Here is a 57,051-nt window from a genome sequence, read left to right as displayed (position 1 = left end):
CCGTATTGGCCTGGAATTGGCGCGGGGTGAATGCACGAACGAAGAACAGTTTTACAACATCGCCAAATCGGTTGATTGGTACAACTGGTTCAAACTGTCGAATACTTTCCGCGTTGACTTGAACAATTTGGGTGCCGATATTCAAAGCGTGCGTTTCACGCAGCTTCGCCTTAAAGACGCAGTGTGCGATGCATTCCTGGAACGATTCGACGAGCGTCCGAACGTGAGCGTGGAAGCACCCGATGTGCGCATTTTCGCAGCGATTAACCCCACGGAAGCGATGGTGTACATCGACCTGGCTGGTGAAAACCTGTTCAAACGTGGCTGGCGAGAAGAAGCGGGTGTAGCGCCGTTGAAGGAAAACCTGGCTGCAGGCCTTTGGCACATTGCGCGCCAAAGTGAAGCCGGCAAGAACGCCAATGCATTCCTTGACCCGTTTTGTGGAAGCGGCACCTTGGTGATCGAATCACTTTCACAATTGTGCGACCGAGCACCGGGCCTTGAGCGCGCCTTTGCATTTGAAAACCTGAAGCCTTTCACGCCAGAATGGGGCAAAGAACTTCAGGAAGACGCCAACCGACGCTTCAATGCGGGCTTGGACAAAGCACTGACCACGCCTCACTTTCAGTGGTATGCCAGCGACATTACCGAATTGCTGATCGAGATTGCAAAAGAAAATTTAGCGCGAGCCGGTTTCGAAGAACTGCTCGATGCTGGCATTGTGCAATTTGCACAGCGCGATGCGCTCACCGTAGAGCCACCAGCTGCCAACGGCATTGTGTTCAGCAACCCACCTTACGGCGAACGGGTTCGCGCAAAAGGTGCCGATGTGCCCGAGGACGAAGCCTACGAACGGCTGTTCAAGGCGTATGGCGATCATTTGAAAATGAATTTCTCGGGCTGGACCGCCTTTTTGTTCTCTGGCGATCTGGAAATCAAGAAAACGCTGGGCTTAAGCCCCAAGCGCAAACGCCCATTGTTCAATGGGCCGATTGAATGCCGCCTGTTTGAAATTCCGTTGACCCGTGGTGTTTATCGTCCACGGGCCAGTGGGGACAGCCCCGAACCTCAGGAAAACTGAGGTTTATTCAGCCAGCAGCTTGCCAATGTCGGCTTTCAGATCAGCCGGCTTGGTGGTGGGGGCGTAACGGTCATACACCTCACCATTTTTGCGTACCAAAAACTTCGTGAAGTTCCACTTGATGGCCTCGGTGCCCAAAATGCCCTTGGCCTGAGAAGTCAGGTACTTGAACAAAGGGTGTGCGTCGCTGCCCTTCACGTCTACTTTCTCGGCCATCAAAAAGTCCACACCGTAATTCTTCTGGCAAAAACTGGCGATCACCTCTTCAGTGCCAGGCTCTTGCCCGCCAAACTGGTTACACGGAAATCCGATAATCACCAAACCCTTTTGGCCCAATTCTTTGTGCAGTTCCTGCAAACCCTCGTACTGGGGCGTAAATCCACATTTGCTGGCCGTATTCACAATCAGCAACACCTTGCCCTGAAAATCGGCCAGGCTCAGGGGTTTGCCATCCAGCGTTTTGCCAGAGAATTCATACACATTGTTCGCCATGGGAATTGCCTTTCAAGTGTTTGTTGAAAGGCAAGTTTACCTGCAAACCTGAATGGCTCAAGGTTGGTTGGACCCTGAAATAACGCTCATGGCCACTTCTCGAGTAATCCTTCCAGTCATCAAAAGCCGCTGTACCGCCTGCTCCATGGTTTGCATGCCATGCTGCGAACCGGTTTGAATCGAGGACAACATTTGCGCCACCTTGCCTTCACGAATCAAATTTCGAATCGGCGGTGTGGCCATCATAATTTCGTGAGCCGCAACTCGACCACCGCCCTGCTTTTTCAGCAAGGTTTGGCAAATCACAGCGCGCAGTGATTCCGACAACATGGCGCGCACCATGCTTTTGTCAGCCGAAGGAAATGCATCAATAATTCGATCGATGGTTTTGGGTGCCGAGGATGTGTGCAGGGTTGCAAACACCAGGTGACCAGTTTCTGCGGCAGTCAGCGCAAGCTGAATGGTTTCAAGATCCCGCATTTCTCCCACCAGAATAACGTCTGGATCTTCCCGCAACGCAGACCTTAAAGCCGCGCCAAAAGAATGGGTGTGCTCGCCAAGTTCTCGCTGGTTGATAACGCAATTCATCGGCGTGTGGGTGAACTCAATGGGATCCTCAATGGTCAGAATGTGCGCTTTCTGGTTGCGGTTCACATCATCCACCATCGCAGCCAAAGTGGTGCTTTTGCCTGAACCGGTTGGCCCGGTTACCAGCACCAGTCCATTCGGTTCGCGTGCAATTTGTCGAAACACCGCTGGCGCTTCAAGTTCCTCCAGTGTTTTTACGCGGCTGGGTACCACACGAAATGCAGCGGCAGCCCCCCTGCTCTGCATGAACGCATTCACACGAAATCGCGACAGACCTTCCACCGAAAAGCTGTAATCACATTCATGAGACTGCTCCCAGCCTTGCCACTGAGCCTCGGTCATTGACCCTTGAATCAATCGATAAATTTCACGATGGCCCAATACTGACTCGCTCAATTTCCGCATTTCACCGTTCACACGAATCATCGGCGGCATGTCCGCCGACAAATGCAAATCCGATGCATGTTCTTCCACAGCCCAGGTCAACAGTTCGGTCAGTGTCATGTGGCTATAATCTCCTTTTAAGCATTGAATTGATGCACCATGAACCGAGCCACACAATTGGCTGACATTCAAAGCAGAATTGCAGCCGCATGCAGCAAAGCTGGTCGACCTGACTCGGCTGTCAAACTGCTGGCAGTCAGTAAAACTTTTCCCTTAAGCGACATTCTTGAGTTTCACAGCTGCGGCCAAACCTCTTTTGGTGAAAATTACCTGCAGGAAGCCTTGGATAAAATCACCCAGCTGGCTGATCCCCCCAATGCGCAAACAACGGGTACCCATATTGACTGGCATTTCATTGGCCCAATTCAAAGCAACAAAACGAAGCCGATCGCAGATAACTTTTCATGGGTGCACAGCGTTGATCGCTTGAAGATCGCGCAGCGGCTGTCTGACCAACGACCAGCAAACCTTCCTCCATTGAATGTACTGGTGCAAATCAACACCTCGGGCGAAGACAGCAAATCAGGGGTCAACCCGGATCAGGCCATTGATCTTTGCATGGCAATTCAAGGCATGAAAAACCTGGCGCTGCGCGGCCTGATGACCATACCCAGCAACACCGACAACACAGACCAACTAAAAATTGAATTCTTGAAATGCAAATCCGTATTCGATGCGCTCAATGTGCAAGGATTGAAACTGGACACGCTTTCAATGGGCATGTCCGCAGACCTTGAATTGGCCATTGAATGTGGATCAAGCTGCGTGCGTGTGGGTTCTGCCCTGTTTGGCGCACGCGACTACTCAAAATAAACACACGGAATCACTATGCAGAACACTCTATTCATCGGTGGCGGCAACATGGCTTTCGCCATTCTTGGCGGTTTGATTGGCAATGGCGCACCTGCCAGCGCATTTCATGTGGTTGATCCCAGCGCGGAAGCTGCCTCAAAAATGTCCACACTGAAAATCGGCTGCTCCACAGACTGGCCCGATCACTTCAGCCCTGAAGTGGTCGTACTTGCCGTGAAACCTCAAATGATGCAACAGGTGCTCAACAGCCAGGCAAACAATTTGAAAAACAGCTTGATTGTCAGCATTGCTGCTGGGGTCAGCGTGGCTCAAATTCAAGACTGGAGCCAGCAGCACCAGGCGCGGGTGGTACGTTGCATGCCCAACACGCCAGCATTGGTATCACAGGGCATATCGGGCTTGTATTTCACTGCCAATTGCTCTGAAAGCGATCGAAGCCTGGCCAGGCAAATTTTCAGCAGCTGCGGCGAGGTACTGGTGCTCAACAACGAAGATGAAATCAATGCAGTCACCGCCATTTCAGGCAGTGGGCCAGGCTATGTATTCTTTCTCATGGAAGCATTGGCGCAAGCCGCAAAAAATCTGGGATTTGACGACGCGCAAGCCAACTTGCTGGTCAGTCAAACTTTTTTGGGAGCCGCCACACTGGCCAAGCAGTCAGACGATTCATTCGCCACCCTGCGGGAGAAAGTCACCAGCAAGGGAGGTACCACCTTCGCCGGCCTGGAACAGTTGCGCACACTGGGTGTGCAAGAAGCAATTAACAGCGCAGCCAAGGCAGCCTGTGCACGTGCTGTGGAGCTGCAAAAAGGTAGCAACTAAATTTAACTCAGAGGTACTGAAGCACCAGGCCCGCAAACAAGGCAGCGCCCAGCCAGTTGTTGTGTAAGAACGCTTTAAAACACAGCGCACGGTCTCGATTGCGAATCAGGGTGAAATGGTAAACAGCGATACCCACGGCACAAACCCAACCCAGCCAGAAAGCCGGGCCATAAGCCTGCGAGCTGGCCACCCAAGCCCAAATCAACAGGCTGGCTGCGTAGCACACCACAATGCCCGCTATGTCGTATCGGCCCAGCGTAATGGCAGCAGTTTTTATATCCAGTTTCAAATCGTCTGGCTTGTCGACCAATGCGTATTCCGTGTCGTAAGCCACTGTCCAGAATACATTGGCAACAAAAATCAGCCACGCGTACACGGGCACAGTGCCCTGAACTGCGACAAAAGCCATGGGAATCGAGAAACCAAACGCAATGCCCAAATAAGCCTGCGGCATCGGGAAAAAACGCTTGGTAAACGGGTAGCTGCCAGCCAAAAAGGCTGCGGGAATACTCATCAAAATAACCGGCCAGCCCAAGGGCAAGGTAATCAGCAAAGCCACAATTGCCAAAGCCGCCGCCAACAGCAAAGCCTCTTTTTCAGCAATTCGCCCACTGGTCAAAGGTCGGTTGCGGGTACGTTCCACATGCAAGTCAATGTCACGGTCCGCATAATCGTTAATCGCGCACCCCGCCGAACGCATCAACACCACACCGGCAACAAATATCAACAGCACATGCCAAGGCGGCATGCCTTCAGCGGCCATCCACAAGCCCCAAAGGGTGGGCCACATCAAGAGCAATATCCCGATGGGTTTGTCCAGGCGCAACAGCAAATAATAGTCTCGCAAGCGGGCCTTGTTCAAAACAGCCATTGCTTAACGCACCATTTGAGGTGCATCAAGAAACTCAACACCGTTTAAATCACATTCCATAATCGCAACGCGCAAGGCCTCAAGCGCTTCACGCCGACCAAAACTTTTACGCCATACCAATGCCACAGTTCGCCGCGTGTCATCATCGGCAAGCGGTATATACGTGAGCAAGCTTTCCTTAGGTACTGGGTTTGGCACAGAGCTGGAAGGCAGAACTGTAATTCCCACACCAGACGCAACCATGTGGCGAATCGTTTCAAGTGAACTGCCTTCAAAGGTGCGCTGAATGCCTTCGGACGACTGCGAGAATCGTGACAGCTCCGGACACACACCCAAAACCTGATCCCTGAAGCAATGTCCCGTGCCCAGCAAAAGCATGTTCTCGCTGCGCAGGTCATCTGACCTGATTGTTTCTTCGTTGGACCAACGGTGAGACTTGGGTAAAGCAACCATGAAAGGCTCATCGTACAAAGGCTGAATCACAAATCCCGATTCATTGATCGGTAATGCCAAAACAGCCACATCGATTTCACCCTGTTTCAGCAACTCGAGCAGGCGCACCGTGAAATTTTCTTGCAATACCAAGGGCATGGAGGGCACGCGTTCAATCATGCTGGACACCAGACCGGGCAACAAATAGGGCCCAATGGTATAAATTACGCCCACGCGCAACGGGCCCGCCAACGGGTCCATACCCTGCTGCGCAATACTTTTGATTGCCGAGGCTTCTTCGAGCACGCGCTGTGCCTGAACCACGATGCGTTCACCCACCGGTGTCAGCGACACCTCATTGGAGCCTCGCTCAAACAAGGAAACACTGAGCTCTTCTTCAAGCTTTTTGATGGCCACGGACAAAGTTGGCTGGCTGACAAAACAGGCATCAGCCGCACGGCCAAAATGCTTTTCGCGAGCCAAAGCGACGATGTACTTGAGTTCGGTGAGGGTCATTTAATTTTTCTATCAAAACATCGAGTACGATTATTATTGCAAACGCAGCCCCATGAAGCAACACATCTTTTGATTAAAACCCTTAAAGTCGCATGGGCAGAATAACCATTTGCTGACCTGCATTGTGCAAGCGGCGTTGAAGTTCCAGCGCCGCCTGGTTGTGCAATAGTCGAGTCAAAATGTTCTCGTTCTCAAATACCAGTTTGCTGGTAAAGAAAATTGCATTCGGGTGATTCTCGGCAACCACCTTCGCCAGGTTCGTTAACTCTTCCACGGCATCGGTGCCGAACGACAAATAGCTCTTGGCACGTAATCCATGGCTGCGGCAAAAATTCACAAAGTAATTCAGTGACACCGACGCATCAACTCGCATGGCTTCAAGTGCCTCACGACCACCGTATGCCTTGGAATCCACGGTGCGCGCATTCATGAATACAAAATTCTGAAAGTGGTTTGGAAACATGCGCTGCACCCAAAGCAATGCGTGTAAACCACCGCCACGGCTGTTGCCCACAATGAATACTGCGGTGTTGCCATCAGGAATCAACTCAGGCGGCGAATGCGCCGAGCCATATTGCGCCATGGCAAACACTTCGTCGATCTTCGTAATTTTATCTTTGGTTTCCCGGTAGTGATTGCGTACCCACAGGCACACCAACACCACTACCGTGGTGATCAGCATCGTGATCCACCCCCCTTGAAAAAACTGGGTAATGATGGTTCCCAGCAAAATGGAGGCAGACACAGCAAAGCCCAGCGACGCTGACAAAAATCCTTTGACGAAACGTTTCTCGTGGCGATTTTTAAGCCAGTAAACACACAGCCCCAACATGGAGAGGCTGAACACGATAAACACATTGATCGAGAACAGCACCACCAATAAATCCACATTGGCATCGCTCAGGTAGATGGCCAGCAAGGCCAACCCGCCCATTAGCATGATTCCGTTCTTGGTCACAAAACGATTGGACAGGTAACGGAACTGGTGGGGCAACCAGGAATCAATCGCCATGGTCGACAACACCCGCGGACCCACTACAAATGCAACGTGCGCGGCCAGCAGCAACACGGCTGTCTCAAGCCCCAGCATCACCAACAAGCCCAAAATGACGTAGGGCCAGTCCCAGCCAATGTCAGTGAACACCCTTTCAAACAAAACACCATTTAAAGCCATGGTGGGCTCAATGTTCACGTCCCACAGGGAATACAGGGCCGCAAGGCTTGCTGCAGCAAAGGCCAGCGCGCAGGCCACATAAGCCAACATCTTCCGACGGTTCTCGCTGCTTTGCCGGTAGCGGCTTAGCTGCACCGTATCCGAAGCCGCCTCAATGCCAGTGTAAGTGCCACCACCCAGAAAAAAACCACGCGCGAAAATTGCCAGAACTGGCAACCAGCCAAACGTGCTCAGATCCGATTGCGTGGTTTCAATGCTGCGGGTGACTACGCCACCGATGTCCTGAAAATGATCAGAAAAACCCACCAGGATAAACACAAGATGTGTGAGCAGAAATGCGACAAACAAATACTTGAAAGGCTTCAAGTTCAAATGTCGACCTTGTATGTGGAAATTCATCAAACCCAGCATCAAAGCCATGGAAACCCATACCCGGTACTCGTAAAAGTACGGAGGCAAAAAACTGAACATTAAATGAGTGGAAGCACTAATGCCCAAAGCCACCATCAACACATAGTCCACCAACAGCGCCGCGCCTGCGATCAGACCCACTCTGGGGCCGAGCAAATTGGTGGCCATGGCGTAACCACCGCCACCCTTTGGAAAGAGTTCGGTGACACGGAAATAAGTCAAGGAAACAAGAAGAATGGACAGGGCTGTTAACAAGCCCAAGAACAACAACAGATGGCGGGAATCACCAAGCGCCTTGAACGACTCCTCGGGTCCAAACGCGACAGAGGCCAAACCACAGGCGCCTACCGCAACCCAGGCATACTTTTCCGAGAAAATATCATCACGCTCATTCGCCTCGAGAGACGACGATGCGGAGCGTGGCGAAGCCGGTTTTTGGGTTTGACTCATGCGTACATTGCAGCGCAACAAACAAGTCGAGTATGGTATACCGTCCCCAAGGGCAACACAATGCACCGCTCGGCGTTATCATTGCAAATGAACGCATTTAGATTCCTTTACCCAAACACTCTCCAATTCTGAACATGACACAAGCCACCGTTGTATCTACCTCCAAAGCCCCAGCAGCAATTGGGCCCTACAGCCAAGCCATCAAACTGGGCAACCTGGTTTTTACATCAGGCCAGATCGGCCTGAACCCAGCCACCAGCGATCTGGTGGGCCCTGCCACTGAAGAACAGGCTCGCCAAGCCTTCACCAATTTGAAAGCGGTGGCCGAAGAAGCTGGTGGAAGTCTTGCCAATGTTGTGAAATTCACCTTGTTTCTAACGGACTTAAGCGAATTCGCGCAGGTGAACGCCATCATGCAGGAATATGTCTCGGCTCCCTTCCCAGCCCGTTCCACAGTGGGTGTAGCCAGCCTGCCCAAAGGTGCACGTTTTGAAGTCGAAGCCATTCTGGCACTGTAACCGCGCACCCAAGCCACGCCCTTGAGCGCAGCAACCCCCACTCAAAAGCCAGACTTCGAGGAGCTGTTGCCGCTGCCCCTCGCCATCGCGGATGCAGTCAGCGGACTGCTCACCGCACCGCACTGGATGGGGCTGGCGCTTCACCTGCCACTTCGTTTCGAAGACAAGGCCTCGATCACCGCCATGGATTCTCTTCAGGTGGGCCAGAAGGTCAACCTGCTCGCCACCGTCGTGGGAACTGAAGTTCAATACCACCCACGCAAACAGCTTCGGGTTTGGGTTGAAGACGGCGACACCACGCTTCTTTTGCGCTGGCTCCACTTTTACCCCGGCCTTCAGCAAAAGCTTAGCGAGGGCAGTCGAATTCAGATCAGCGGACAAATTCGCCAAGGCTATGGCACCTTCGAGATGGTGCACCCAACGGTGAAAATTGCGCCGCCGGGCGCCTTCGACGAACCCAACATTTCGACAAATCAAACTGCAGCCAGTGCCGATGCCGTACTGGAGCCGGTCTACCCCAGCACGGGGCAACTCAAGCAAGGCGATTGGCACCGATGGATGAAAAAACTGCCGGCAGCTTGCTTCATCGACACCCTGCCTTTGGCCCAGTGCAAAAAGTACAAGCTCTTGCCCTGGCCCGTCGCTTTGCAAACCTTGCATGGCCAGGCCAAGCCTGAAGAACTTTATGACTTGAACTTGCGCACCCACCCAGCCTGGAGCCGGGTGAAGGTGGATGAAATGCTGGCCCAGCAACTTTTGTTGCGAGAATATCGCCAACAGCGCACCCAAGAAAAAGCCAGTCCGTTGAAACCAACTAAAGCAGGACTGGTTCAGAAATTCATCAATCAACTACCGTTTCAATTAACAGGTGCCCAAGAACGCGCCAGCAAGGAAATTTTTGACGATCTCCGCCAACCCTACCCAATGCAACGTTTGCTTCAAGGCGATGTCGGGAGCGGAAAAACACTGGTGGCGGCACTAGCGTGCCTGCGCGCCATAGAAAACGGCAAGCAAGCTGCAATACTGGCCCCCACCGAGGTTTTGGCTGCGCAGCACCACCACAAGCTCACCCCCTTGTTTAATGCCGTGGGCGTGCGTTGCGCAAAGTTACAAGGGGCCATGAAGAAAAGCGAGAAAGATCGCACGCTGAAAGCGCTGGCAGCCGGTGAAATCGATGTTGTTATTGGTACGCATGCCCTGGTTCAGGACAACGTTGAATTCAAAGCCCTGGCCTTGGTTGTGGTGGATGAACAGCACCGTTTCGGAGTCGCCCAACGTCTCTCACTCATCGCCAAAGCCAGCGATGGCCATTTGGCACATCAACTCATGATGAGTGCCACGCCAATTCCACGCACCCTGGCACAAACCTATTTGTCAGACCTCGCCGTCTCGAATCTGGACGAAAAACCACCAGGCCGAAAACCCATCATCACCAAACTGCTGTCCCAAAAAAAACGGGATCAGCTTATTTCAGCCATTGAAGGCGAGATTAACAAAGGGCAACAGGTGTACTGGGTATGCCCTCTGATTGAAGAAAGTGAGACACTCGACCTGCAGGCCGCGCAGGCCACCTACAACGACCTGTGTGAACAACTGCCCACCCGTAAAATTGGCCTGCTTCACGGCAAACAGGACAACAAACTCAAACAGACCACCATGGCGGCCTTTGCAGCCGGTGAAATCGATCTGCTGGTATCCACTACCGTGATCGAAGTGGGCGTTGATGTGGGCAATGCAAGCTTGATGGTCATTGATCAAGCCGAACGTTTTGGGCTGGCACAACTTCACCAGCTGCGGGGCCGTGTTGGCCGGGGTAGCGTGCAAAGTGTGTGCGTGCTGCTGTACGGCGGGCCATTGTCGAATACGTCAAAATTACGCTTGAAAGCCATGCACGAAAGCGATGATGGTTTTTATCTGGCTGAAAAAGACCTTGAAATCCGGGGGCCTGGTGAATTGCTGGGCAAGCGGCAATCTGGTTTACCCATGATGCGTTACGCCGACCCACTGGTGGACAAAGACTTACTGGAATTGGCGAGAACCCTGGCTCAACAAATGCCCAGGAATGCGGACAACACTCGCCGGCATATTCAACGGTGGATTGAAGAAACACCCTGGTGGCTAAGCTGAAAATGAGTTGAAAACAAAAAAGCCAGTTCACGGGGAACTGGCTTTTTGGTGCTACCCGGGCATAACGCCCTGGTGAACTGCAAATCGCTTACTTAGCAGCTTGCTTGTTCACACGGTTAGGCAACTTTTCCTTGATACGTGCAGACTTGCCTGAACGATCGCGCAGGTAGTACAGCTTGGCGCGGCGAACATCACCACGACGCTTCACTTCGATCTTTTCAATCGAGGGTGAGTACAGCTGGAATGTACGCTCAACACCTTCGCCAGAGGAAATCTTGCGAACGATGAAAGAGGAATTCAAACCACGATTGCGACGAGCAATTACTACGCCTTCGTACGCTTGCAAACGTGAACGTGTGCCTTCGATTACACGAACGCTCACGATCACTGTGTCGCCGGGGGCGAACGCAGGGATCTCTTTACCCAAACGAGCAATTTCTTCTTGCTCAAGTTGTTGAATCAAATTCATTGATAGCTCCAAGTCATCATTCACGGGCTTTATTGACTCAATTAATTGAGAGTGCACCGCCAGAGGATGAAAAAATTAAAAGGTGTATGCCTGCCAATTCGACATTGTGCAAAACAGCCACCAACCTAGACCTTTTTGCCAGCTTTCCCTGCTTGACTACATGAATCAGGAGCAAGAGCCTCTAGCAACTCCGGTCGAAAGCGTTCTGTATAAGCTTTCGCTTGCTCAAAACGCCAACTCTCTATTTTCGCATGATTCCCAGACAAAAGCACGTCTGGAACTGCTTTATTTTCAAAAACTTCCGGTCGGGTGTAGTGCGGACAATCCAGCAAACCCGACTCAAATGAATCTTGCGTGGCAGACAAGGCATGATTCAACACGTCGGGAAGCAGGCGTACCCAGGCATCCACAAAGCAGGCCACCGCCAGCTCGCCACCTGAAAGTACGAAATCACCCAAGCAATAGGTTTGATCCACATACTCGTCAATAAACCGCTGATCTACACCCTCGTAGCGACCACACAGTAAAATTGCGCCCAAACCCTGATCGCTCAAAGCCCGGATAGTGGCCTGCTTCAACAAAGGACCGTGGGGGGTTAAAAACACCACAGGCGCCTGATCACCGCGGGCAGCACGAATGGCATTGACACAACGCACCAGTGGCTCGGCCAGCATTACCATGCCAGGCCCACCGCCATAGGGTCGGTCATCAACCGTGCGGTGAGGGTCATCGGTAAAATCACGAGGATTCCAGCAATTCAGTTCGAACAGCTGTTTTTTCAGCGCCCTGCCAACAACACCCAATTCGATCAGATTTGGAAATTGATCGGGAAAAAGAGTGATGACATCGAAGCGCGAGCCGGACATCAGTAATCTTCCTGCCAATCCGCTTGAATTTGCTTGGACTGCGTGTCCACATTCAAAACATACGCGGCCACGAATGGAATCAGTATTTCCTGCTCAGCATTGCCCTTGACCAACAAAATTGGATGCGCACCGTGGTCAACCACCTGCACCACCGTGCCCAATACCTTGTTTTGCAAGTTACTTACCGTGCAACCTACCAAATCAACCCAGTAGTACTCACCCTCAGCAGGTGCGGGAAAACGAGACCGCGACACATAAACCCGACGTCCCTTGAACTGAGCGGCAAGTTCTGGCTGTTCAATGCCTTCCAGGTGCGCAACAATGCGACTGGAGTGCGGCTTGCTTTGCAAGACGCGAAATGGCTCGAACACCAAGTCCTCGAACTTCGGTTGCGCTGCGCGACGAATTGCGGCCCCTTCCGTGACTGGCAAGCGTGAAACCCACCATTGCTTGCTCTTGAGCAACACATCCGGCTCTTCAGACGAAGGCAGCACATTGAGCCAACCCTTCAGGCCGTAAGGCTCGCCAATTCTGCCCAGTTCTACCAAATCGTCAGGTACGTTCATGCTCAGTGTCCAAACCTTAGTGTCACAACATCAGCCCACAATGGGTACTTCGCAAAACCAAAAACAAAAGTCCGCGAACGTATCATCCACGGACTTTGTATACCAACCTGCTTTCTGACTCAACCGCACCCCTGAACACACCGGTTTTAGAGGTACCTGACTCAGAAAGCTTAGCTCAAGCGGCTAAACTCAAGCGGCTTGTTTGGCGTTGTATTCACCAACCAGGCGCTCTACTGTTGAAGAGCACTGTGCGCCAACGCTTTTCCAGTAGGTCAAGCGATCCATGGCAATGCGCAGGCCTTCTGAACCTGCAGGCGCTACCGGGTTGTAAAAGCCGATACGCTCGATGAAACGGCCATCGCGACGGTTGCGTGAATCAGCAGCCACCAGGCTATAAAATGGGCGCTTTTTAGAACCACCACGTGCGAGTCGAATGACGACCATAATTTCCTCTATTAAATTAGTGCCTGCAGCACACACCTAAGCCACTGCAAACGAATGAATCATTGGGATTTCGATACACGAAATCCGATAACCCGCTATTATAGCCAGCGTAATCCAATCTAACAAGCAGTGTTTTAAAAAATGAATGCATCACCTCAAGAACCTTTTAAATCCAAGCTTTTGTTCTGCTGGCTTGCCCTGCTTACAGGCGCCATTGGAGGCCACTGGATTTACGCCGGAAAAAAACGCTTCTGGCTTTACATGCTGACCTTTCCTTTGTCCGCATTTGCCGGGTGGATAGACACCATGCGCTACGGCTTGATGAAAGACGAAGAATTCAATGCGAAGTTAAATCCAGAGTATGAAAGTGACATTAAACAAACCACAGGCGCTGTGGTGGTATCGATCGCCCTGTCGCTGGCCTTTGGAATGACCGCCCTGATGGCCACACTGGCCATGGTGTTTCAGTGGTATTTCAGTGGCATTGTGAGCTGAATAGGCAATACCAAAAAAAAGCCCGCTAAAAAGCGGGCTTAACAGGGCTTGAGGAGACAGAGACACTTGCTTGGTCGCAAGGCTCGCCCCTAAGGGGAGTATGCGATTCCACAAGCAGTTGGCCTACCCTTAAAACGCGGGGGGAACCCCAACGGTTTACAGGCGACTCGGTTCAAGAGGCCGAGTCAACCAACATTAATAAGTGTCATCCTCTCCGCGTTAGTTTCATGGTTTCAAATATTTTTTAATTAAACGCCCAACATACCGCGCCACACCCGCTTCTACGCTGTAAAAACTACCTGTGTAACCCGCTGCACGCAAATTGCTCAAGTCGGCTTGCGTGTAACTTTGGTACTTGCCTTTCAAAGCATCCGGAAACTCAATGTACTCAATAAAGCCGCCCTGCACCGCTTCATTCAAACTCAAAGTAGCACTGCCCTGACTCTCTCGCAGAGTGTTCAATGTGGTCAAGGCCACATCATTGAAGGTTTGTGCGCGACCGGTACCTAAATTGTAGACACCCGAAGGCGCAGTGCTCGCCTGTTCGAAAAAGAACATATTCACCTTGACGACATCTTCGATCGACACGAAATCGCGCTGCTGACAACCCGCTTCGTAACCACCGTAAGGGCCAAACAACTTAACCGAGCCGCCCTCACGAAATTGATTGAAGTTGTGAAACGCCACCGAAGCCATACGGCCTTTGTGCTGCTCACGATCGCCGTACACATTGAAATATCGAAAGCCAAATACCGGCGCCTTCAGACCAATATTCATTTGCCTGCGCAACACCTGGTCGAACAAGAACTTGGAGTATCCATACACATTCAGCGGCTTTTCAACTTCACGGTTTTCGATAAATTCCGTGCTGCCCCCGTAAACCGCCGCCGAGGATGCATACAGGAATGGGGTGCCAGTGCGCTGCGCCCACTCAAACAGGGCCTGAGTGTAGCGAAAGTTATTGGCCATCATGTAGTTGCCATTGTGCTCCATGGTGTCGGAACAAGCACCTTCATGAAAAATCGCATCAAACTTGCCAAATTCGCCTCGCTCAATTCGCGCCAGGAAATCAGTTTTATCGAGGTAATCGGAAATTTCACAATCCACCAGATTCAAAAACTTGTCGCCCTTGGTCAGGTTGTCCACAGCCAACACATCAGTAATGCCTCGATCGTTGAGCGCTTTTACCAAATTGCTGCCGATCAAACCAGCGGCACCGGTCACAATCACTTTCATCGTCTCAAATCCTTTAATTTAGCTCTTCCGGCAATATAACAGCAGTACCCAATTTGCCAACCACCACACCGCCGGCCTTGTTGGCCAATGCCACGCTGTCAGGCAAACTCATACCCGAGCCAACCGCACAAGCCAGCGTTGCAATTACAGTGTCACCGGCACCCGACACATCAAACACCTCGCGGGCCTGGGCAGGCACATGGAAACTACCCTCCGCAGTGAACAACGTCATACCCTCTTCCGAGCGAGTCAACAACAAGGCCCCCAAACTCAAACGCTCACGCAAAATTTGCGCCTTTTCAATCAACTGGGCTTCGGTTTTCCAGCTACCCATGACCTGTTTGAACTCCGAACGATTTGGAGTAAGTACCGACGCACCAGCATACTTGCCGTAGTCGTCCCCTTTGGGGTCGACCAAGGTGGTTTTGCCCGCCTTTTTACACAACGCAATCATTTCTGCGACATGCTCCAGGCTGCCTTTGCCATAGTCTGAAAACAGAATTACATCGTGATTGGTGTATTCCTGCTCAAACAACTCCATTTTCGTCGTCAATTGCTCAGGCGAAGGGCGCTCTTCGAAATCAATACGTACCAGCTGTTGTTGGCGGGCGATCACACGCAGCTTAACAGTGGTGGGAAAATTCGGATCTTTCAGCAAACGTGAACGCACGCCACTTTTTTCAAGCAAAGCTTCAACGGTGTGGCCAGGTTCGTCGTTGCCAACTACACCCATCAAACACAGTTGCGCGCCCAATGAACTGGCATTAATAGCCACGTTGGCCGCGCCACCCAATCGTTCATCTTTGGTGCCCACTAAAACCACGGGCACGGGTGCCTCTGGAGAAATGCGCTCTACATCGCCAAACCAATAGCGATCCAGCATGACATCGCCGACCACGAGAATTTTAGCGTCTTTAAATTGAGACCTGTCGACCATTGTTCAGCCTGTTTTAATGGGTATGAGCCTGGGTGTGTGCAGCCTTTTTTGCAGACACCGGGTAAAAATCAAGTTCTTCAGCACGGCGCGGCACAATCGAATCCCAATTGGCGCAACCTGGGCATTGCCAATAAAACTTCTTGGCCTGAAAACCACAAGACTGACAACGATAACGCTCCAGGCGCTGCGTATGTTTTGAAATCAACTCGCGCGTCAGGCGAAGATCCTGCATTCGATCGTCGTCGAGCTTGCCACGCAGCTGATGTTCCAGCAACTTGTCCAAACCCAGCAAACTGGGGCGGGCACGCACTTGCTCACGCAACAATTCGAACGCCGCAAAAGGCCCCTTCGTTTCTTCAACAGCTTGCGCCAGCACCAGCAACAAATCAATCGAAGGATACATGGTGCAGTATTCCAGCAAGGCTGCAATACCCTCTTCCTCACGCTCAAGTTTCTTGAATGCGGCCCACATATTCGGCCCAACCAAGGGTAAATACCAGGGATTTTGACGCTCAGCGGCGCGCCACTGACCAATCGCATCTTCAAACTGATTCTGCGTGAAGTAAATTTCACCCAACAACAGGGACGCACGTACGTTTTGCGCATCCGTTAGCAATGCGTTTTGCAGCTCAGCCTTGGCTTTGGGCAAATCACCCTCATCAATCAACTGGGCAGCAAGTTCGCAGTAAAAGTGCGCAATGTCGCCCGCTGGCACATCGGCACCGTACTCTCGAAGTTTGTGGGCCTGCGCAATGGCCTTGTCCCACGCCTTCTCCAGCTCGTATAACTCCAGCAGCTGGCGAGACGCTTCGGCTTTCATGTGGGAATTCGACAAACTGTGAAAGGCCTGCTCGGCGCGATCAAGAATACCGGCTCTGAGGAAATCAACACCCAGCTCATAGGTGGCCTTTTCCCGGTCTGAGGAGGTGATTTGCTCGCGTGTGGTCAAAAACTGGTGAACCCGGATGGCGCGGTCAATTTCACCTTTTTTGCGAAACAGATTGGCCAGCGCAAAGTGCAATTCAACGGTGTGGGTATCAATCGCCGCCACTTCCAGAAACGCATCAATGGCCTTGTCAGGCTGCTCGCTGAGCAGAAAATTAACGCCTTTGAAATAGGATGCTGGCAATTGACCGCGCTCAGATGCGTCTGAACGTTTTTCAAGGCGTGCCGCCATCCATCCCAAGCTGAATATCAGCGGGATGAGTACCAACCACCAGGTTTCAAATTCCATGACTTGGGCCTATTGGCAATGCGGGCATGGGTTCTTCAACGATAACCGCCGTGTTGCCTTGCGCTTTAAGTTGATTCAACTCTCGCTCAAGACGTTCGGCATTTTTGGAGGCCACAGATGCGGCACGCTTGGCTTTTAACCAGGACGGTAGAAGTGAAATCCACGCGAACACTGCACCAAGTAACAGTGCAATCAGCAATGCCACAACCAGTTGCACCTGAATTTCAAGACCAGGCAACCATTTCACTGTGACTAAATCTGTGTTTCGGATTGAAAAGGTGAGAACAACAAGGAAGAGTGCAAGTCGCACTACCCAGGCAAGTATTTTCAAGGTGGTCCCCTGTTTGTAGTTGGATCAACACCGATACATTCATCGGCGTGATAACTCAGGCTTCACCGAAGAACGATCGAATTAACTCTCTTTCTTGGAGTATAAATCAACTCGCTCGCGTAGCTCTTTGCCGGGCTTAAAGTGTGGCACGCGCTTTTCAGGCACAACCACCTGTTCTCCTGACTTCGGATTGCGACCCACGCGCTGCGGGCGACGAGTCAGGGAGAAACTGCCGAACCCTCGAATCTCAATGCGCTGACCTTCGGCCAAGGCTTGAGTCATGGAATCGAGAATGCTTTTGACAGCGAAGTCCGTGTCGCGCACAGGCAACTTGGGGAAACGCTTGACCAGCTGATTGATGAGTTCTGATTTTGTCATTGTTCTTGAAATAAAAAGGCGCTTCCCGAGTGGGAAGCGCCACTTCTACAGACTGATTACTGGTTGTTACCCAGCTTTGCTTTCAACAACGCGCCCAAGCTGGTTGTACCAGCAGAGCCTGCGCTTTCTTCAGAGATTTTCTTCATGGCTTCATCGGTATCAACCTGGTCTTTGGCCTTGATGGACAAAGCGATCGAACGGGCCTTGCGGTCCACGTTGATTACCATGGCTGTTACAGCGTCGCCTTCCTTGTATGCATTGCGAGCATCTTCAACACGGTCGTTGGAGATCTCGGAAGCACGCAGGTAGCCTTCGATGTCATCGCCAAGGTCGACAACAACACCTTTGGCGTCTACTGATTTAACAGTGCCGTTGACCATGCTGCCACGGTCATTGGACGATGCGAACACTGTGAAGGGGTCGCCCGACAACTGCTTGATACCCAAGCTGATGCGCTCACGCTCAGTGTCGATTGCCAATACCAAGGCTTCAACTTCGTCACCTTTCTTGAAACGACGCACGGCTTCTTCGCCGGTTTCGTTCCAGGACAGGTCAGACAGGTGCACCAAGCCATCGATACCACCAGGCAAGCCGATGAATACGCCGAAGTCAGTGATTGACTTGATTGCGCCAGATACCTTATCGCCTTTCTTGAAGCTGGTAGAGAACTCTTCCCAAGGGTTGGCCGCACATTGCTTCATGCCCAGGCTGATACGACGACGCTCTTCGTCGATTTCCAGAACCATGACTTCAACTTCGTCGCCCAAAGTAACAACTTTCTTGGGATCTACGTTCTTGTTGGTCCAGTCCATTTCTGAAACGTGTACCAAACCTTCAATGCCTTGCTCAACTTCAACAAATGCGCCGTAGTCAGTAATGTTGGTTACTTTTCCGAACAAACGTGTGTCGGCTGGGTAACGACGTGACAAACCGACCCATGGGTCTTCGCCAAGCTGCTTCACGCCCAAGGACACGCGGTTCTTTTCCTGGTCGAACTTCAATACTTTTGCTTCGATTTCTTCGCCAACTGTCAGCACTTCTGACGGGTGACGTACACGACGCCATGCCAGGTCGGTGATGTGCAACAGGCCGTCGATACCACCCAGATCCACGAACGCGCCGTAGTCGGTGATGTTCTTGACGATGCCCTTGACTACAGAACCTTCCTGCAGGTTGGACAGGAGCTTTTCACGCTCTTCACCCATGGTGGCTTCAACCACTGCACGGCGTGACAACACAACGTTGTTGCGCTTGCGATCCAGCTTGATCACCTTGAATTCGAGGGTCTTGCCTTCGAATGGTGTGGTGTCTTTTACGGGGCGCACATCTACCAGTGAACCTGGCAGGAAAGCACGAATGCTGTTGACCATCACGGTCAGGCCGCCCTTCACCTTGCCGGTGATGGTACCTGTTACGAGCTCGCCTGATTCCAGAGCTTGCTCCAGGCTCAGCCATGCGGACAGACGCTTGGCCTTGTCGCGGGACAGCAATGTTTCGCCGTAACCGTTTTCCAGCGCTTCGATGGCCACGGAGATGAAGTCACCGTCGTTGACTTCGATGTTGCCGTGGTCGTCTTTAAATTCTTCGAGGGGAATGTAGCTTTCAGATTTCAGCCCGGCATTCACAACAACGTAGTTGTAATCAACACGAACAACTTCGGCTGTGATCACTTCGCCTGCGCGCATTTCTTTGCGATTCAGGCTTTCTTCAAACATAGCTGCAAAGCTATCTGGGGCTTGGGTAATTTCAGTTGTGGTCATAAATTTGAGATTTAACACGCCATTGCGGGAAGCAAGGCGGAGTTCAAAAACGTGCTATTCGGGATTGAAAAGCACGGCTTCTTGTTCAGCACACAAAGACCTGCTTGAAAAAACAGGCGCTGTTAAGCAAACAAGGGATGAGATTATACCAAGAAAGCCTTTGCTGATCAAGCGTTTAAATGCGTTCTTGTGCCCAGGTGAAGATGGTCGCAACCACTTGATCAATTGGCATGTTCGAACAATCCAACACCAAGGCATCTTCGCAGGGTTTGAGTGGCGCAACGGCCCGCTCGGTGTCGCGTTTGTCGCGGGTCATCAGATCGGTATAAATGGCCTGAAAGTCAGCTGACTGGCCTCGCCCTTCAATTTGTTTCACGCGCCGCTCGGCTCGGACTTGTGCGCTGGCTGTCAGAAACACTTTCAATACAGAGTCGGGAAAAACAACAGACCCCATGTCGCGACCATCCGCCACCAAACCGGGATTCTGTCGAAAATCACGTTGACGCGCCAGCAAGCCTGCACGAATTTCAGGCACCACGGCCAAACGAGAAGCCATGACACCCGCTTCTTCGGTACGAATGGCTTCCGACACATCGTTACCCTGGAGCAGGATGCTTTGCCCTTGAAATTGCACCGGTAAATTGGCAGCCATTGGAATGATCTGCTTTAAGTCTTCAGACAGGTCTGGATTCAAACCCGTTTGCGCCACCGCCACAGCCAACACACGATAAATTGCACCGCTGTCGAGATAGTGATAGCCGAGTCGGCCTGCCACTAACGCAGCCACTGTGCCCTTTCCCGAGGCGGTTGGGCCGTCAATGGCAATGACCGGGCAGTTTGACATGCTCATGAGGTTTAACCTTTGCGAACCGATTGAACATTCATGCCCAATGAATTGGCCAAAGCAACAAAGCCCGGGAAAGAGGTGTCTACCGTTTGCGCGCCATGAATAACCATGGTGCCGTGGGCACGAATGGCCGCGACACTGAATGACATCGCAATGCGGTGATCACCTTGCGATTCGATACTTGTTGCTTTGTAGCGCAAGCCGTCCAAATGGCCCAAGCCCTGGATAATCATGCCGTCCTCGGTGGGTTCTGCATCAATGCCGCACTTTTGCAGACCATGTGCCATCACGGCAATTCGATCAGATTCCTTCACGCGCAATTCTTCGGCACCAGTCAACACGGTACGCCCAGTGGCATTGGCCGCAGCGACAAACAACACAGGGAACTCATCAATGGCCAAAGGCACCAGGTGCTCTGGAATTTCAATGCCCTTCAAGGCAGCGCTGCGAATGCGTACATCGGCCACTGGCTCGCCACCCACTTCCGCATGATTGCTCAACTCGATATTGGCGCCCATCAACTTCAAAATATCGATTACGCCGATGCGGGTTGGGTTCAAGCCCACATGTTTCAACGTAATGTCCGCTTGCGGCGCGATGGATGCCGCCACCATGAAAAATGCAGCCGATGAAATGTCGGAAGGCACATCAATTTTTGTGGCTTTCAATGTTTGGCCACCCTTCAAGCTGGCCCGGGAACCTTCGGTAATCACCTCCACACCGAAGCCACGCAACATGCGCTCAGTGTGGTCGCGGGTTACAGCAGGCTCGGTGACGGTCGTGGTGCCATCGGCATACAAACCAGCCAGCAACACGCAAGACTTCACCTGTGCCGAGGCCATGGGCAATTCGTAGTCAATGGCTTTCAAGGTGGTACGCCCGTGGATGTGCAAGGGTGGCCGCCCACCTTCTTGTGACTCGATGCGAGCTCCCATCAGTACCAGCGGATCGATCACTCGCTTCATGGGACGTTTGCCCAAACTTGAATCGCCAGTCAGCATGCAGTCAAAATCCTGCCCGGCCAGCAGACCCGACATCAGCCGCATTGATGTACCGGAGTTTCCACAATCAAGTACCTCGCGCGGGGCTTTCAAGCCGTGCATTCCTACACCGTGCACTTTCACCTTGCCCTGGTCAGGCCCGTCAATGCTGACTCCCAAAGCCCGAAAAGCGTTCATGGTGGCCAAGGCATCCTCGCCTTCCAGAAAGCCTTCCACTTCTGTGGTGCCTTCAGCAATGGACCCCATCATGATTGAGCGATGGGAAATCGATTTGTCGCCAGGTACCCGGGCGAAGCCCGACATGTTCCCTGTGCTGCTCGCGTGAAATTCGATCAAATTCAGATCTGACATAACAAAATACCTGTTGAATAATTGGCCTGAATCAATTCTGTTTCCAATGGCTTCGATACTCCGAAGCCTGACTCAAAATACGCTCCAGCGTCGCGCGGTCATTGGTTTCAATCGCTGCGCGAAGGCTTGAAATATTTGCCTCAAAGCCACTGAGCATGTTCAATAAAGCAGCGCTGTTATTTTGAAAAATATCAGCCCACATTTCGGGTGAACTTGCTGCAATCCGGGTAAAGTCCCGGTAGCCCGCGCCCCCCTCTTTCATGAACTCAGCACCTTTGGGATGACCCAATACGCTGGCCACATAACTAAAAGCGAGCAAATGAGGCAGGTGACTAACGGCACCGAACATTTCATCGTGGTCCATGGCGTTCATGGTGCTTAATTTGGCACCAATCGCAGCCCAAAAGTTTTCAACTTTTTTCAGACCAGCCGGGTTGGTTTGTGGCAGGGGGCACAGCACGCAATTGCGCCCTTCAAACAAATCGGACACTGCAGCGGCCGGCCCGTGCGATTCGCCACCCGCAATGGGATGGGCCAACACGAACCGGGATTTCAAACCTGGAAACTGCGGCTCAAGCTCATCTAGCATGACAGCCACATCCGACTTGGTACTACCCGCATCAAAAATCAAGCAATTGGGTGGCAGAGAAGGCAGAAATTGGGTCAGCACCTGCTTGTATTGCCGAACGGGAATTGACAGCACGACCACGTCGACATTTCGTACGTTGGCATCGCCCGGACCCGCTATGCATTCATCGACAATGCCCAAGCGAAGCGCCTCATGCGCTGTTTCAAGTTTGCGCGAATAGCCCAGCACATGACCTGCCAAACCTTTTTTCTTGGCCGCCAGACAGATAGAGCCACCTATCAGGCCCACCCCGATTGCAAGCATGCGATTAAAACTGGTTCCTTTGACCATTACGGAGCCTGTAGGCTGGCCAGCGCCTTGGGCAGGGCGACCAAAAAGGCTTCGTTTTCGTGGGGCAGGCCAATGGACACCCGTAGCCACTCAGGCAAACCATAGCCATTCACCGGGCGAACAATGACGCCCAAACGCTGCAATGCATCAAACACTTTCATGCCGGCATCGGGCGTGTTCCCAGCCTTGAACAACACAAAGTTGCCATAAGAAGGTACAAACTCAAGACCCAGAAATTTCAATCCACTTTCTATCTGCTCCAGCCCCCTGAGGTTTACTTCATAGGTTTTCCGAAGAAACTCGTGATCATCGATTGCGGCTTCAGCCGCAGCCAGCGCCAAGGAGTTGACATTGAACGGCTGGCGCACTCGGTTCATCAAATCAGCCACCTCGACACTGGACACCGCATAGCCCACACGCAAACCGGCCAGGCCGTACGCTTTGGAAAAACTGCGCGACACCAGCAAATTGGGGAATCGGGCAACCCACTGCGTGGAGTCGTATTGGTCTTCAGGCTTTAAGAATTCGTTGTAGGCTTCGTCCAGCACAACCAACACATGCTCGGGAACCTGCTCTAAAAATGCCAAGAGCTTTTGCTGCGGCAAGAAAGTGCCTGTGGGATTATTCGGGTTGGCGATAAACACCACACGTGTTTGGTCGTCGATCGCGCTCAGGAATCCATCGAGATCATGGGTAAAACACACCGCAGGCACTACTTTGGACTGCGCGCCACAACCCTGCGTGGCCAAGGGATACACGGCAAATGCGTACTGCGAAAACACGGCGCTGGTACCCTGCGTCAGAAACGCCTTGGCCGCCAATTCAAGTACGTCATTTGAACCATTGCCCAAAGTAATTTGCTCTGGCTTCACACCATGGCGCGTTGCAAGTCTGGCTTTCAGCGCAAATCCATTGGCATCCGGATAACGACCCAAATCAGCTGCAGCCAGCGCAATCGCGGCCTTGGCTTTTTCGCCAAGACCCAACGGATTTTCGTTCGAGGCCAGCTTCACAACCGTGTTGGGGTCAAGACCCAACTCGCGAACGACGTCGGATACAGGTTTGCCCGCCTTGTAAGGTGCAATCGCGCGAATGAATTGTGGTGCTTGCTCGGTCAGTTTTTGCATGGTGCTACGTCGTTAAGTGCGTTGTGCCGCTGGGTACGAACCCAGCACTTTCAGAAAAGATGCGTTTTGCCTCAGCTGATCCAAGGCTTTTGCCACGGCTGGCTCAGTTTGATGACCTTGAAGATCAATGAAGAAATAATACTCCCAGCGCCCATTTCGAGCAGGCCGGGATTCAAGCCGGGTCATGGAAACATTTTCCGCGTTAAATGGTTCCAGCATTTTATAAACAGCACCCGGTTGATTGGGCACAGAGGCGACCAGGCTTGTTTTGTCCTGCCCGGAGGGTCCTGTCATTTGGTTGCCCAATACCAGGAAACGAGTGGTATTGTGGGCGTCGTCCTGAATGTGTTCCTGAAAGGCCTTTAAGCCATAACGCTCACGCGCCGCCTGCCCTGCAATTGCAGCCACCTTGGCATTTTCACTGGCCATTTGCGCGGCAACGCCATTGCTTCCCACAGTTTCTTGCTGAATATGCGGCGCATACTGCGAAAGCCAACCACGGCACTGCGCAAGGGCTTGCGGATGGGCACAAATTTTCTCGATGCCTTCCAGCGACCCGGTTTGACACAACAACTGGTGGTGAATGGCCAGCTGTACTTCACCACACACCATGGCACTTGATTCAACGAGTGCGTCCAGCGTGCGGGCAATTGAGCCTTCCGTAGAATTTTCAACAGGCACCACCGCAAAATCAACTTGTAGTGCCTGCAACTGCCGGAAGGCTTCTTCGATGGTTTCCACGGGTTCAACCTGAACACAGTGCCCAAAGAATGACCACACCGCCTGTTCGCTGTAGGTGCCCAAGGGACCCAGAAACGCCACATGCACCTCACGCTCAAGGGAGCGGCATGTCGACATGATTTCTTTGAAAAGGGTATTGATGTGTTGTGAATTCAGAGGGCCTTTGTTGCTGGCATTCAACTTGTCGAGTACCTGCGCCTCTCGCTCCGGACGCATCACTGGGGCATCGGTTTTTGCCTTCACATGACCAATCGACTGGGCAAGGCTTGCGCGCTTGTTCAGCAACACCAGCATTTGTTGATCAATGTCATCGATTTGATCACGGAATTTCAACAGTTCCGCATTGATGTCAGGCGTGCTCATCAAGCCTCCGTTTTCTCAAATTCGCGCATGAACTCTACCAAGACCTTGACCCCTTCAAGAGGCATTGCATTATAGATAGAAGCACGCATGCCGCCGACCGACTTGTGCCCCTTGAGCTGCACCAAACCACGCTCTGCAGCAAGACTCAGAAATTTCCCGTTCAATGACTCATCTGCCAAAGTAAATGGCACATTCATGCGAGACCGATCTTCAACGCGAACCGGGCAGTTGTACAAACCGCTTGTATCAATGGTGCCGTATAGCAAACTGGCTTTTTGCTGTGCCTGTGCTTGCGCCCAAGACACACCACCTTGCTCAAGCAACCACTCGAACACCAAACCTGCGATGTAAATGGAGTAGGTAGGCGGCGTGTTGTACATCGAGCCATTTTCGGCCACGGTGTCAAATGTGAATGCCGACGGGCAAATTGGCAAAGCACGATCGAGCAGGGCTTTGTCGACAATCACAATGGTGACCCCGGCAGGCCCCACGTTCTTCTGAGCGCCACCATAGATCAATCCGTACTTGGTCACATCAAGCGTTTTCGACAGAATATTCGATGACATGTCGGCCACCACCGGGCAATCAAACTGACCCGCCAATGCCTCAATTTGTCCGTTGAATTCCACACCGCTAATGGTTTCGTTGTCGCAATAATGTAGGTAGGCCATTTGCTGACCATTCACGCGGTCAAGCAGGGACGCGCAATCGGGCACGTAACATGCTGCGGCAACATCGGCCAAGGCATTTGCATTGTCAAGCACCACACGGGCAATGCCGTATTTCGAAAATTCCTTGGTGGTTTTCTTGGACCAGGCCCCAGTGTTCACGAAGGCAGCCTGCTCAAAGCCCTGAAGCAAATTCATGGGAACGATCGCATTCATGCCAACTGCCCCACCCTGCATGAACAGCACTTCATGCGACTGCGGCACGTTCAGTAATTTGCGAAAGTCATTGCGGGTTTTTTCGAAAATAGTGGTGTATTCAGGGCTGCGATGACTCATCTCCATCACCGACAAACCTTTGCCCTGCCAATCCAGCATTTCTTCAGCGGCCCGACGCAAGACCGACTCAGGCAAAGCGGCCGGACCTGCAGAAAAATTCCAAACTCTAGACATGCTTGCCCTGTGCAATTAACCGTTTATTTACTCTTCAGTGGCGGCAGGCGCTTCGGGGGCGTCGCCCTCCTCTACCTCACCAAGATCCTCGGCATCCGACTCCACGATCCGCTGCAAACCAGACAACCAAGTGCCCTCGTCTACGCTAATCAAGGTTACACCCTGTGTAGCGCGGCCCATTTCGCGAATTTCTGAAACACGGGTTCGCACCAATACACCACCCGTGGTAATCAGCATGATTTCATCGGTTGGGTTCACCAAAACGGCTGAAACCACCTTGCCATTGCGCTCGGAAGTTTGAATCGCGATCATGCCTTTGGTGCCTCGACCGTGACGGGTATATTCGGCAACAGGGGTCCGTTTGCCGAAACCATTCTCAGTGGCTGTGAGCACAGATTGCTGTTCACTTTCAGCAACGAGCATCGCGATGACAGTTTGTCCTTCTTCAAGATTCATGCCGCGAACACCGCGCGCATTTCGACCCATGGCTCGCACATCATTCTCATCAAAACGAACGGCTTTACCCGAATCACTGAACAACATGACATCGTTGGTACCATTGGTCATGGCCGCGCCGATCAGGAAGTCACCTTCGTCCAGGTTTACAGCAATGATTCCTCGCTTCATGGGGCGAGAAAAATCGCTTAACTTGGACTTTTTAACTGTTCCCAGGCTGGTGGCCATGAATACGTATTTGTCGTCCTCTTCAAAACTTTTCACTGGCAGTACAGCAGTGATTTTTTCACCTTCAGCCAAGGGGAACATGTTGACGATGGGGCGACCGCGCGAAGTGCGCGAACCTTGCGGCACTTCATACACCTTGAGCCAGTAAACACGGCCTGCATTTGAAAAATACAAAATGGTGTCGTGGGTATTGGCGACGAACAGATAATCAATCCAGTCGTCTTCCTTGGTGGTGGCGGCCTGCTTGCCCCGTCCACCGCGTTTTTGAGCGCGGTATTCAGTCAATGGCTGGCTCTTGATGTAGCCCGAATGAGAAAGCGTAACCACCATGTCCTGGGGTGTGATCAAGTCTTCAGTGCCCAGTTCCGTGGCATTGAACTCGATCATCGAACGGCGTTCGTCAGCGAACTCGTTGCCAATCGATGTCAATTCGTCTTTGATAATTTGACTGATACGCTCTGGCTTTGACAAAATATCGAGCAGGTCAGCGATTTGATCAATCACTTCCTTGTACTCGTTCAGTATTTTGTCCTGCTCAAGACCGGTCAGGCGCTGCAAGCGCATATTCAGAATTTCCTGCGCTTGAACTTCGCTCAGGCGATACAAGCCGTCGTCTTGTATGCCCAAACGGGCCGGCAAACCCTCGGGGCGGAAAGCTTTGATACCGCCAGAATCGCCCAACTCAGTGCGCGCCAACATTTCTCGCACGATTGAGGAATCCCAGCTTTTCGCAACCAGATCGGCTTTCGCAACCGGTGGCGTGGGGGCAGCCTTGATGATGGCAATGAATTCGTCAATATTGGCCAATGCCACCGCCAAGCCTTCAAGCACGTGACCGCGATCACGGGCTTTGCGCAACTCGAATACAGTTCGGCGGGTAATTACTTCGCGGCGATGGCGCAAGAAGTAGAAAATCAGATCGCGCAGGTTCAACAAACGCGGCTGACCGTCGACCAACGCAACCATGTTGATACCGAAGGTGTCCTGAAGCTGGGTGTTCTTGTACAGATTGTTCAGAATGACTTCGGGGACTTCGCCACGCTTGAGCTCAATCACAACACGGATACCGTCTTTGTCCGACTCGTCGCGAATGTCGGAAATACCTTCAATTTTCTTTTCAGACACAAGCTCGGCAATGCGCTCAAGCAGTGTTTTCTTGTTCACCTGATAAGGCAACTCATCCACGATGATGGACTGACGGCCGCCTTTGTCCATGTCCTCGAAGTGCGTTTTTGCACGCATTACCACACGCCCACGGCCAGTTCTGTAGCCTTCGCGCACACCTTGAATGCCGTAAATAATGCCTGCGGTGGGGAAATCGGGTGCCGGGATCAGTTCGATCAAATCGTCAACCGTGCATTCAGGCGCATCAATTGCATAAAGGCAGGCGGCTACCACTTCTTTCAGGTTGTGCGGGGGCATGTTGGTGGCCATACCCACCGCAATACCCGACGAACCGTTGACCAGCAAATTGGGCAGGCGGGCGGGCAATACCTTGGGCTCGCGCTCGCTGCCATCGTAGTTGGGGCCGAAATCAACCGTTTCTTTGTCGATATCCAGCAACATTTCCTGAGCAATCTTGGCCAGGCGAATTTCCGTGTAACGCATCGCGGCCGCGTTGTCACCATCGATTGAGCCAAAGTTACCCTGGCCATCGACCAGCATGTAACGCAATGAAAAATCTTGCGCCATACGTACAATGGTGTCGTACACCGCAGAGTCGCCGTGCGGGTGGTACTTACCGATCACGTCACCCACAATACGGGCAGACTTCTTGTAAGCCCGGTTCCAGTCGTTGTTCAACTCATGCATGGCAAACAGCACGCGGCGGTGCACAGGCTTCAAGCCATCGCGCACATCTGGCAGGGCTCGACCCACAATCACGCTCATGGCGTAATCGAGATAAGACCTGCGCATCTCCTCTTCAAGGCTGATAGGGAGCGTTTCTTTTGCGAATGAATCCATGTTTCTTCTTGTGTTGAATTATTTGACTGAAGGAATAACAATCCGGGACGCTGCCAATCACGGCGGCGTCACATCCCTGGCGCTACACTTGCAAGCTTTCGATTGTATCAGCCAAAATCGTTGAAACTGGGCGCAATGGTGCGTTCCAAATCATCTAGTGACCCTGCCCATGCAACTGCTTACCCCCCAATGGCTTTTGTGCCTGAACCACACCACTGAAGTGCTTGAAAACCATGCTGTTTTGATCCATCAAGACCGAATTGTGGCCCTAGGCCCGCGCGATGAACTGCTAACACGGTACCCCGATGCTGAACGGGTGGATCTTCCCGGGCATGTTCTAATGCCTGGCCTGATTAACTGCCACACCCATGGGGCCATGAACTTGTTGCGCGGAGCAGCTGACGACCTGGCGCTACATGACTGGCTTCAAACGCGGATATGGCCCCTGGAAGGTGCCTTGGCTGACGCGGAGTTTGTATATGACGGCACAGTGCTGGCTGCCGCCGAAATGCTCCAGGGTGGAGTCACAACGTTCAACGACATGTATTTTTATCCTGACCAAGTGGCTCAAGCCGCTGTGGACTTGGGTTCACGCGTGTTTGCAGGCATCACGGTGATTGAGTTCCCCACCCGTTACGCGGCAGAAGCGAAGCAATACATCGAATTGGGGATAGCTGCCCGCGACAAATTCAAACACGAACCCACCGTGCATTGGACGATTGCCCCGCACGCGCCTTACACCGTCAGCGATGACACCTTTAAACACATGGCCATGCTGGCCGAAGAACTGGATTTACCAGTGCACTGCCATTTACACGAGACAGCCAGCGAAGTGACTGACGCAGTGAGTCGAGACGCCGAGCGACCTTTTACTCGATTCGAACGCCTCGGCCTGATCAACGAACGGTTATTGGCTGTGCATGGCGTACACCTGAATGAATATGAGCTGCAGGCCATGGCCGCCAAAGGTGCAACGCTGGTGCATTGCCCTGCATCCAACCTGAAACTGGCCAGTGGCATTGCGCCCGTGGCTGGCGCGCTGAAAGCGGGAGTCAATGTGGTTATCGGCACCGATGGCGCAGCCAGCAACAACAAGCTGGACATGTGGGAGGAAGGCCGACTTGCCTCCCTGCTGTGCAAAGGGGCCAGCGGCGATGCGACGGCTTTTAATGCCGGGGAGCTGCTTAAAAGCATGACCTGTAACGCGGCAAAAGCGTTGGGCGCAGACCACCTGATTGGGCGCATAGCCCCCGAAATGCAAGCTGACCTGATCGCCGTGGCGGTTGGGGAGTCTGCACACCAACTACCCAACCACAATCTAATATCAAAACTGGCTTACAGCGGGGCTTCCAGAGACGTGAAGCATGTTTGGGTGGCAGGCATTCAAGTTGTGCAATCGCAACAACTTGTGGGCAAAAGGGCACAATTAGTCGGGGAAATCATGCGAAAAACCCAACGAGTGTGGCAGACTCGTGTCGAGAAAGTTGGTTGAGAGGGTGATAACTATGACAGCCTCTACTGTAAACTATCAACCAGCTTGAACCCCTATTTAACCCAAGGAGCAACAATGAAAAAAATGTCGACTCTCACGCAAGTTCTGATGGCGATGGCCATTGGTACAGCGTCTACAGCCGCTATGGCCCACACAACAGACAAAGGTGAAGGCCTGTCAGGCTATGTAGTAGATGGCAGCGGCAAAGTTGTTAAAGACGGCTCCGGCGAGTGCATCCGCACTAGCTACTTCACAGCCGCTTTGGCAATCCAGGAATGCGATCCTGACTTGATCCCCAAGAAGCCTGCTCCAGCACCAGTTGCTGCCCCAGCACCTGCTCCTGAGCCAGCACCGACTCCAGTGATTACCAAGGTAAGCCTGGAAGCCGACGCGTACTTCGACTTTGACAAGGCCACTTTGAAGCAAGGCGGTAAAGACCGCATTGATTCAGAGATCACCAAGTTGGGTCAGGTTGACCTGAACAGCGTAATCGCAATTGGTCACACAGACTCAATCGGTTCCGATGCTTACAACCAGAAGCTGTCCGAGCGTCGTGCTCAGGCTGTGAAAGACTACATGGTAAGCAAGGGCGTAGCTGCTGACCGTATCCAGATCAAGGGTATGGGCGAAAGCCAGCCAGTGGCTGACAACAAGACCCGCGAAGGTCGCGCCAAGAACCGTCGCGTTGAAATCGAATTCAACGCAACACAGAAAGTTGTGAAGTAATTCGCAGCCTTTGGTTCTGATCAAAAAAGCCCGGCTTAGCCGGGCTTTTTTGTTTCTGGCTTCGGGTAAACTACAACTTATCGCATTCAATTGAAGAGCCTTTACCCATGAGCAGTATCGAATCCAACAACGTTGACCATGCCGAATTGGCAAAATTCTCAGCTTTGGCCAGCAAATGGTGGGATCCCAACAGCGAGTTCCGTCCCCTACATGAAATCAACCCGCTTCGATTGAACTGGATTGATGAACGGGTCGGCCTGAAGGGCAAGCGAGTGCTGGACGTGGGCTGTGGCGGTGGAATTCTGGCCGAGAGCATGGCCCGCCGGGGAGCGGACGTTCTAGGCATTGACCTGGCGGACAAGTCTCTGAAAGTCGCCGAGCTGCACAAGCTTGAAACCGGTGTAAACAATGTGAACTACCGCTTTGTATCGGCCGAACAGCTGGCCGCAGAAGAACAGGGTACTTTCGATGTGGTCACCTGCCTTGAAATGCTGGAACACGTGCCTGATCCCGCACAAACCATCCAGGCTTGCGCAAACCTTTGCAAACCAGGCGGCTGGCTGTTTTTCTCAACCATTAACCGCAATCCCAAAAGTTTTGTGTTTGCGATTGTTGGCGCAGAATATGTGCTCAACCTGCTGCCCAAAGGCACGCATGAGTACAAAAAATTCATCAAACCGTCTGAATTGGCCCAATATGCGCGTCAGTCGAAACTTGATTTTTCAGAAATCATTGGATTGGTTTACAACCCGCTGACCAAGGTTTATCGCCTGGCTCGTGACACCGATGTGAACTACATGGTGGCTTGCAGAAAACCCGCTTGAGGAATTTGCTGATGCCTTTAAACGGAATTCTGTTTGATCTGGACGGTACGCTTGTAGACACCGCACCAGACATGTGCGGCACCATTCAAGACATGCAAAGCGATCGTGGCGTTGACATCATCCCCTACCGCGCCATGGAACACCTGGCCTCGGGCGGAGCCCGCGCCTTGTTAAAAGCTGGATTTGGCCTGGAAATGCACTATCCAGAATTCCCAAGCATGCGTGCAGAATTTCTGGAGCGCTATGAGGCCCGCATTGCACGGGAAAGCGCGGTTTACAGCGGAATTATTCCCTTGCTGAATGAGATCCGGGCACGCGGTGCTCAATGGGGCATTGTCACCAACAAACCTTACTACCTCGCTGAAAAGTTGGTGCATGAACTGGGGTTGACCCAAGGTTGTAGTGTGTTGATTGGAGGTGACACTGCCGAAAAACCCAAACCCTCCCCACTGCCCTGTTTCATGGCTGCGGGTGAAATGCGCCTGCCCACCGAACAATGCGTCATGATCGGTGACGATGAGCGGGATGTAATCGCTGGGCGAGACGCCGGCATGACCACCGTGGCAGTCGAATACGGGTACATTGCCAGCCCGATTGACCAATGGGGCGCAGATGCAGTGATTAAAACAGCACATGATTTGGCCAGGTGGCTTGAAATTAGAATGTGAGCCCCCACATCAAGAGTGTTACAATGGTGTTTCCAATGGGGTCGATCTGGTTTCGACGTGGGTTGCAAAGCTATTGGGGCGTGTCGAGGATCAGTTACCTCGTAAATCCATCTGAAAAACTTTAAACGCAAACGACTCTTCGTTTAGCCCCGAACTCAAACTAGCTGCTTAAGCTAGTTTAGTTTGGACTTCCTACACCAGCTCGCCGATGGGTTGGGCGGGGTCAAACCCGCAGTGGGATCATCTACATCGGACCGCTTACCGGAATGCTGCCGACCGGTAAGTTAAATTAGGTGGATCGCGGATGCTGAAGAATGTCGCTTTTCGTCAGTAGCCGTTAAATGCAAAGAAGACGACTACACACGTAGAACTGGTAGTGGAGGATTTGCGGACGCGGGTTCAATTCCCGCCGGCTCCACCAAATAAAAAGAAAAGGCCATCCCTGTGATGGCCTTTTTTGTTTACTTCACAGACAAAATGTACTTGGCAATTGTCAATGCGTCCTCGTCGGTCACACGTGGCTGCGCAGGCATGGGCGTGTTACCCCACACTCCAGCACCTCCTGTTTGAATTTTCTTGGCCAATCTTTCTGCCGCTCCCGCGTCATCTGCATATTTCAAGGCGACTTGCTGATAGGTCGGCCCGTACTTTTTCTTGTCCTCGGCATGGCAAGCCGTGCAATTGTATTTCCTGACCATTTCCGGACTGGCAATTGCATTGCCCAATGCTGTCAACATTGAGCCAAAAAGAACAAATACGAGATACTTCTTCATGGGTATTTCCTCTCAAGAACCGCGCAATCATTCAGACTGCGCGGCTTAACTGCTTAATTCAAACGTGTGTCAGTTGGGTTTGATTTGATAAATTTCACCTTCATCGGTGGCCATGTACAAGTTCCCATCATGACCCTGCACCACGGAACGGAAACGACCCGCCGGCATGGGCAAAGGCATCACAGTTCGCTTGGCGGACAGTCCGTCTTTGCTGATATCGAGCAAATCAATTCGGTTACCAACCGGGGTTCCATGAATGCCAATTCCCATGTAGCCCACCGCCATTTTCCCGTCCCAGTCTTTCCACTGCTTGCCACTCAGGAAAACGCCTGATGACATGCCTTGGGACAAGTTTTCATTGTTCCATGCGGGCTTCATTGCCTTGGGATAAGTCTTGGTGTCTGTCATAGGCATGAACGCAGCACGCTTGACCGGCTCCATGGCACCCATCTGATTTGGGCTGTAACCGCAATATCCGTCTGGGCAGTCTCCACGGCCCCCGACATTCGGACGAGGGTCCCAGCCCGCGTTGCCGCCATTGCTTAATACGGTGACTTCATCAGAATGCCATGGACCATTTTCAGCTGTTACAGGCTGATTGGTGCCGGGGCGGAATGCGATACCTTGTGGGTTGCGGTGACCATAAGTAAATATTCGGGCATCGAAACCTTTTGGCGGTTTGTTGCCAGCTGCAGCCTTTCCGTTACGATCAATGCGCAACACTTTTCCACCGAGTTTGGTTGGGCTTTGTGGCACCACGCCATTGTGTGTATCGCCAGTGGTCACATACAAAAACCCGTCACCGGAATTGAAACGAATTCTTCCGCCGTTGTGCGCGCCAGACGAGCCAAAGGGATGATCGCTGGCGGCAATTTTATAAGGAATATCATCCACGATATCGGTGCGGTCAGACAACTTGCTCAAATCAGCATTTGCCTTCAATCGAATAACACGATTGGTCTGAGGGCTGGATTTACTCGATGTGGAATACACATACACGTAACCATTTTTCGCAAAATCAGGATCTACCGCTACGCCATTCATTCCAGCCTGGCCATCGCAAAAAAGATCCGGCATGGAGTCTGCGTATCCTGTGGCGTCCTTCATGCCGACTAATTTGTTAACTGTCCCCGACGGCAGTCTGACCGACAAACCATGGCATTTTTCGGTAAAAAACATGGCTCCATTGGGTAAAAACGCCATATCCCAAGGATTCTCCAACTTGGTTAAAACCGTTGTAGAGGTAAGATTAGGCGCTGCTGCTATCGCTGCCCCACCAACGACCAAGCTGGCCGAGGCAAAGACTGCGCAGGACAAAAGTTTATCAAGCTTCTTCATTTTGTCTCCTGATTTTGTGATTAAGACTGATGCGCAATTCGATGGCGAAACGATTCATCAATCGCATCCATTCAAGATCGCGCAGATTGAAAGTTACACATATTCAACACTCGGTCAATATGGCCTTACCCGCAGTCAATCACTCAGATTTAGAAGACGTGCCTTTTAATATCAGGCTGAAGAAATTTTTGCCGCCTGCTTTGTTATCTTGATCCGAGAGCAATCGCGGAACGCTGCAGCCCAGCAGCAAAATAGTAGACCCGCTAAAGGCCAAGAGGGCCCCTACGATGGACAAAGGCCAACTAAGATCGAGAAGACGAAGCAACAAAGCGACGACAACACTGAACAACACCACCAAACACAAATAGACTTTCATGATCCAAAACACCTGTTCAGAGAGACAAACGCTGGTCTCCGGACCAGTGGATGCGCACTGCAATGCAAGGTTTCCTTGCCAACGAACAACGCTCACTCGAGCGCACCTGTTTGATTGCCAAAAACTATTACCTTGATTGCCTGTGTTTTTGGACCAACGAATATTAATGAACTCAGCAATTTAGATCCAGAAAATGTAATGTCGAATTGCGGTCATTTTTGAATACACCAGATGAATGATTTTCATCACAATGCTAATTTTTAAAGACTTCAATTTTTAACAATTTCGACATACGATTGCTGCAGCGCAAAAAACCATTGGTTGTCTATTTCACAAACCAGACAAAACAGGAATTCCGGTTAATGTTTCGTATTTCACAAATGTTAACTTTTCACCACACCGAATAAATCAGGACGCTGTAAATCATGCAGAAAGGCATATTTCTCTCAATTTTGGCCTCTGTGCTCTTTGGCAGCATGTACTACTACACCACCCTGCTTGAGCCTTTAACTGGAGAGGAAATTTACGGCTGGAGAATGCTGCTGACTTTGCCAGTGATGACCCTGTTCCTGATCGGAACAAAAGACTGGGGCTTGGTCCGATCGATTGCACTGCGCCTGAGAAACGAATGGAGGCTCTATCTGGTATTGCCTGCGTCTTCCTTGTTACTGGGCATACAGTTGTGGCTGTTCCTGTGGGCACCGCTTCATGGGCATGCGATGAACGTTTCATTGGGTTACTTCATGATGCCGCTTGTAATGGTTTTGATTGGCCGCCTCTACTACAAAGACAAACTTAGTTCACTTCAAAAATTGGCCGTTCTAATGGCAGCGCTTGGCGTAATCAATGCTGTATTTCAGGCGGGGGGCTTTGCCTGGACTTCCCTTGTGGTGTGCTTGGGATACCCGTATTACTTTGTGCTTCGATCCAAATTCAAAATAGACAACCTGGGTGGGCTTTGGTTTGACATGCTGCTGATGTCACCCCTGGCGCTTTATTTCGCCTTGTCGGGCGAGGGTTTGGAACAAATGACAGGGCTGCAAATACAACTGCCTTTGCTGATTTTACTGCTGGGCGTATTAAGCGCTTCCGCGCTAATTTCTTATATTTTGGCCAGCAAAATGTTGTCTTTCAGTCTTTTTGGATTGCTTGGCTACGTAGAACCAGTGCTATTGGTGATTGTTGCGTTCGTGATCGGGGAAACCATTGCGGCGCAAGAATGGCCTACTTACTTGGCCATTTGGCTGTCGCTGAGTGTGCTGGCCCTGGAAGGCACCTACAAAATGAGACGACAGCCCATGGAGACTTGCCCTTGAACAGAACTATCACTGCATTTTATAAGATCGAATCACGGTCGATAGGTCTGGATCTCGATTAAAGGTCTCGGTGAAGAAATCCACAAAACTACTAATCTTGATTGAGGGACGACGTTCGGGTTGATAGACCACATTCAGAGGCAATGTGCTGGGCTTGTAGTTATTCAAAATCGTTTTCACACTGCCCTCTCGAATATCCCGACCATAAATCCATGTGGGTGAATAGCAAATACCCAAACCTTCCAGTACACCTTGGCGAATTGCCTCGGAACTATTCGATTGAAAGTTGCTACCTACGCGCACAGTCATGGCCTTGTCTTTGCTGCCATAAAAAGTCCATTCATTGAAATTGTCGATTCCCGTGTACAACAGGCAATTGTGATTTCTCAAGTCTTCTGGTGTATCGGGGGTGCCATGGCGGACCAAATACCCTTCAGACACAATAACAGCCCTGGCTACAGAGCCGATTCGCCTCGCGATCAAGCGACTGTCCTTCAACTCGCCCACACGAAACGCCACATCGATACCCGCCGCAACCAAGTCAACGAAACTGTCGTCAAGCTGCAAATCGATGCGCATGTTGGGATAGCGCTCATAAAATGCCCCCAAGCGGGGAACAATATGAATTCGCCCAAATGCAACCGGTGCGGCCACTCGTAACAAACCACTGACCTCGTGCTCTGCGCGCAGCACCTCGCTACGCGCTTCCTCCAGTGTGTCAAGCACCTGTCGACAGCGCTGATAATAAAGACGCCCGGCCTCTGTCAACGAATGGCTTCGAGTGGAACGTACCAACAGCAACACGCCAATGTCGGCCTCCAAAGCCTGCACTTGCTTGCTGATCGCTGACTGGGTGGTGTGAGACTGCCGAGCCACCGCCGAGAAATTACCGGTTTCGACAACCCTCACGAAGGTTTCCATCAGTCTCAATCGATCCATTCACGTGCTCCCTTTCCATTCCCAGCAGGAATAAATACTATAACAACTGTTCCGTAGATATGTGGGCTTTGAATACGCATAATGTGCAACATTGCACTGCAACACAAGAGGAGTAACGACGTATGAATTCACCGATCCCACATTTGAATGAACAGATCAACAACGTGGATGATTTGAAGCTGTTTCAGCCTGGAAAAATTGGCAGCATTGAAGTAAAAAATCGGGTGGTTATGGCTCCACTAACCCGCTGCCGTTCCGATGAGGCTGCAGGTGATATTCCCGGCAGTGAGATGAATATTGAGTACTACAAGCAACGTGCCAACGCTGGCCTCATCATTAGCGAAGGAACACAGGTTGCACCAGCTGGCAAAGGCTACATGGCAACCCCAGGCATTTACTCTGAAGCGCAAGTGCAGGGCTGGAAGTCAATTACCGAAGCAGTTCACTTTGCAGGCAGCAAAATTATTGCCCAAATTTGGCACGTGGGCCGCATTACCCACCCTGAACTGACAGGCGGCTTGAGTCCAATCGCGCCTTCTGCAATTAAACCCAATGTGGTCGCCTACACCCACAATGGCAAGGTCGATGTACCAGTGCCACATGCACTGACTGTGGAAGAAATCAAAGTTGTGGTGAATGAATATCGTCAAGGTGCAGCAAATGCCATCAAAGCTGGCTTTGATGGCGTGGAAATACATGGTGCGAATGGCTATCTGATCGACCAGTTTTTGCGGGACGGTGCAAACCACCGTACTGACGAATACGGCGGCTCTGCAGAAAACCGCGCACGCTTTGCGCTTGAGGTAATTGACGCAGTGATCGCAGAAATCGGTGCAGGCAAGGTGGGCATTCGCTTGTCTCCTGTGACGCCATTCAATGACTTGGGCGATAGCAACCCACAAGCTGTCTTTGGTTACCTGATTGAGCAACTGAATGAGCGCGGTATCGGCTTCATACACATGATAGAGGGCTCAACCGGCGGTGATCGCAATGTGCCCGGCTTTGATTATGCGTGGGCTCGCAACACATTCAAGGGCACCTATGTCGTCAACAACGGGTACACGCGTGAAATGGCCATCAACGCACTTGAAACAGGCTGGGCCGATGCCGTGTCCTTTGGCCGTGCATACATCGCCAACCCTGACCTGGTGCCGCGCTTGAAGCTCAACGCGCCATTGGCAGAAGGCAATCCACAGACTTATTACGCACCCGGGCCTGAAGGCTATATTGATTACCCATCGCTGGATGTGTAAATGAAAAACGCCAGTCACAAGCTGGCGTTTTTTTTGATACTCTCCAGAGATGAACAAAGACAGCCTTGAGCAACTACAGCAGCGATTGATCGAGTTTTCCAATGCACGGCATTGGGAAAAATTCCATTCTCCCAAAAACCTCAGCATGGCCTTGTCCGTTGAAGTGGCTGAATTGCTTGAACACTTTCAGTGGTTGACCGAGGAGGAATCCAGAAAAATCAACGGACACAAACTGGATGAGGTTAAAGAAGAGGTGGCCGACGTGCTGCTGTATCTGTTGCAAATTTGCAATCAGCTTCACATCGACCCCGTGGATGCTGCCCAGAAAAAACTGCTCAAAAACGCCGTGAAGTATCCAGCGAACGACTAAGCGTGGTCCGGAGTTTCAGGCAAGCGTGCACTGGTGCCACACGCATGGCAATACTTTGAAAAAGTGCTTTTACGCGAGTTGCAAGTGCCGCACTTGTCGTGAAGACCAATGCCGCAATGCGGACAAAAATCAATATCGGTGTCTTTTAAATCTACCTTGCGCTCACAGCCCGGGCATATGCTTTTGAGCAAACGCGACTGGGCCGTCTCGTAATCCAGAACTTGCCGCCGCTTGGTTTCCGGCTGTGCCTCAGCCAAGCGCTGTTGTTCCAAATATCGATTCAAGGCAAGAATGGCCTGGCGCCCCACCAACACTGTTATTACAATACCCACCAGGTAGTGAATATATCCACCGTAGCTGGGCAAGTAAGGCACCAACTCAACAAAGAATACAAACAAGGCGAAGTAAATAAAACCCCACACAAACGGCCAATAGGTGCTTTGGCGTTTGGTTTTGTAAAACCAGCCAGCAACAAGCAACAGTGGCAAAGTCAGGGCCAGGCGGTAGCCGAATACCCGCAATTCCTGGCTTTGAATGGCACTGGTGTATTCTTCTTGCGCGGCTCGTTCCAATTCATTCAAGCGCAATTGCGCTTTTCGGTTGGCCTGCTGGGCATCCAGCAATAGTTTTTGCTGCATTTCCACCTGGGCCAATGCCACGCGCTCCAAGGCTTGCAAGTTGTCCACACGATCGGTGCGTGCGAGCAATTCTTTGTCTTGGTCTGGTAGCGCAGTCGCTTTTCTGGTAGCAACAGACGCCATGAATTTTTCACGTTCTGAATCGGTATCTGCCTCGGCTGCGCTGTACTTCAGGCGCGACTGCTCAAGCGAATCACTGACCTCCCGCTCATTCAGCTCAGTCTTTCGAATTTCCTCTCGAACCTTTTTAAGCTCAATCGGATCCATAAAATCTTCAAGCGTTTTTGTTTGCTCTATTTTGGGCAAATCGCCCACAACAGTGCTACCCAAGCCGATCAAAAACCACGCAAATATCACTGCGACAAGCCAAAGTCCGCGACGAAACCATTTTTCTGACAATCTCAGCGATTTGCTCATCTGAATCTCATTCTGTTTTTATATGGTTTCATCAACGCGCGAGTGGCTTATTTCAGATACTTCGCATGAAAACGCAAATGATCTTCAATAAAGGTCGCAATGAAGTAATAGCTGTGATCGTACCCAGCCTGATAGCGCACTTCCGCTTTATAACCCGTTTCCTGCAAGGCCGCCTCCAACAATTCCGTTTTCAGCTGATTGACCAAAAAGTTGTCTGCCAAACCTTGGTCGACCAGCATTGGAAATTGTGAAGCACCCGAACGAATAAGTGCCACGGTGTCATGACGCTGCCAGGCAGCCTGATTGTCACCCAAATACAAACCCAATGCTTTTTGCCCCCAAGGGCATTGTATGGGACTCACTATTGGAGAAAATGCACTTACACAGACATATCGATCCGGATTATTCAACGCAATTGTCAAGGCTCCATGTCCGCCCATGGAGTGGCCGAACACCGATTTAAGCTGGCTCACCGGCAAAGCGGACTCGATCAGTGCTGGCAATTCCTCAACAATGTAGCTATACATTTTGTAATGGGTGCTCCACGGTGCCTCTGTGGCATCCACGTAAAATCCAGCACCCAAACCAAAATCGTAGGATTTGTCTGCGTCGTCGGGTACATCCTTACCTCGGGGGCTGGTATCCGGCATGACCACAGCAATACCCAATTCAGAAGCCACTCTTTGAGCACCCGCCTTGGTGGCAAAGTTTTGATCCGTACAAGTCAAACCGGATAACCAATAAGCCACTGGCACTTTGTGCCCAGCTTGAGCTTGGGGCGGCAGGTAAACGCTGAACTGCATGGTGCAGTTCAGTGTTTCTGACGCATGCTCATACTGGTTTTGCAAACCACCAAAGCATTGAACGCTACTAAGTAATTTCATATCAAAAATGGATCACGGTGCGAATGGATTTGCCTTCATGCATCAAATCGAATGCCTCGTTGATTCGCTCCAAAGGCATGGTGTGCGTAATAAACGTATCCAGATCTATTTCATCGTTCATAAACCGGTTCACATAGCCCGGCAGTTCCGTGCGCCCCTTCACACCGCCAAACGCGCTGCCCCGCCACACCCGGCCAGTCACCAACTGGAAAGGACGCGTGGCGATTTCCTGCCCCGCACCAGCAACGCCAATAATTACAGACTCGCCCCAACCCTTGTGGCAACACTCCAGGGCTGACCGCATCACATTCACGTTGCCGATACATTCGAACGAGAAATCAACACCGCCGTCGGTCATTTCTACAATGACTTCCTGAATCGGTCTGCTGTGTTCCTTGGGATTGACAAAATCAGTGGCGCCTAACTTCTTGGCAATCTCAAACTTGTCTGCGTTGAGGTCGATCGCAATAATTCGACTGGCTTTGGCCTGCACGGCACCAATAATTGCAGCCAAGCCAATTCCGCCCAAACCAAAAATGGCCACGGTGTCGCCAGCCTTCACCTTGGCTGTGTTGTGAACAGCTCCAATGCCAGTAGTCACGCCACACCCCAGCAAGCACACCTTCTCAAGTGGTGCATTGGGGTCGATTTTTGCCAGTGAAATTTCAGGCACAACGGTGTGCTCTGCAAACGTGGAGGTACCCATGTAGTGAAAAATCGGTTTGCCGTCTTTGGAAAAGCGCGTGGTGCCGTCTGGCATCAAGCCTTTGCCTTGTGTGGCGCGAATGGCCTGACACAAATTTGTTTTGCCAGAGGTACAAAACTTGCACACTCGGCACTCCGCTGTGTACAGCGGTATCACGTGATCTCCAACCGCCAGGCTGGTAACACCCTCTCCAACCGCTTGCACAATACCCGCACCTTCATGGCCAAGAATTGCCGGGAAAATCCCTTCAGGATCGTCCCCCGACAAAGTATAGGCATCGGTATGGCAAACCCCGGTTGCAACAATACGAACCAGAACTTCTCCCTTTTGGGGAGGCATCAAATCGACTTCCTCGATTGACAAAGGTTGACCTGGGCCCCAGGCCACTGCGGCGCGTGTTTTAATGGTTTGCAACATGTATTTCCCCCAATGCTGGCGAGTGTTCAAGACAGACTCCATTATAGGGGCTCAGGGCTACCATACAAGCGGCTGGCCGCATTTGAAGTGTGGTAGTGTCTGGTAACAATTAAAAGCATGTCTTTGTAACCGAATGATCCCTCCCAGCGAATCCAATGGTGTTCACCCTCAAGACGATTTTGAGCTGTCGCTCAAACCCTTGTGGATGCGCGCGCAAAGCGGAGATCCCCAAGCGTATCGGGAGGCACTTTCTAAGATCGCTCAGCGTTTGCGTCGCTTTTACAGTCGCAGGCTTCAAGCCTTGCCCGACGAGGTTGAAGACTTGGTGCAGGAAACTTTGTTGGCATTGCATATGCAGCGAGGTACTTATGACGAGACATTGCCCGTTAGTAGTTGGGTATTCGCAATTGCGCGTCACAAGTTGGTTGATTTGTGGCGTAGGCGTGGTCGAAAGGACAACTTAAATGACTCGCTTGACGATCTGACTGAGGACCAGCACCCCGCCACACAGGAGGAACTGCCCTCGAAACGTGACTTGGGGGTATTGCTTGAGCAACTGCCGGAACTACAGAAACAGGCCATTTTGCTCACGAAAATTGAAGGCCTTTCGATGATTGAGGCCTCTGAGCGGAGTGGGGTATCCGTGGCTGCCTTGAAGGTGCAAGTGCATCGAGGATTGAAACAATTGGCAGCTTTGGTCAGGAGTGAAACATGAAAACTGATGATCTGATCACAATGATAGCAAACCAGGCCGGCCCTGCCCCAAAGGTCTCGGTGGTCAATCGCTTGGTACCTGCCGGTATTGTGGGTGGGCTGATTGCTGCGGCAATCGTATTGGGGGTTTTAGGGCTGATACCCGGCACCATGTTCGCTGAACCTGGCCCCTGGATCAAGATTGGATATGCTGGCACGTTGGTCATTGCAGCAGGTTGGCTGTTTGCACGTTTGGGTAAACCAGGCGCATCAGGAAAACAGGCCACTTCGGCTGTAATCGCCGTGGTGTTGCTCATGGCCATGGCCGGGGTGCTGTCGTACCTAGGCACCCCTGAGGCAGAGCGAGCTGCTGCGCTATTGGGCCACTCCTGGTTGGTCTGCCCATGGGCCATTCTCGCCTTATCGATTCCCGTAATGGCCTGCTCATTTTGGGCCATGCGGGGTTTCGCCCCCACTCATTTAACTTATGCAGGCGCAGCGTGTGGATTGTTCTCGGGTTCAGTGGCGGCCCTGGCCTATGCGCTAGCCTGCACAGAACCTGCTGCGCCCTTCATTGCCGTTTGGTACACACTGGGTATTGCCCTTTGCGGTTTGTTGGGCGCCCTTCTTGGACCGAAATTTTTACGCTGGTAAACCGATGGTCGACCCGTCTCAGGCAGGGGGATCAATATGCTGGGTGCTCGATGTGTTGACTCTATACCAGCCAGCAATGCTGTAGCGATCACGCTTCGCGGGCAGCACTTCATGCGGAAAGTCTTCACTTAAAAACACGACCAAGGTTCCGCCCAAAGGCTGAATGGTCTCCAGGATCTGTTGGGGATTCTGGTCAGAATAAAGCACCATTTCCCCGCCATCTGCCGGGCCCCATTCCGGGTTCAGGTACAACACAACTGACAACACCCGATTGGCCTGCCCCCTGAATGCATCTACATGGGTTTTGTAAAAAGCGCCCACTGCATAATGCGCGAAATGCGATTCAAAAGAAAACAAACCCAGCATCAATTTGCGATTCAAGTATTGCTGCAACTGCGCGCTGAACTCCAGCCATTGTTCTGCCGCACTCTCGTCAGTGCGCTCTATCCAGGCTATTTCATCACGACGAATTTCAGCGTTCGACTGTTGACCATGCGCACGTCCAATTCCGGCCTTCTTCAACACGCCGGGCGGCTTTGCTTTTAAAGCGTTCAACAAGTCTGAGATTAATTGGACAGGCAGTGCGTCTTTTTGAACGCTGTAACCTTTCAAACGAAGATCACTCGCGATTAAATCAAACATGAAACAATTCTTCCCGGAAAGCACTCACTTCGATTGATCAAAAGTGTAGCGCGTTCCAGGTAATTGTTATCAAGCGTGCGCCAAAAGCTGACCGATGGCGTTGGAAAGAGAAGTTGAATCAAACTTCTTCACGTAAATGTTCACGCCAGCCTCTATGCCGCGTCTGGCATTTTCTTCTGACGTCAACGAGGAATACATAATGATTGGAATATTCTTAAACCGTGGGTCACCTTTGAGCTTTCTGGTCAGAGTGCAACCATCCATAATCGGCATTTCCTCGTCCACCAGCACCAAAGAAACCCGCTCCTCCAGCTCTTCGGAATTCTGATTGGCACTGGACGCAATCGCCAAAAGCTTTTGCTCTGCCTCAACGCCGTTGACTGCATGGCTGTGTTTTAAACCCATGGTGTCGAGTACTTCGCTGATTTTGCGCCTGGCCACAATTGAATCATCAACAAAAAAGACAGGGCCCGCCTTGTTCAATTCGAATCCAGCCGTCACAGGCGTGGCGTCTTTTTCTGGCAAGACACGGTGGCAAACACTTTCAATGTCCACGAGAGAGACCAGACTGCCATCTTCGAGCATGACAACGCCGAAAACAGAGCCTTCTTCAGAATCGTACTTTTGCGGTGGCTTTACAGCCGACCAAGGTACCCGAATGATTTTGTCGACATCGGTCACTGCAAAAGCCACCGAACGAGAGGCAAATTCGGAAATAATCATTTTGGAGTTGGGCTCACCAGTGGACATGCCAATTGCATCTCCAAGCGAAACCACGGGCAGCACCTGCCCCCGCAGCGATATCACGCCATTCATGGCGCCTTGCTGCCCAGGAATCTGGGTGACCTGCGACAATTCTGTGACTTCGCGAATTTTGAATACGTTTAAACCGAATGTTTCCTGAGCACCCAAAGAAAACAGCAGTATCTCAATCATCTCTGTCGATGATTCACCAGGAGTTCGTTCGTTGTTGTAGTTCATGAGTGGATTGAGTGTTGACATGGTTCAAGCTGTATTTTGAACCAAGTGACAACGAATCAAATCCTTAGGAAGGGGGATAAAAGCGGTCTTTTACGCCTTTAGACGAATCCGTTATTCAGCCGAGATAGGCTGACAACTCTTCGCGTGGATCGGCCAACAAAGGCCCCAATTGTGGCAGGGCAATTGAACCGATAGGCTGCGCCACAGCATCCATCAGGCCGTTAAGAACCTCAGCGGACTTGGCGTAATAATCAACACTCAACAAAGGATCGGCAACCGGGTCCAAAACATCGACTCCCGTGGCATCAATGGCCGAAGACAATAGATCGCGGCCGACACCCGCGACGTTTTCTTGTAGAAACCCGCGAACTCCAGAGTCAAGCTCCATACCGGTATTTACCAGAAACTCACGAAACTCGCCTTGACGACTACCATCAAAGGTGTCACCAAAATCTTGTTGAGACGCCTCAGCTTGTGCAATAGCCTGTTCGATAAAACCAAAGAAAGAAAATCCGTTGACATCGCTCGCAAGGCTCTCAGAAGAATCTTCCGGGCTCAATGCAGCGCCGGGCAAGTCTGATTGCTGGGCATCAAAGTCACTCTCGTTTTCAACTGAAAACTCGTCAAAGCGTGACATTAATTCCGGATTTTGAATTCCCATGCCCACGAATCCGCTGGGCAAGTCGCTCAGCTCATCATTCATGGTTAACGATGCAAATCGATTAGATTGCTGACCAAGTGACGAATCAACAAATGAGTTGTCTACGGCCTGCGAAGTGTATTCCACCTCACTTTGAATAGACTTGATCGTGGTTTCCAACTGAGCAAGACCTGAACCGGCATTGGCCACATCAAGTGCCGCTAAGAGCGTATTCAAACTTACTACACTGTAAGACTGCGCAGTGGCACCGCCAAGCAACGCAACAGCGTGGTTGGTCTGATCTGTAATCTGGTCTTTGATACCGCTCATTGTTATGAAATACCCCTTGTCGGAGTCTTTATTTAAACAAAAGCGCGCAGAAGACTCAATCCGGAAAGTGATATATTTCAATCACTTGTTTGTAGGCATTTGATGCGTTTTATTAGGAAAAATTACTCATTTACCCCCTCTTTGGGGTTACTGATTGATCTCAGCCACGTAAAACCACTCCTGCCCGGCTTGCGACAAGGTATTCGGGAAAACAATAAATCCGTCCCGACTGGCCCGGACTTCCTCCCCGCTTTGCCGAATCCCGATCAGCTCACCTTTTCGAATGGGATCGAAGCTTGACCAGGAACGAACAAACTGGTCATCAAAATGGTGCTTGTCATTCACCTCAACCAAACTGAGATGTTGGTATTCACTGACCGCCAGCACAGGCAAGCCATCGATCAAATCCAGATGAATCAAAGCATTGGAAATGGCCTGATAAGCCACATCTGGTCCTGCAGGATCATCATGCTGACCACATTCCAAAGTTACCGCATAACCCCCACTTGAGCGCATACACTCGGTGGTGCCCATCCCATAACGTGGATCGGTATTCAAACCCTCACCTGACTGAGCTGTCGCCTTCAGGTAGGCGACCCGATTCGCTACACCCTTGGCGTAAGTGTCCAGCCATCCATCGACAAAACGAGACACCCCCAGTCGTAGCGCCAATCCACGTTCTGCGCTTTCATGCTCAAAGGACTCCAGCTCACTGTTGTTGTTCCTCGGACCAAACAAAGCGAAAGGTATGTCCCCTTTCTGAAAGCTGTGTATGTCCAGCAAGACATCATGTGCGGCCAACAGAGGACAAAGCCAATTTGCAACATGGTCTTCAAAGTCAGCCGGATTATTCGTAGGCGTCAAATTGCGATTCAGGTTTCTGTCGCCATTGCGCTGCTTTCGGTTGTAAGCCAAAGGGTTGGTAATCGGAACGAAAGTTAGCTGCCCTTTGGTCAGAAAACGTTCACCAGTCTCAAACTCCTGAATCATCTTCAGAATTGCCTTGCTGCCCGACACTTCGTTACCGTGAACGGCACCAAGAACAATAAATTTTGGCCCCGGCTCCAAACCTGTGAAAGTGACCGACTTAAATTGCAAAGGGTGAGGAATGGCAGGGAGTTCTGGAAACTGCATGGCAGAAATTGGCGAATGAAGAACGATTCAAGGAGGTTACCACAAACCCGAGTCCATAAAAAAAGGGCAGCTTAAGCTGCCCTTGAGTTCATGACAACACCTGTGATCAGCGACCTGGCCCCTCTACCGAAGGACCAAATCGTTTTTTAACCGCATCAAAGGCAAACAAACGCACCAAGGCCGGAATCAAAATTACTGCCCCCACCATGTTCCACAAGAACATGAAGGCAAGCAACATCCCCATGTCGGCCTGGAATTTGATTGCTGAAAACGCCCAAGTGAATACACCCAGAGCCAAGGTGACAGCAGTTAGGGCTACAGCCACACCGGTAGATCGCAAGGTTTCAAAATAAGCATCCTTGAAATTCAGACCCTTGGCCAGGAAGCTCTCCAAACGGTTATAGATGTAAATACCGTAATCCACACCAATACCCACACCCAGTGCAATGACCGGCAGTGTAGCTACTTTAATACCCAGGTTCAGTTGCACCATGATTACCTTGCACAACACCTCCGTGATAAACAGCGGGATCATAATGGCCAGCATCACGCGGAAACTCTTGAACTCCCACCACACAAGCGCACCAACAATGCTGTAAACCAACAGCAACATGGTTCTTTGTGCCTGTTCCACCACAATATTGGTTGCCGCTTCAATACCGCTATTGCCCGCTGCCAGAGTAAATTTGGCATCGGCCGAATCATTCTCTGCTGCAAAAGCCTGCACCTTCGCTACCACGCGCTCAAGCGTCTCCGCCTTGTGATCAGACAAAAACAGAATAACGGGTGTCATCGAACATTCGGAGTTGTACAAGGTAGTGGGAATGTTTTTGTGTGCACCGTTGGAGATGAAACGATCACGAGAAATGGCCAACCATTTCGGATTGCCGCCATTGAAACCCGCAATGATGTTTTTCATCACAGTGAAAAGCGAAACAGTGCCTTCCACCCCAGGGGTATTTTCCATATCCCACTGAAAACGATCTACAGCCGAAGCCACAGGGTACGCGCCGCACTCTCCCGCAGGGGTTTCAACCATCACAACAAATACATCTGAACTGGTCGAGTAGTTTTCCACCAAGAATTTCACATCCTGGTTGTACCGTGAATCGGGACGCAATTCAGGCGCGCCGGGGTCAAGGTCACCAATCTTGATTCCAGAGGACGCATACAAACCGCTCACAAGAATTACAGCGGCAGCGGCACTAACGCCATAGGCCACTTTCTTTTCTGTCAAGCGAGAAAGCCAATGCGACACCGTGTGCTTGCTGGCTTCCTGTTTGGCTACTTGCTTCAGACCACGTTCCGTCACATCGGTGTAACTCATCAGCACCGGAAGCAAAAACATTTTGGTAAAAATAATCACCGCCACACCAATCGAAGCGCTGATCGCCAGTTCGCGAATCACACCAATCTCGATCACCAGCAAAGTAGAAAAACCAACGGCATCGGCTAGCAAAGCCACAGAACCCGGAATAAACAACAAATGGAAAGTGGCTTTTGACGCTTCGATTTTGTTTGCGCCATGGAATCGCTCCGTGGCCATGGTTCGAACGTTTTGAATCGCGTGACTAACACCGATCGCAAACGTCAAAAACGGCACCAGAATCGAATATGGATCCAAACCAAACCCAAGCAGGCTCACTGAACCCAAGTGCCAGATCACTGCAAGCGAACAACAGAAAATGGTTGCAGCCGTACTCTTCCAGCAACGGGAATACCAAAGCAGCAAAATCACAGTAAGAACGAAAGTAATGGCAAAGAAGCCCGCAATGTCTTTTGCACCTTCGATCAGATCACCCACGACCTTGGCAAAACCAGTGATGTGAATCGAAATGTCGTCACTCTGGTATTTGTCGCGAATCAATTCTTCGATTCGCTCTGACAACTTGCCGTAACTCAGCTTTTCACCAGAATCAGGATCAACCTCCAACAGCGGGGCCAGGATAATTGCCGACCGCTGATCATTCGATACCAAAGAACCAATTCGGCCTGATTTCTCAACGTTGGCCCTCACAGCTTCAATTTGCTCAGGCGTCCCCGAGAAGCCCTGTCCTATCACGGGCCCCATTCGAAGGCCTTCCTCGGTCACCTGCCGCCACATCACATTCGGCGTCCAGATCGAACTCAAATTACCCCGATCCACACCCGGAATGTAAAACACCTCATCCGTGATCAAGCGAAGCTTTTCAAGAAAGTCTGCCTCGTAGATCGTGCCATTTTTGTTGTGTACTGCAATTCGCAACACGTTACCCAAAGGCCGTAATTCATTCTCGTAATTCAAATAATTGGCAATGAATGGATGCGTGACGGGTACCATTTTCTGGAACGATGCATCGGGTCTAAGTTGCACCGCATGGTAAGCAAAAAACACCGACAGCACTGCAAAAATGGCGATAACCAACTTGCGGTGTCCAAACAAAATCGACTCAAAAAACCGTTCGACTTTTCCCAATTCTTCTTGATTGCTCATATCAATTCTTCCAGTTAGCGTGGCAGCGCGAGTGTTCTAGGGCCATTCTGACCGCTCAGTACCAAAGTGTTATTGACCAATGCCATCCCAGTGACTGGTTTACCTTCCTCGGCACTGACCATTCTCAAAGTAGTACCCGACTCGTCGGTACTTATCAGGCGGCCTTTCTGATCAACAAACATGGCAGCCTTCCCGACCGAAAGTCCTTGAACAAAACTTTCCTTGCTAGGACTTTTCAATTGCCACCATGCCGCAGCGCCAGCCCCCAATCGATACACATTGCCACCAAAGCCATAGGCAAACACAATGGGTTGCCCCTGTTCATTCCGCAACACAACTGTTCCATAGAAATGACCGTTGTATCCCGTCTCTGATCGTGTCCAATTGACACCGAAATCATTAGAGATATAAACCCGACCAGCCTCACCGGCAATCAATAGCAATCCAGTCTCATCGCCATACAAACCGTTGTAATGCCGAAAATCGGGATTGTCCAAACGATTCGCGATCAGGGTCCAGGTCGAGCCACTGTCATTGGTTTCAAAAATCTGGCCATAGCTACCTACCACCCAGCCTGTATTGGAATCTTTGAACCAAACATCCAACATCGGCCGGGCCGGGCCGAATCTAGCACCCGCCTCCGCATCTTCAAATGCAAAAGTAGCCGCCTCCAATGCTTCATTCATCTTGTCTTGGTCTGCAGGGCTTGCCGCGTCATAACGACTCTGCATGTCCTCCATCTTCTTTTTCGCTGCCGCCACAACCTGCTCGTTGGCTTTAATACCATCAAATACTTTGGCCCAAGTCGCGCCCGCGTCTGTCGATTTCAACACGACACCGTCATGGCCCACTACAAAGGCAAGGGTTTCATTTACGAACTGCACACCAGTCAGATTAACTGACACAGGCACCTTGGCCTGAGTCCACACTTTACCCTCATTGTCTTTTACACCTTGAGCAACATCGCCAACTGCAAAGTCCCGCTTCAAGATAATGCCGCGCTCACCGACCATTAATACGGTATCGCCATACGAAGTAACATTCAGCAGCAATGCTTTTGCAGCTTTTGGCGCTTGAATTGCGGGCAACTCCAAAGGGTCTTTGAATGCATAACTGTATTGACTTGCACACAATCCAAAAGCGAGCAATGTTGCGCGCAACAGTGGCTTACTCATGCCATCTCCAATTTAAAAAACCCAGAGAATTTATTTCTCTGGGTTACAAAATATTTAAACCCCAGGTGCTTGGAGCTCAAGTTGCTCCAAACACACTGAATAATCATTACCGACCCATGCGACGCAATGCAGCTGTCGAAAAATCAGCGGTGGTGTACTTCTTGCCAAATTCGATAGGCTTCTCTTCGTTTGTCAAAGCATTCACGAGATAACGGCGTGCCTGCAGGTCGTAAATCACCTCGCCAGCGGGTCCAAATGTTGGTGCATCATAAAACTGCACACCAAACACCTCACGAACTCGCCACAAACCGCCACGCGCATCGTACTGATCACCGTGCAAAATCGCCCAGGAATCCTCATCCACATAGAACACACGCTTGGAGTAAATATGGCGCGCACCCGGCTTCAAGGTTCCCTCAACAACCCAAACACGATGCAATTCGTAACGCAAAAGATCAGGATTCACATGGTTGGTCTTGATAATGTCGCTGTACTTTAACGCCTTGCTGGTCAACTTGAAGTTGTTGTAAGCCACGTACATTTCTTTCTTGCCAACCAACTTCCAGTTGTAGCGGTCCGGTGCCCCGTTGTACGCGTTGAAGTCATCGTTTGTACGCAAACCGTCGGCACCAATACCTGGTGAGTCGTAAGCTAGCTCTGGCGCACGAATTACCCGGCGTTGGCCCGGATTGTACTGCCAGGCCAAACGAGGCTCTTGAACCTGGTTCAAAGGCTCATGCACCAAAGCCACCTCACCAGCCGCGTTTGCGGGTGCTGTTGTCTGGTTCAAGTAATAGAAAATTCGATTTGGCTCCGGATCTGCCATGAAAGCCGCATAAGAAATGGTCTCTGTACGCTTACCCACAGTGAAACTTCCATTGGTTTGAACCGGGAAATCTGCCGAATAACGCGTAATTGAACCACCCAGATCACGCATAATGTGGTTCCAGATCACCTGGATACCCTCGGTTGGAATCGGGAACGGCACATTGGACTTCTTCAAATTCAAGATACCATTGCCACCCTCGGCCAGCTTGATACCCGCCGCTTCTTCTTTTGCATATTTGTACACATCTGCACGGTAAGCAGCCGTACGTTGCGTAGGGTACACGTTGATTTTGTACGTGGGATAACGCTTCATCATCTCCATTTGACCGGGCGCCAGCTTGTCCTTGTGCTGCTCCATGTTGGCAGCATTAATGGTCAACAGCGGCTTGTCGGCCGCAAACGGATCCAGGTAACCCTTGCTGGGGTCAAACCCAGCGGGTGGTTTCGCCATACCGCCGTTCCAAGCCGGAATGGTACCAGCGGCATTTCCAGCCTTTTCTGCGCCGACCGGTGTTAGCGTTGTACCCAGTTTTGAAAAATCAGCCGACTGCGCGTGGACAGAGACCGCAGTTCCCAACAGTGCCAGAGACACGGCCAACTGCTTGATTTGCGTCAATTTCATTTCAATACTCTCCTAAAAACAAATCTCAAATGGCTCACCCTTGTAGTTCCACCTTTTACAGGTTGGCGCCCACTACCAAAGACAGGAAGTCACGGTCTTTGAATGGATCGAAATAAGCCTTGTCATTGAACATGCTGTAGTTCATCTCCGCGAAGTACTTGGCAGACTGAATCTCAGCCCTCAATCCCAAGCCCAAATTCATGCGGTCTTCAAGAAATACGCCATCCGCTGAATAACCCTTAAAGTCATGCGAGAAAAAGATTCGAGGCGCCAAAGTAACGCCAAACAATGCATCTGGATATTGGGCCACTGACAAAATACGATAACCAAATGCGGTCTCGGTTGCATAGCCATCAACAACGCAATTCTGGGGATTGGGGTTTACGCCGGCATTACAATCACCGCCATTGTATGTCGCGTGGGCACCGGCACCGAATGCAGGTGAACGGCCGAAACGTTCACTGGTGAATGGATCGCCGATACCGCGCCACATTTGCGCGCCCAATTCAGCGACAAGAGCCACTTGACTAGCACCTAGACGACGCGGAAACAGCTTGATCGTTGATACCTGTGCCTGAATTTTATCCAGGGGTTTGGATCCCGACAAAATTGATCCTTCCGGAAATGCAGTGTTATCCCCATAGCGTGCCAAAGGACCATCACCTGTGGCACCGCCTTTCAACAAATCGGCAGTGTTGTAGGCTGCAGGAAAGTCTTTAGTGTAACTAACCTCTCCAAACACTGAATAGCCGAAAAACTCAGTCGCTGCAGAAACCCCTGCCACCTGAATATTCTCAGCGCCATAGTCAAAGAAATAAGACAGCGGGTTCACTACACTCTGACCACCAGCTTCAAGTCCATTGAAAATTGAACCCTCGTAATTCGAAGGAGTTTTCTTCAAAGACAAATTGGGGATCCGTTGATGGTAATTTACGACGTAAGCACCGAACTCAGTGCCGATCTCACCAGCATAATACCGCGCAGCCAAGCCAACCTGCCCACTATCTTTGGGTCTGCGGTCAGCCAACTGTGCCATGCGGAAGTTAAGATTACCCAAATCAGCAGGTAGCCCAGTGATCCCACCGATCAAACCCGTCAAACCATTAATCCCTGATGTTGTCGAGGTATCAAACGGCGCGCCACCGACAGTCACGGTACCCCCACCCTCGAAACTCTCGCGATCGTTGTATCCGGTAAAATCAATGTCACCCAATGGCGTACTCAGAATACCTGGGTTAATGGGGGAACCCTGAAAATTACAATTCAGCAAGTCAGCAGGAGAAAAGAAGGTACCACAACCATCAACCACCACTTTCTCGTGATTGAGCTGAACAAAAGTTTCTAGTGAAAGCTCGTCTGTTGCCTGCAAATTTGCAGAAATTTGTGGGATCGGCAGGAACACTTCCTTCAACTGAGCGCCAGGGCGGCGCAAGGCAGCGGCGTCAAAGTTTGAATATTGATTCACACCGCCAAGTACGAAAAGGGCCTCCCCCCATGTCACAACCTGATTACCCGCTTTCACGGTCAGTGGTTTGCCCAAGGGTTCGAAATCCCCAAACACATAAGCATCCAAGAACTGGGCATCTTCAAACTTGGTACCTTTGTCGAACCCATTGTCGTTCAAAGGTTCGTTTGGCCGAAAACCATTGTTTGCGGAACCGTGAGGTACGCGGTTGCTGCGGTTGTGAAAATCTGAAAATGCCTTGGCACGAACGAACACGCCAACATTGTCTTTCTTCAACTCAAGCTCGCCCACCGCTTTGGCCACCGCGTTGAAGACATCACCCTTGTTGTAGTTCAAATTACCGTCGTCCACCGTACCGCTAGAGGCCTTGCCACCATTGCCGATAAACACCAGCGACTCATCGGCATCCTTCGTTCGCATAGAGGCACCGACAGTGACCTCCATTGCCCATCGCCCCTCAATGCCGGCAGGGCCTTCGAAGGCGCCTGCAGCGGCCGACAGACCGTGCGTGGAGACCAGCGCAGATAAAACGGCAAATTTCAAAGTGGAATTCTTGGGCAGAAAACCGGCCATGTGTGTCTCCTCAGGGCCTTATGGCCTCTCGAATAGGTAGTTAGATCACTAATCTGAAGTGTTTAGTTGTTACCCCTCTTACTAAAACACAGAGCATTTAGATTCACAAATCGAACAATACCCACAAGAAATAGAAAAGCGCTTGCAAAAATCCATGTAACTTGTGAGTAAATTTCGATTCCCACTGTGCGCCCAAGTTTAAATTTGCGCAAGAAACAGATTGCCCTAACACACAGTAAGAATCACACTGACAAAGTGAACAACCATTCAGCGCACAGCCGTGACACCATTTTATAACCACAAGCAATACCAACTGATTGCAAAAGCAATTCAGCTACTGGAGCAAAACGCAAGCGGCTTCGGCGTGGATCAACCGCAAATCGAGCTCAAACTTGACACACTGGCCAAACATTTGCACACCTCGTCATATCACCTGCAGCGCACGTTCACAGAGTGGGCTGGAATCAGCCCCAAACAATTTTTCCATTGCCTGCAGAAGGATCACGCCCGCAAGCTGATTGCCTCCGGCAAAAGCATTCTTCAAACGTCCACTGAACTCGGGCTCACAAGCAGCAGCAAACTCCATCACTTGATGTTGAAGTTCGAGGCCTTGACACCAGGGGAGATCAAAACGCAAGGCTTGAATTTAACATTCACGATTGGGCAGGCGGTCAGCCCGTTCGGTCAAGTATTCATTTGCCTCACAGACAAAGGGGTAAATAGCCTCGAGTTCGAAACCGATGAATTGACCTATGGGAGTTGGGCCAATGCGCTCGCCGGGCTGTATCCCAAAGCGACTTTCGTTGAGTCACACAAGAAAGCGGAGAGCATCATCGCGCAAATTTTTCGCCCAGCTGCACAGCCTCCATTCGATGTGTGTTTGCACTTGCGAGGCACCCCATTTCAACTTCAGGTTTGGCAAGCGTTGATGCATTTGCCTCTAGGGCACTTGGCCAGCTACCAACAAATCGCAGCTCACATCGGGAAACCTTCGGCCAGCCGTGCGGTGGGAAGCGCCATTGCGAAAAACCCGATCGCTTTTCTTGTTCCTTGTCACCGAGTCATACAAGCCACAGGGGAATTGGGGCAGTATCGCTGGCAAAGTGAACGTAAAAAGGCCCTGCACCTTTGGGAACAGGGCCAAACATCAGCATCGGTCAACGTCGCTTGAGCAACCCGTCTTCAATCATTTGTGCGAAATGCTCGCACAAAGTTTCTGTTAAAGGTCTGTATCTAACACCCAAGCTGCTCGTGGAACGACTGTTATCGAATTTCAGCGCATAACCCACATTCTTCTGAATAAAATCCCGACTGACTCCTGCCGCAATCGGCGCCACCAACTTTACTAAAAACTTTGGCAACTGCTTCTTGGGCAGTGGATACTTTGGAAAACGTGCACGCAGAATAGTGGCCATTTGCAACAAGCTCGCGGTGTGGGCAGACAAAATATGACGTCCCTCCGCATCTGGATTAAATCCCGCCGAAATATGAGCCTTGGCCACCTCACGAACATCAACAATGCCGAACTCCAGCAAAGGGACCCCAGTGCGCTGTCGCCCACTACCCAAGTCCCGCATTACGTCGATACTTGTGGATTGGGTTTGTGTGGTCAAAGAAGGCCCCATAACCAAACTTGGATTAATTGTCACTAAGTCCCATCGAGATTGATTCTTACAAATTTCCCAAGCCCTTCGCTCGGCCATCACTTTCGAATACGAGTAAGGCTGATGGCTTTCGCTACTGGTGTTATTCCAAAGCTGCTCAGTGAAAACACCACCTGGTGCCTTCAAAATTTCAACTGCATCCCCATAAATCGATGCGACCGAACTGGTAAGCACAACTCGGCGAACCGATTCCACAGCGTTACAAGACTTTAAAACATTGTCGGTACCCTCCACTGCCGGGCGAATCAATGCCTCATAGGGATCAGTAAACCCCTTAATCACGAAAGGCGAAGCAGTATGAATAACCAACTCACACCCCTCGATTGCCTTCGTGAAACTACCTTCTTGAATCAAATCGGCGTCAAACAACTTCAGCGTGCCCTTGGCTCCATTGGCCGCCTTCAACAGGTGGGCAACCGAACTTTCTTTGCTTGAATCGCGCACCGTTGCATGAACCAAAAACCCGTCATCCAGCAAATACTTCACAATCCAACTGGCGATATATCCCGACGCGCCTGTCACACAGATCGGCTTGTTCTTGTCAATTGCTACCATCTTCATCATCCTGCATTCAAATTCTGTTTAATATAAAGCATCACCCATTACCAGCACTGCCCTTGCGCACTACTGTAGCACCCCATGAAATCAACATTGAATTTATTACGCACGCTTAAAGTCATTCCATTCATCCTCCTGGGTGGTTGCTCAGCGCTTCAAGTCGTCAACTCCGTGTCAAAAATTTACACCGCTGAGGTAAAGGAAAATATTGAGTTTGGTGCCCACCCCAAGCTCAAATACGACTTGTACCTGCCAGACAACGCCAATGAAGAGTTCAGCAGCACGCCAGTTGTTGTTTTCTTTTATGGAGGCAGCTGGAATCGGGGTGACAAATCAGAATATGAATTTGTTGGGCGACGTCTCGCCTCCATGGGGTACATCACTGCCGTACCTAACTATCGCCTGTATCCCGAAGTTCAATATCCCGATTTTCTGGAAGATGGCGCACAAAGTATTGCGCACCTGAGCAAAGAGCTGGCCAAGCCTGAATACATCAAGCTAAACCCCGCCACACAATATGTTTTGATGGGCCACAGTGCCGGCGCGTACAACGCAGCCATGCTTGCCCTTGATCCCCGCTGGTTAAACGCCGCAGGCCTTGAACACCAAACAAAGGTCCAAGGACTAATCGGCCTGGCCGGTGCTTACAACATTTACCCGATCAAAGACACCGATGTACAGCCTGTCTTTAACCACCCCAACTACCCGACAAAGTCCCAACCAATCGATTACGCCAACAAAGGCAATGCACCAACGCTACTACTCGCTCCCGAAAGCGATACCTTAGTCAGCATCGAGAGAAATACCATCGCACTGAACAGAGCAGGCTTCGTTTAATCGGACAGTTTTTGTGGATTTTTAATAAAGATCCAGCACTGCGGGTTAAGCGGCCAATGCCGCAACTTGGCTGA

Annotated in this window: 56 protein-coding genes and 1 other RNA gene (1 of these 57 only partly in view); 19 read left to right on the top strand and 38 right to left on the bottom strand. The window is 51.2% G+C overall.

Translation table 11 applies throughout. The features are described 5' to 3' along the window. Positions 1 to 1,081, top strand: the 3' portion of a protein-coding gene (locus ACVL1J_RS14405) for a THUMP domain-containing class I SAM-dependent RNA methyltransferase (RefSeq protein ID WP_341236479.1). 203 nt of this gene lie to the left of the window's left edge; 1,081 of the gene's 1,284 nt are visible here — the last part of the coding sequence; its start codon lies off the left edge, out of view; it ends in the stop codon at positions 1,079 to 1,081. A 3-nt stretch (positions 1,082 to 1,084) separates the two neighbouring features. Here the strand turns inward: ACVL1J_RS14405 and ACVL1J_RS14400 are convergent, their stop codons facing one another. After that, a complete protein-coding gene (locus ACVL1J_RS14400; RefSeq protein ID WP_159568413.1) occupies positions 1,085 to 1,573 on the bottom strand; it encodes a glutathione peroxidase in 489 nt (162 codons plus the stop codon). A 57-nt stretch (positions 1,574 to 1,630) separates the two neighbouring features. Continuing rightward, a complete protein-coding gene (locus ACVL1J_RS14395; RefSeq protein ID WP_159568412.1) occupies positions 1,631 to 2,665 on the bottom strand; it encodes a type IV pilus twitching motility protein PilT in 1,035 nt (344 codons plus the stop codon). Positions 2,666 to 2,704: 39 nt separating this feature from the next. Here ACVL1J_RS14395 and ACVL1J_RS14390 point away from each other — a divergent pair, with 39 nt between their 5' ends. Next, a complete protein-coding gene (locus tag ACVL1J_RS14390; protein WP_341236480.1) occupies positions 2,705 to 3,418 on the top strand; it encodes a YggS family pyridoxal phosphate-dependent enzyme in 714 nt (237 codons plus the stop codon). A 15-nt stretch (positions 3,419 to 3,433) separates the two neighbouring features. Further along, positions 3,434 to 4,240: a pyrroline-5-carboxylate reductase gene (gene proC / locus ACVL1J_RS14385; RefSeq protein ID WP_341236481.1), complete on the top strand. Its 807-nt coding sequence runs from the start codon at positions 3,434 to 3,436 to the stop codon at positions 4,238 to 4,240. A gap of 7 nt (positions 4,241 to 4,247) precedes the next feature. Here the strand turns inward: proC and ubiA are convergent, their stop codons facing one another. The 3 genes from ubiA to ACVL1J_RS14370 all read right to left on the bottom strand — a co-directional run bounded on the left by ubiA (position 4,248) and on the right by ACVL1J_RS14370 (position 8,094). After that, on the bottom strand, positions 4,248 to 5,111 hold the full coding sequence (gene ubiA, locus ACVL1J_RS14380; protein ID WP_341236482.1) for a 4-hydroxybenzoate octaprenyltransferase: 864 nt from the start codon (positions 5,109 to 5,111) through the stop codon (positions 4,248 to 4,250). Between the two features lie 3 nt (positions 5,112 to 5,114). Next, positions 5,115 to 6,059 carry a LysR substrate-binding domain-containing protein gene (locus ACVL1J_RS14375; protein WP_159568408.1) on the bottom strand — a complete coding sequence of 315 codons (945 nt, stop codon included), beginning with the start codon at positions 6,057 to 6,059 and terminating at the stop codon, positions 5,115 to 5,117. 82 nt (positions 6,060 to 6,141) lie between these two features. Beyond that, positions 6,142 to 8,094, bottom strand: a complete 1,953-nt coding sequence (locus ACVL1J_RS14370; protein ID WP_341236483.1) for an APC family permease — start codon at positions 8,092 to 8,094, stop codon at positions 6,142 to 6,144. A 134-nt stretch (positions 8,095 to 8,228) separates the two neighbouring features. Here ACVL1J_RS14370 and ACVL1J_RS14365 point away from each other — a divergent pair, with 134 nt between their 5' ends. Beyond that, positions 8,229 to 8,612: a RidA family protein gene (locus ACVL1J_RS14365; RefSeq protein WP_341236484.1), complete on the top strand. Its 384-nt coding sequence runs from the start codon at positions 8,229 to 8,231 to the stop codon at positions 8,610 to 8,612. Between the two features lie 21 nt (positions 8,613 to 8,633). Further along, positions 8,634 to 10,739 (top strand): ATP-dependent DNA helicase RecG, encoded by a 2,106-nt coding sequence (gene recG, locus ACVL1J_RS14360; protein ID WP_341236485.1) that lies wholly within the window; start codon positions 8,634 to 8,636, stop codon positions 10,737 to 10,739. Positions 10,740 to 10,827: 88 nt separating this feature from the next. On the opposite strand, the gene rplS is transcribed toward recG, so the two are convergent. From rplS to rpsP, 4 genes are all read right to left on the bottom strand, one after another. Further along, positions 10,828 to 11,208: a 50S ribosomal protein L19 gene (gene rplS, locus ACVL1J_RS14355; protein WP_159568405.1), complete on the bottom strand. Its 381-nt coding sequence runs from the start codon at positions 11,206 to 11,208 to the stop codon at positions 10,828 to 10,830. 125 nt (positions 11,209 to 11,333) lie between these two features. Next, on the bottom strand, positions 11,334 to 12,074 hold the full coding sequence (gene trmD, locus ACVL1J_RS14350) for a tRNA (guanosine(37)-N1)-methyltransferase TrmD (RefSeq protein ID WP_341236486.1): 741 nt from the start codon (positions 12,072 to 12,074) through the stop codon (positions 11,334 to 11,336). Next, positions 12,074 to 12,640 carry a ribosome maturation factor RimM gene (rimM, locus tag ACVL1J_RS14345; protein WP_341236487.1) on the bottom strand — a complete coding sequence of 189 codons (567 nt, stop codon included), beginning with the start codon at positions 12,638 to 12,640 and terminating at the stop codon, positions 12,074 to 12,076. The genes trmD and rimM overlap by 1 nt, the downstream gene beginning before the upstream one ends. A gap of 189 nt (positions 12,641 to 12,829) precedes the next feature. Then, positions 12,830 to 13,084, bottom strand: a complete 255-nt coding sequence (gene rpsP / locus ACVL1J_RS14340) for a 30S ribosomal protein S16 (RefSeq protein WP_105029926.1) — start codon at positions 13,082 to 13,084, stop codon at positions 12,830 to 12,832. Positions 13,085 to 13,225: 141 nt separating this feature from the next. Here rpsP and ACVL1J_RS14335 point away from each other — a divergent pair, with 141 nt between their 5' ends. Continuing rightward, complete coding sequence (locus ACVL1J_RS14335) at positions 13,226 to 13,579, top strand: TM2 domain-containing protein (RefSeq protein ID WP_159568402.1); 354 nt, start codon at positions 13,226 to 13,228, stop codon at positions 13,577 to 13,579. Between the two features lie 225 nt (positions 13,580 to 13,804). Here ACVL1J_RS14335 and rfaD read toward each other — a convergent pair whose 3' ends face one another. The 13 genes from rfaD to gyrA all read right to left on the bottom strand — a co-directional run bounded on the left by rfaD (position 13,805) and on the right by gyrA (position 28,571). Further along, positions 13,805 to 14,815, bottom strand: a complete 1,011-nt coding sequence (rfaD, locus tag ACVL1J_RS14330; RefSeq protein WP_159568401.1) for an ADP-glyceromanno-heptose 6-epimerase — start codon at positions 14,813 to 14,815, stop codon at positions 13,805 to 13,807. A 13-nt stretch (positions 14,816 to 14,828) separates the two neighbouring features. Then, positions 14,829 to 15,752 (bottom strand): D-glycero-beta-D-manno-heptose-7-phosphate kinase, encoded by a 924-nt coding sequence (gene rfaE1 / locus ACVL1J_RS14325; RefSeq protein ID WP_159568400.1) that lies wholly within the window; start codon positions 15,750 to 15,752, stop codon positions 14,829 to 14,831. A gap of 13 nt (positions 15,753 to 15,765) precedes the next feature. Then, positions 15,766 to 16,986, bottom strand: a complete 1,221-nt coding sequence (lapB, locus tag ACVL1J_RS14320; protein WP_341236488.1) for a lipopolysaccharide assembly protein LapB — start codon at positions 16,984 to 16,986, stop codon at positions 15,766 to 15,768. Continuing rightward, on the bottom strand, positions 16,976 to 17,296 hold the full coding sequence (locus tag ACVL1J_RS14315; protein ID WP_256366109.1) for a lipopolysaccharide assembly protein LapA domain-containing protein: 321 nt from the start codon (positions 17,294 to 17,296) through the stop codon (positions 16,976 to 16,978). The genes lapB and ACVL1J_RS14315 overlap by 11 nt, the downstream gene beginning before the upstream one ends. 102 nt (positions 17,297 to 17,398) lie before the next feature. Further along, a complete protein-coding gene (locus ACVL1J_RS14310; protein ID WP_255411449.1) occupies positions 17,399 to 17,707 on the bottom strand; it encodes an integration host factor subunit beta in 309 nt (102 codons plus the stop codon). Positions 17,708 to 17,751: 44 nt separating this feature from the next. Then, positions 17,752 to 19,455, bottom strand: coding sequence for a 30S ribosomal protein S1 (gene rpsA / locus ACVL1J_RS14305; RefSeq protein ID WP_159568397.1), 1,704 nt, complete (start codon positions 19,453 to 19,455; stop codon positions 17,752 to 17,754). Between the two features lie 175 nt (positions 19,456 to 19,630). Then, the gene (gene cmk, locus ACVL1J_RS14300; protein WP_341236489.1) at positions 19,631 to 20,305 is read right to left on the bottom strand and encodes a (d)CMP kinase; all 675 of its coding nucleotides are present in this window, start codon (positions 20,303 to 20,305) and stop codon (positions 19,631 to 19,633) included. 5 nt (positions 20,306 to 20,310) lie between these two features. After that, positions 20,311 to 21,654, bottom strand: a complete 1,344-nt coding sequence (aroA, locus tag ACVL1J_RS14295; RefSeq protein WP_341236490.1) for a 3-phosphoshikimate 1-carboxyvinyltransferase — start codon at positions 21,652 to 21,654, stop codon at positions 20,311 to 20,313. Positions 21,655 to 21,685: 31 nt separating this feature from the next. Further along, positions 21,686 to 22,546, bottom strand: coding sequence for a prephenate dehydrogenase (locus tag ACVL1J_RS14290; RefSeq protein ID WP_159568394.1), 861 nt, complete (start codon positions 22,544 to 22,546; stop codon positions 21,686 to 21,688). Positions 22,547 to 22,572: 26 nt separating this feature from the next. Beyond that, on the bottom strand, positions 22,573 to 23,700 hold the full coding sequence (gene hisC, locus ACVL1J_RS14285) for a histidinol-phosphate transaminase (RefSeq protein WP_159568393.1): 1,128 nt from the start codon (positions 23,698 to 23,700) through the stop codon (positions 22,573 to 22,575). 12 nt (positions 23,701 to 23,712) lie between these two features. Continuing rightward, on the bottom strand, positions 23,713 to 24,804 hold the full coding sequence (pheA, locus tag ACVL1J_RS14280) for a prephenate dehydratase (RefSeq protein ID WP_341236491.1): 1,092 nt from the start codon (positions 24,802 to 24,804) through the stop codon (positions 23,713 to 23,715). Then, the gene (gene serC, locus ACVL1J_RS14275; protein WP_341236492.1) at positions 24,804 to 25,922 is read right to left on the bottom strand and encodes a 3-phosphoserine/phosphohydroxythreonine transaminase; all 1,119 of its coding nucleotides are present in this window, start codon (positions 25,920 to 25,922) and stop codon (positions 24,804 to 24,806) included. Before serC ends, pheA begins: the two co-directional genes overlap by 1 nt. Before the next feature lie 27 nt (positions 25,923 to 25,949). After that, positions 25,950 to 28,571 (bottom strand): DNA gyrase subunit A, encoded by a 2,622-nt coding sequence (gene gyrA, locus ACVL1J_RS14270; protein WP_341236493.1) that lies wholly within the window; start codon positions 28,569 to 28,571, stop codon positions 25,950 to 25,952. Positions 28,572 to 28,740: 169 nt separating this feature from the next. On the opposite strand from gyrA, the gene ACVL1J_RS14265 reads away from it, so the two are divergent. From ACVL1J_RS14265 to ssrA, 5 genes are all read left to right on the top strand, one after another. Further along, positions 28,741 to 30,063, top strand: a complete 1,323-nt coding sequence (locus ACVL1J_RS14265; protein WP_341236494.1) for a TRZ/ATZ family hydrolase — start codon at positions 28,741 to 28,743, stop codon at positions 30,061 to 30,063. Between the two features lie 75 nt (positions 30,064 to 30,138). After that, complete coding sequence (gene ompA, locus ACVL1J_RS14260) at positions 30,139 to 30,789, top strand: outer membrane protein OmpA (RefSeq protein WP_159568388.1); 651 nt, start codon at positions 30,139 to 30,141, stop codon at positions 30,787 to 30,789. 107 nt (positions 30,790 to 30,896) lie between these two features. Continuing rightward, positions 30,897 to 31,613 (top strand): bifunctional 2-polyprenyl-6-hydroxyphenol methylase/3-demethylubiquinol 3-O-methyltransferase UbiG, encoded by a 717-nt coding sequence (gene ubiG / locus ACVL1J_RS14255; RefSeq protein WP_159568387.1) that lies wholly within the window; start codon positions 30,897 to 30,899, stop codon positions 31,611 to 31,613. 11 nt (positions 31,614 to 31,624) lie between these two features. Further along, positions 31,625 to 32,281: an HAD family hydrolase gene (locus ACVL1J_RS14250; RefSeq protein ID WP_341236495.1), complete on the top strand. Its 657-nt coding sequence runs from the start codon at positions 31,625 to 31,627 to the stop codon at positions 32,279 to 32,281. A gap of 37 nt (positions 32,282 to 32,318) precedes the next feature. Further along, positions 32,319 to 32,702: a transfer-messenger RNA gene (ssrA, locus tag ACVL1J_RS14245) on the top strand. Positions 32,703 to 32,742: 40 nt separating this feature from the next. Here ssrA and ACVL1J_RS14240 read toward each other — a convergent pair. Further along, positions 32,743 to 33,054, bottom strand: a complete 312-nt coding sequence (locus tag ACVL1J_RS14240) for a c-type cytochrome (RefSeq protein WP_341236496.1) — start codon at positions 33,052 to 33,054, stop codon at positions 32,743 to 32,745. Between the two features lie 69 nt (positions 33,055 to 33,123). After that, entirely contained in the window at positions 33,124 to 34,233 is a 1,110-nt protein-coding gene (locus ACVL1J_RS14235; RefSeq protein WP_491665448.1) for a PQQ-dependent sugar dehydrogenase, read from the bottom strand. On the opposite strand from ACVL1J_RS14235, the gene ACVL1J_RS14230 reads away from it, so the two are divergent. Then, the gene (locus ACVL1J_RS14230; RefSeq protein WP_341236515.1) at positions 34,160 to 34,561 is read left to right on the top strand and encodes a hypothetical protein; all 402 of its coding nucleotides are present in this window, start codon (positions 34,160 to 34,162) and stop codon (positions 34,559 to 34,561) included. The genes ACVL1J_RS14235 and ACVL1J_RS14230 overlap by 74 nt on opposite strands. On the opposite strand, the gene ACVL1J_RS14225 is transcribed toward ACVL1J_RS14230, so the two are convergent. Then, the gene (locus ACVL1J_RS14225; RefSeq protein ID WP_159568383.1) at positions 34,532 to 34,864 is read right to left on the bottom strand and encodes a hypothetical protein; all 333 of its coding nucleotides are present in this window, start codon (positions 34,862 to 34,864) and stop codon (positions 34,532 to 34,534) included. The genes ACVL1J_RS14230 and ACVL1J_RS14225 overlap by 30 nt on opposite strands. 329 nt (positions 34,865 to 35,193) lie before the next feature. On the opposite strand from ACVL1J_RS14225, the gene rarD reads away from it, so the two are divergent. Then, positions 35,194 to 36,084 (top strand): EamA family transporter RarD, encoded by an 891-nt coding sequence (gene rarD / locus ACVL1J_RS14220; RefSeq protein ID WP_159568382.1) that lies wholly within the window; start codon positions 35,194 to 35,196, stop codon positions 36,082 to 36,084. Between the two features lie 9 nt (positions 36,085 to 36,093). On the opposite strand, the gene ACVL1J_RS14215 is transcribed toward rarD, so the two are convergent. Then, complete coding sequence (locus ACVL1J_RS14215; RefSeq protein ID WP_341236498.1) at positions 36,094 to 37,023, bottom strand: LysR family transcriptional regulator; 930 nt, start codon at positions 37,021 to 37,023, stop codon at positions 36,094 to 36,096. 122 nt (positions 37,024 to 37,145) lie between these two features. On the opposite strand from ACVL1J_RS14215, the gene ACVL1J_RS14210 reads away from it, so the two are divergent. Both ACVL1J_RS14210 and ACVL1J_RS14205 read left to right on the top strand, forming a co-directional pair. Next, positions 37,146 to 38,276: an alkene reductase gene (locus ACVL1J_RS14210; protein ID WP_341236499.1), complete on the top strand. Its 1,131-nt coding sequence runs from the start codon at positions 37,146 to 37,148 to the stop codon at positions 38,274 to 38,276. A gap of 49 nt (positions 38,277 to 38,325) precedes the next feature. Next, positions 38,326 to 38,646, top strand: a complete 321-nt coding sequence (locus ACVL1J_RS14205) for a nucleotide pyrophosphohydrolase (protein WP_341236500.1) — start codon at positions 38,326 to 38,328, stop codon at positions 38,644 to 38,646. On the opposite strand, the gene ACVL1J_RS14200 is transcribed toward ACVL1J_RS14205, so the two are convergent. The 3 genes from ACVL1J_RS14200 to ACVL1J_RS14190 are packed head-to-tail and all read right to left on the bottom strand — an operon-like array spanning position 38,643 to position 41,696. Beyond that, entirely contained in the window at positions 38,643 to 39,701 is a 1,059-nt protein-coding gene (locus ACVL1J_RS14200) for a serine endopeptidase (RefSeq protein WP_341236501.1), read from the bottom strand. The two genes, ACVL1J_RS14205 and ACVL1J_RS14200, sit on opposite strands and share 4 nt — an antisense overlap. A 47-nt stretch (positions 39,702 to 39,748) precedes the next feature. Then, entirely contained in the window at positions 39,749 to 40,585 is an 837-nt protein-coding gene (gene fghA / locus ACVL1J_RS14195) for an S-formylglutathione hydrolase (protein WP_341236502.1), read from the bottom strand. A gap of 1 nt (position 40,586) precedes the next feature. Further along, positions 40,587 to 41,696 carry an S-(hydroxymethyl)glutathione dehydrogenase/class III alcohol dehydrogenase gene (locus ACVL1J_RS14190; RefSeq protein WP_341236514.1) on the bottom strand — a complete coding sequence of 370 codons (1,110 nt, stop codon included), beginning with the start codon at positions 41,694 to 41,696 and terminating at the stop codon, positions 40,587 to 40,589. Positions 41,697 to 41,841: 145 nt separating this feature from the next. On the opposite strand from ACVL1J_RS14190, the gene ACVL1J_RS14185 reads away from it, so the two are divergent. Together ACVL1J_RS14185 and ACVL1J_RS14180 are read left to right on the top strand one after the other, a co-directional pair. Beyond that, positions 41,842 to 42,423: a sigma-70 family RNA polymerase sigma factor gene (locus ACVL1J_RS14185; protein WP_159568376.1), complete on the top strand. Its 582-nt coding sequence runs from the start codon at positions 41,842 to 41,844 to the stop codon at positions 42,421 to 42,423. Next, positions 42,420 to 43,055 carry an NrsF family protein gene (locus ACVL1J_RS14180; protein WP_474562899.1) on the top strand — a complete coding sequence of 212 codons (636 nt, stop codon included), beginning with the start codon at positions 42,420 to 42,422 and terminating at the stop codon, positions 43,053 to 43,055. The genes ACVL1J_RS14185 and ACVL1J_RS14180 overlap by 4 nt, the downstream gene beginning before the upstream one ends. 18 nt (positions 43,056 to 43,073) lie before the next feature. On the opposite strand, the gene ACVL1J_RS14175 is transcribed toward ACVL1J_RS14180, so the two are convergent. From ACVL1J_RS14175 to ACVL1J_RS14140, 8 genes are all read right to left on the bottom strand, one after another. Continuing rightward, positions 43,074 to 43,697 carry a 2OG-Fe(II) oxygenase gene (locus ACVL1J_RS14175; RefSeq protein WP_474562900.1) on the bottom strand — a complete coding sequence of 208 codons (624 nt, stop codon included), beginning with the start codon at positions 43,695 to 43,697 and terminating at the stop codon, positions 43,074 to 43,076. Between the two features lie 69 nt (positions 43,698 to 43,766). Then, positions 43,767 to 44,699, bottom strand: coding sequence for a chemotaxis protein (locus tag ACVL1J_RS14170; RefSeq protein WP_491665447.1), 933 nt, complete (start codon positions 44,697 to 44,699; stop codon positions 43,767 to 43,769). Between the two features lie 94 nt (positions 44,700 to 44,793). Continuing rightward, positions 44,794 to 45,648 (bottom strand): hypothetical protein, encoded by an 855-nt coding sequence (locus ACVL1J_RS14165; protein WP_491665446.1) that lies wholly within the window; start codon positions 45,646 to 45,648, stop codon positions 44,794 to 44,796. Between the two features lie 147 nt (positions 45,649 to 45,795). Continuing rightward, positions 45,796 to 46,782: a M14 family metallopeptidase gene (locus ACVL1J_RS14160; protein ID WP_394673663.1), complete on the bottom strand. Its 987-nt coding sequence runs from the start codon at positions 46,780 to 46,782 to the stop codon at positions 45,796 to 45,798. A gap of 106 nt (positions 46,783 to 46,888) precedes the next feature. After that, positions 46,889 to 49,255, bottom strand: coding sequence for an efflux RND transporter permease subunit (locus ACVL1J_RS14155; protein ID WP_491665445.1), 2,367 nt, complete (start codon positions 49,253 to 49,255; stop codon positions 46,889 to 46,891). A gap of 14 nt (positions 49,256 to 49,269) precedes the next feature. Then, positions 49,270 to 50,430, bottom strand: coding sequence for a WD40/YVTN/BNR-like repeat-containing protein (locus ACVL1J_RS14150; RefSeq protein WP_491665444.1), 1,161 nt, complete (start codon positions 50,428 to 50,430; stop codon positions 49,270 to 49,272). A 106-nt stretch (positions 50,431 to 50,536) separates the two neighbouring features. After that, on the bottom strand, positions 50,537 to 51,880 hold the full coding sequence (locus ACVL1J_RS14145; protein ID WP_159568368.1) for a DUF1329 domain-containing protein: 1,344 nt from the start codon (positions 51,878 to 51,880) through the stop codon (positions 50,537 to 50,539). 55 nt (positions 51,881 to 51,935) lie between these two features. Further along, positions 51,936 to 53,918, bottom strand: coding sequence for a DUF1302 domain-containing protein (locus ACVL1J_RS14140; RefSeq protein ID WP_341236509.1), 1,983 nt, complete (start codon positions 53,916 to 53,918; stop codon positions 51,936 to 51,938). A gap of 280 nt (positions 53,919 to 54,198) precedes the next feature. On the opposite strand from ACVL1J_RS14140, the gene ACVL1J_RS14135 reads away from it, so the two are divergent. After that, on the top strand, positions 54,199 to 55,089 hold the full coding sequence (locus tag ACVL1J_RS14135; protein WP_341236510.1) for a methylated-DNA--[protein]-cysteine S-methyltransferase: 891 nt from the start codon (positions 54,199 to 54,201) through the stop codon (positions 55,087 to 55,089). Here ACVL1J_RS14135 and ACVL1J_RS14130 read toward each other — a convergent pair. Continuing rightward, positions 55,076 to 56,137: an SDR family oxidoreductase gene (locus ACVL1J_RS14130; protein ID WP_159568365.1), complete on the bottom strand. Its 1,062-nt coding sequence runs from the start codon at positions 56,135 to 56,137 to the stop codon at positions 55,076 to 55,078. The genes ACVL1J_RS14135 and ACVL1J_RS14130 overlap by 14 nt on opposite strands. A gap of 84 nt (positions 56,138 to 56,221) precedes the next feature. Here ACVL1J_RS14130 and ACVL1J_RS14125 point away from each other — a divergent pair, with 84 nt between their 5' ends. Then, positions 56,222 to 56,977: an alpha/beta hydrolase gene (locus ACVL1J_RS14125; protein ID WP_491665443.1), complete on the top strand. Its 756-nt coding sequence runs from the start codon at positions 56,222 to 56,224 to the stop codon at positions 56,975 to 56,977. Positions 56,978 to 57,051 lie beyond the last annotated feature (74 nt).

The organism is Limnobacter sp. G6BE5S, from assembly GCF_058448965.1.
This window is presented reverse-complemented; position numbering and strand designations above follow the sequence as displayed.

Bases quoted from the DNA above. Each gene is read 5' to 3' on its own strand.
- ACVL1J_RS14400 (WP_159568413.1), bottom strand. From the start codon at position 1,573: ATGGCGAACAATGTGTATGAATTCTCTGGCAAAACGCTGGATGGCAAA.
- ACVL1J_RS14395 (WP_159568412.1), bottom strand. From the start codon at position 2,665: ATGACACTGACCGAACTGTTGACCTGGGCTGTGGAAGAACATGCATCG.
- ACVL1J_RS14390 (WP_341236480.1), top strand. From the start codon at position 2,705: ATGAACCGAGCCACACAATTGGCTGACATTCAAAGCAGAATTGCAGCC.
- proC (WP_341236481.1), top strand. From the start codon at position 3,434: ATGCAGAACACTCTATTCATCGGTGGCGGCAACATGGCTTTCGCCATT.
- ubiA (WP_341236482.1), bottom strand. From the start codon at position 5,111: ATGGCTGTTTTGAACAAGGCCCGCTTGCGAGACTATTATTTGCTGTTG.
- ACVL1J_RS14375 (WP_159568408.1), bottom strand. From the start codon at position 6,059: ATGACCCTCACCGAACTCAAGTACATCGTCGCTTTGGCTCGCGAAAAG.
- ACVL1J_RS14370 (WP_341236483.1), bottom strand. From the start codon at position 8,094: ATGAGTCAAACCCAAAAACCGGCTTCGCCACGCTCCGCATCGTCGTCT.
- ACVL1J_RS14365 (WP_341236484.1), top strand. From the start codon at position 8,229: ATGACACAAGCCACCGTTGTATCTACCTCCAAAGCCCCAGCAGCAATT.
- rplS (WP_159568405.1), bottom strand. From the start codon at position 11,208: ATGAATTTGATTCAACAACTTGAGCAAGAAGAAATTGCTCGTTTGGGT.
- trmD (WP_341236486.1), bottom strand. From the start codon at position 12,074: ATGTCCGGCTCGCGCTTCGATGTCATCACTCTTTTTCCCGATCAATTT.
- rimM (WP_341236487.1), bottom strand. From the start codon at position 12,640: ATGAACGTACCTGACGATTTGGTAGAACTGGGCAGAATTGGCGAGCCT.
- rpsP (WP_105029926.1), bottom strand. From the start codon at position 13,084: ATGGTCGTCATTCGACTCGCACGTGGTGGTTCTAAAAAGCGCCCATTT.
- ACVL1J_RS14335 (WP_159568402.1), top strand. From the start codon at position 13,226: ATGAATGCATCACCTCAAGAACCTTTTAAATCCAAGCTTTTGTTCTGC.
- rfaD (WP_159568401.1), bottom strand. From the start codon at position 14,815: ATGAAAGTGATTGTGACCGGTGCCGCTGGTTTGATCGGCAGCAATTTG.
- rfaE1 (WP_159568400.1), bottom strand. From the start codon at position 15,752: ATGGTCGACAGGTCTCAATTTAAAGACGCTAAAATTCTCGTGGTCGGC.
- lapB (WP_341236488.1), bottom strand. From the start codon at position 16,986: ATGGAATTTGAAACCTGGTGGTTGGTACTCATCCCGCTGATATTCAGC.
- rpsA (WP_159568397.1), bottom strand. From the start codon at position 19,455: ATGACCACAACTGAAATTACCCAAGCCCCAGATAGCTTTGCAGCTATG.
- cmk (WP_341236489.1), bottom strand. From the start codon at position 20,305: ATGAGCATGTCAAACTGCCCGGTCATTGCCATTGACGGCCCAACCGCC.
- aroA (WP_341236490.1), bottom strand. From the start codon at position 21,654: ATGTCAGATCTGAATTTGATCGAATTTCACGCGAGCAGCACAGGGAAC.
- ACVL1J_RS14290 (WP_159568394.1), bottom strand. From the start codon at position 22,546: ATGCTTGCAATCGGGGTGGGCCTGATAGGTGGCTCTATCTGTCTGGCG.
- hisC (WP_159568393.1), bottom strand. From the start codon at position 23,700: ATGCAAAAACTGACCGAGCAAGCACCACAATTCATTCGCGCGATTGCA.
- pheA (WP_341236491.1), bottom strand. From the start codon at position 24,804: ATGAGCACGCCTGACATCAATGCGGAACTGTTGAAATTCCGTGATCAA.
- serC (WP_341236492.1), bottom strand. From the start codon at position 25,922: ATGTCTAGAGTTTGGAATTTTTCTGCAGGTCCGGCCGCTTTGCCTGAG.
- gyrA (WP_341236493.1), bottom strand. From the start codon at position 28,571: ATGGATTCATTCGCAAAAGAAACGCTCCCTATCAGCCTTGAAGAGGAG.
- ACVL1J_RS14265 (WP_341236494.1), top strand. From the start codon at position 28,741: ATGCAACTGCTTACCCCCCAATGGCTTTTGTGCCTGAACCACACCACT.
- ompA (WP_159568388.1), top strand. From the start codon at position 30,139: ATGAAAAAAATGTCGACTCTCACGCAAGTTCTGATGGCGATGGCCATT.
- ubiG (WP_159568387.1), top strand. From the start codon at position 30,897: ATGAGCAGTATCGAATCCAACAACGTTGACCATGCCGAATTGGCAAAA.
- ACVL1J_RS14250 (WP_341236495.1), top strand. From the start codon at position 31,625: ATGCCTTTAAACGGAATTCTGTTTGATCTGGACGGTACGCTTGTAGAC.
- ACVL1J_RS14240 (WP_341236496.1), bottom strand. From the start codon at position 33,054: ATGAAGAAGTATCTCGTATTTGTTCTTTTTGGCTCAATGTTGACAGCA.
- ACVL1J_RS14230 (WP_341236515.1), top strand. From the start codon at position 34,160: ATGCCGACTAATTTGTTAACTGTCCCCGACGGCAGTCTGACCGACAAA.
- ACVL1J_RS14235 (WP_491665448.1), bottom strand. From the start codon at position 34,233: ATGTTTTTTACCGAAAAATGCCATGGTTTGTCGGTCAGACTGCCGTCG.
- rarD (WP_159568382.1), top strand. From the start codon at position 35,194: ATGCAGAAAGGCATATTTCTCTCAATTTTGGCCTCTGTGCTCTTTGGC.
- ACVL1J_RS14215 (WP_341236498.1), bottom strand. From the start codon at position 37,023: ATGGATCGATTGAGACTGATGGAAACCTTCGTGAGGGTTGTCGAAACC.
- ACVL1J_RS14210 (WP_341236499.1), top strand. From the start codon at position 37,146: ATGAATTCACCGATCCCACATTTGAATGAACAGATCAACAACGTGGAT.
- ACVL1J_RS14205 (WP_341236500.1), top strand. From the start codon at position 38,326: ATGAACAAAGACAGCCTTGAGCAACTACAGCAGCGATTGATCGAGTTT.
- ACVL1J_RS14200 (WP_341236501.1), bottom strand. From the start codon at position 39,701: ATGAGCAAATCGCTGAGATTGTCAGAAAAATGGTTTCGTCGCGGACTT.
- fghA (WP_341236502.1), bottom strand. From the start codon at position 40,585: ATGAAATTACTTAGTAGCGTTCAATGCTTTGGTGGTTTGCAAAACCAG.
- ACVL1J_RS14185 (WP_159568376.1), top strand. From the start codon at position 41,842: ATGATCCCTCCCAGCGAATCCAATGGTGTTCACCCTCAAGACGATTTT.
- ACVL1J_RS14180 (WP_474562899.1), top strand. From the start codon at position 42,420: ATGAAAACTGATGATCTGATCACAATGATAGCAAACCAGGCCGGCCCT.
- ACVL1J_RS14175 (WP_474562900.1), bottom strand. From the start codon at position 43,697: ATGTTTGATTTAATCGCGAGTGATCTTCGTTTGAAAGGTTACAGCGTT.
- ACVL1J_RS14170 (WP_491665447.1), bottom strand. From the start codon at position 44,699: ATGTCAACACTCAATCCACTCATGAACTACAACAACGAACGAACTCCT.
- ACVL1J_RS14165 (WP_491665446.1), bottom strand. From the start codon at position 45,648: ATGAGCGGTATCAAAGACCAGATTACAGATCAGACCAACCACGCTGTT.
- ACVL1J_RS14160 (WP_394673663.1), bottom strand. From the start codon at position 46,782: ATGCAGTTTCCAGAACTCCCTGCCATTCCTCACCCTTTGCAATTTAAG.
- ACVL1J_RS14155 (WP_491665445.1), bottom strand. From the start codon at position 49,255: ATGAGCAATCAAGAAGAATTGGGAAAAGTCGAACGGTTTTTTGAGTCG.
- ACVL1J_RS14150 (WP_491665444.1), bottom strand. From the start codon at position 50,430: ATGAGTAAGCCACTGTTGCGCGCAACATTGCTCGCTTTTGGATTGTGT.
- ACVL1J_RS14145 (WP_159568368.1), bottom strand. From the start codon at position 51,880: ATGAAATTGACGCAAATCAAGCAGTTGGCCGTGTCTCTGGCACTGTTG.
- ACVL1J_RS14140 (WP_341236509.1), bottom strand. From the start codon at position 53,918: ATGGCCGGTTTTCTGCCCAAGAATTCCACTTTGAAATTTGCCGTTTTA.
- ACVL1J_RS14130 (WP_159568365.1), bottom strand. From the start codon at position 56,137: ATGGTAGCAATTGACAAGAACAAGCCGATCTGTGTGACAGGCGCGTCG.
- ACVL1J_RS14125 (WP_491665443.1), top strand. From the start codon at position 56,222: ATGAAATCAACATTGAATTTATTACGCACGCTTAAAGTCATTCCATTC.